Annotated in this window: 43 protein-coding genes, 2 tRNA genes and 1 pseudogene (1 of these 46 running past the window's edge); 30 read left to right on the forward strand and 16 right to left on the reverse strand. The window is 58.4% G+C overall.

What is annotated here, in order from left to right; genetic code table 11:
* Positions 1-124: 124 nt before the first annotated feature.
* The 6 genes from KB554_RS12530 (at position 125) to KB554_RS12555 (ending at position 6,048) form a co-directional block, all read left to right on the forward strand.
* The gene (locus KB554_RS12530; protein ID WP_211036417.1) at positions 125-550 is read left to right on the forward strand and encodes a hypothetical protein; all 426 of its coding nucleotides are present in this window, start codon (positions 125-127) and stop codon (positions 548-550) included.
* Between the two features lie 38 nt (positions 551-588).
* Complete coding sequence (locus tag KB554_RS12535; protein ID WP_211036365.1) at positions 589-2,349, forward strand: outer membrane protein transport protein; 1,761 nt, start codon at positions 589-591, stop codon at positions 2,347-2,349.
* A 161-nt stretch (positions 2,350-2,510) separates the two neighbouring features.
* Positions 2,511-3,995, forward strand: coding sequence for a proline--tRNA ligase (gene proS, locus KB554_RS12540; RefSeq protein WP_211036366.1), 1,485 nt, complete (start codon positions 2,511-2,513; stop codon positions 3,993-3,995).
* Between the two features lie 123 nt (positions 3,996-4,118).
* Entirely contained in the window at positions 4,119-5,018 is a 900-nt protein-coding gene (locus KB554_RS12545) for a cation diffusion facilitator family transporter (protein WP_211036415.1), read from the forward strand.
* 230 nt (positions 5,019-5,248) lie between these two features.
* Complete coding sequence (locus KB554_RS12550; protein WP_141428732.1) at positions 5,249-5,833, forward strand: sigma-70 family RNA polymerase sigma factor; 585 nt, start codon at positions 5,249-5,251, stop codon at positions 5,831-5,833.
* A gap of 65 nt (positions 5,834-5,898) precedes the next feature.
* Positions 5,899-6,048: a hypothetical protein gene (locus tag KB554_RS12555; protein ID WP_162852160.1), complete on the forward strand. Its 150-nt coding sequence runs from the start codon at positions 5,899-5,901 to the stop codon at positions 6,046-6,048.
* Positions 6,049-6,217: 169 nt separating this feature from the next.
* On the opposite strand, the gene KB554_RS12560 is transcribed toward KB554_RS12555, so the two are convergent.
* Positions 6,218-6,805 (reverse strand): DUF308 domain-containing protein, encoded by a 588-nt coding sequence (locus tag KB554_RS12560; RefSeq protein WP_141428734.1) that lies wholly within the window; start codon positions 6,803-6,805, stop codon positions 6,218-6,220.
* Between the two features lie 188 nt (positions 6,806-6,993).
* Here KB554_RS12560 and KB554_RS12565 point away from each other — a divergent pair, with 188 nt between their 5' ends.
* Positions 6,994-8,352 carry an MATE family efflux transporter gene (locus tag KB554_RS12565; protein ID WP_141428735.1) on the forward strand — a complete coding sequence of 453 codons (1,359 nt, stop codon included), beginning with the start codon at positions 6,994-6,996 and terminating at the stop codon, positions 8,350-8,352.
* Between the two features lie 497 nt (positions 8,353-8,849).
* Positions 8,850-9,155 (forward strand): hypothetical protein, encoded by a 306-nt coding sequence (locus tag KB554_RS12570; protein ID WP_211036368.1) that lies wholly within the window; start codon positions 8,850-8,852, stop codon positions 9,153-9,155.
* 358 nt (positions 9,156-9,513) lie between these two features.
* Here the strand turns inward: KB554_RS12570 and KB554_RS12575 are convergent, their stop codons facing one another.
* Positions 9,514-12,246 (reverse strand): AAA domain-containing protein, encoded by a 2,733-nt coding sequence (locus tag KB554_RS12575; protein WP_242116356.1) that lies wholly within the window; start codon positions 12,244-12,246, stop codon positions 9,514-9,516.
* A gap of 234 nt (positions 12,247-12,480) precedes the next feature.
* Between KB554_RS12575 and KB554_RS12580 the strand changes: the two are divergent.
* Positions 12,481-13,452 (forward strand): annotated as a pseudogene (locus KB554_RS12580) (virulence protein RhuM/Fic/DOC family protein).
* Positions 13,453-13,740: 288 nt separating this feature from the next.
* Here the strand turns inward: KB554_RS12580 and KB554_RS12585 are convergent.
* The 9 genes from KB554_RS12585 to KB554_RS12620 form a co-directional block, all read right to left on the reverse strand.
* Positions 13,741-14,817 carry an HNH endonuclease signature motif containing protein gene (locus KB554_RS12585; RefSeq protein ID WP_211036372.1) on the reverse strand — a complete coding sequence of 359 codons (1,077 nt, stop codon included), beginning with the start codon at positions 14,815-14,817 and terminating at the stop codon, positions 13,741-13,743.
* Positions 14,818-14,843: 26 nt separating this feature from the next.
* Positions 14,844-15,533, reverse strand: a complete 690-nt coding sequence (locus KB554_RS12590) for a HEPN domain-containing protein (protein WP_211036374.1) — start codon at positions 15,531-15,533, stop codon at positions 14,844-14,846.
* 1 nt (position 15,534) lies between these two features.
* Positions 15,535-16,563 carry a ParA family protein gene (locus tag KB554_RS12595; RefSeq protein ID WP_211036376.1) on the reverse strand — a complete coding sequence of 343 codons (1,029 nt, stop codon included), beginning with the start codon at positions 16,561-16,563 and terminating at the stop codon, positions 15,535-15,537.
* Between the two features lie 20 nt (positions 16,564-16,583).
* Positions 16,584-20,366, reverse strand: coding sequence for a type ISP restriction/modification enzyme (locus tag KB554_RS12600; protein WP_339328770.1), 3,783 nt, complete (start codon positions 20,364-20,366; stop codon positions 16,584-16,586).
* A 147-nt stretch (positions 20,367-20,513) separates the two neighbouring features.
* Positions 20,514-21,416, reverse strand: a complete 903-nt coding sequence (locus KB554_RS13430; protein ID WP_339328771.1) for a DEAD/DEAH box helicase family protein — start codon at positions 21,414-21,416, stop codon at positions 20,514-20,516.
* A gap of 162 nt (positions 21,417-21,578) precedes the next feature.
* The gene (locus KB554_RS12605) at positions 21,579-22,238 is read right to left on the reverse strand and encodes a hypothetical protein (protein ID WP_211036378.1); all 660 of its coding nucleotides are present in this window, start codon (positions 22,236-22,238) and stop codon (positions 21,579-21,581) included.
* A 12-nt stretch (positions 22,239-22,250) separates the two neighbouring features.
* Positions 22,251-22,988 (reverse strand): relaxase/mobilization nuclease domain-containing protein, encoded by a 738-nt coding sequence (locus tag KB554_RS12610; protein ID WP_242116361.1) that lies wholly within the window; start codon positions 22,986-22,988, stop codon positions 22,251-22,253.
* Positions 22,985-23,341 (reverse strand): hypothetical protein, encoded by a 357-nt coding sequence (locus KB554_RS13325; RefSeq protein WP_242116362.1) that lies wholly within the window; start codon positions 23,339-23,341, stop codon positions 22,985-22,987. The genes KB554_RS12610 and KB554_RS13325 overlap by 4 nt, the downstream gene beginning before the upstream one ends.
* Positions 23,342-23,784: 443 nt before the next feature.
* A tRNA-Leu gene (locus tag KB554_RS12620) sits at positions 23,785-23,866 on the reverse strand.
* A 134-nt stretch (positions 23,867-24,000) separates the two neighbouring features.
* On the opposite strand from KB554_RS12620, the gene KB554_RS12625 reads away from it, so the two are divergent.
* Genes KB554_RS12625 through KB554_RS12640 form a run of 4 tightly spaced genes read left to right on the forward strand, consistent with a single transcriptional unit; the run spans position 24,001 to position 29,582 of the window.
* Positions 24,001-25,554: an FAD-dependent protein gene (locus KB554_RS12625; RefSeq protein WP_211036380.1), complete on the forward strand. Its 1,554-nt coding sequence runs from the start codon at positions 24,001-24,003 to the stop codon at positions 25,552-25,554.
* Positions 25,551-26,552 (forward strand): glycosyltransferase, encoded by a 1,002-nt coding sequence (locus KB554_RS12630; protein ID WP_211036382.1) that lies wholly within the window; start codon positions 25,551-25,553, stop codon positions 26,550-26,552. The genes KB554_RS12625 and KB554_RS12630 overlap by 4 nt, the downstream gene beginning before the upstream one ends.
* The gene (locus KB554_RS12635; protein ID WP_242116364.1) at positions 26,456-27,607 is read left to right on the forward strand and encodes a CDP-glycerol glycerophosphotransferase family protein; all 1,152 of its coding nucleotides are present in this window, start codon (positions 26,456-26,458) and stop codon (positions 27,605-27,607) included. Before KB554_RS12630 ends, KB554_RS12635 begins: the two co-directional genes overlap by 97 nt.
* A gap of 19 nt (positions 27,608-27,626) precedes the next feature.
* Positions 27,627-29,582, forward strand: a complete 1,956-nt coding sequence (locus KB554_RS12640) for an MAC/perforin domain-containing protein (protein WP_211036384.1) — start codon at positions 27,627-27,629, stop codon at positions 29,580-29,582.
* Positions 29,583-29,631: 49 nt separating this feature from the next.
* On the opposite strand, the gene KB554_RS12645 is transcribed toward KB554_RS12640, so the two are convergent.
* Together KB554_RS12645 and KB554_RS12650 are read right to left on the reverse strand one after the other, a co-directional pair.
* Positions 29,632-30,456, reverse strand: a complete 825-nt coding sequence (locus tag KB554_RS12645) for a glycosyltransferase family 2 protein (RefSeq protein ID WP_211036386.1) — start codon at positions 30,454-30,456, stop codon at positions 29,632-29,634.
* Between the two features lie 1,002 nt (positions 30,457-31,458).
* Positions 31,459-32,181, reverse strand: coding sequence for an RsiV family protein (locus KB554_RS12650; RefSeq protein WP_141428756.1), 723 nt, complete (start codon positions 32,179-32,181; stop codon positions 31,459-31,461).
* A gap of 145 nt (positions 32,182-32,326) precedes the next feature.
* Between KB554_RS12650 and KB554_RS12655 the strand changes: the two genes are divergently transcribed.
* Positions 32,327-32,398 (forward strand) — tRNA-Glu (locus KB554_RS12655).
* A gap of 219 nt (positions 32,399-32,617) precedes the next feature.
* Here KB554_RS12655 and raiA read toward each other — a convergent pair.
* Positions 32,618-32,914 (reverse strand): ribosome-associated translation inhibitor RaiA, encoded by a 297-nt coding sequence (gene raiA / locus KB554_RS12660; protein WP_141428758.1) that lies wholly within the window; start codon positions 32,912-32,914, stop codon positions 32,618-32,620.
* Positions 32,915-32,937: 23 nt separating this feature from the next.
* On the reverse strand, positions 32,938-33,840 hold the full coding sequence (locus tag KB554_RS12665) for a tyrosine-type recombinase/integrase (RefSeq protein ID WP_211036388.1): 903 nt from the start codon (positions 33,838-33,840) through the stop codon (positions 32,938-32,940).
* A 183-nt stretch (positions 33,841-34,023) separates the two neighbouring features.
* Between KB554_RS12665 and KB554_RS12670 the strand changes: the two genes are divergently transcribed.
* On the forward strand, positions 34,024-34,605 hold the full coding sequence (locus KB554_RS12670; RefSeq protein WP_141428762.1) for a flavin reductase family protein: 582 nt from the start codon (positions 34,024-34,026) through the stop codon (positions 34,603-34,605).
* Between the two features lie 298 nt (positions 34,606-34,903).
* Here the strand turns inward: KB554_RS12670 and KB554_RS12675 are convergent, their stop codons facing one another.
* The gene (locus tag KB554_RS12675; protein WP_211036390.1) at positions 34,904-35,788 is read right to left on the reverse strand and encodes an AraC family transcriptional regulator; all 885 of its coding nucleotides are present in this window, start codon (positions 35,786-35,788) and stop codon (positions 34,904-34,906) included.
* A 212-nt stretch (positions 35,789-36,000) separates the two neighbouring features.
* Here KB554_RS12675 and KB554_RS12680 point away from each other — a divergent pair, with 212 nt between their 5' ends.
* The 15 genes from KB554_RS12680 to KB554_RS12750 all read left to right on the forward strand — a co-directional run.
* Complete coding sequence (locus tag KB554_RS12680) at positions 36,001-36,576, forward strand: DUF3575 domain-containing protein (RefSeq protein ID WP_211036392.1); 576 nt, start codon at positions 36,001-36,003, stop codon at positions 36,574-36,576.
* 11 nt (positions 36,577-36,587) lie between these two features.
* Positions 36,588-38,108 (forward strand): DUF3868 domain-containing protein, encoded by a 1,521-nt coding sequence (locus tag KB554_RS12685; protein WP_211036394.1) that lies wholly within the window; start codon positions 36,588-36,590, stop codon positions 38,106-38,108.
* A 63-nt stretch (positions 38,109-38,171) separates the two neighbouring features.
* Positions 38,172-39,878: an Mfa1 family fimbria major subunit gene (locus KB554_RS12690; protein WP_211036396.1), complete on the forward strand. Its 1,707-nt coding sequence runs from the start codon at positions 38,172-38,174 to the stop codon at positions 39,876-39,878.
* Positions 39,879-40,037: 159 nt separating this feature from the next.
* Positions 40,038-41,042: a FimB/Mfa2 family fimbrial subunit gene (locus tag KB554_RS12695; RefSeq protein ID WP_211036397.1), complete on the forward strand. Its 1,005-nt coding sequence runs from the start codon at positions 40,038-40,040 to the stop codon at positions 41,040-41,042.
* Between the two features lie 39 nt (positions 41,043-41,081).
* Positions 41,082-43,367 carry a hypothetical protein gene (locus tag KB554_RS12700; protein WP_211036399.1) on the forward strand — a complete coding sequence of 762 codons (2,286 nt, stop codon included), beginning with the start codon at positions 41,082-41,084 and terminating at the stop codon, positions 43,365-43,367.
* Positions 43,364-45,910 carry a hypothetical protein gene (locus tag KB554_RS12705; RefSeq protein ID WP_211036401.1) on the forward strand — a complete coding sequence of 849 codons (2,547 nt, stop codon included), beginning with the start codon at positions 43,364-43,366 and terminating at the stop codon, positions 45,908-45,910. Before KB554_RS12700 ends, KB554_RS12705 begins: the two co-directional genes overlap by 4 nt.
* Positions 45,911-45,919: 9 nt before the next feature.
* Complete coding sequence (locus KB554_RS12710; protein WP_211036403.1) at positions 45,920-50,644, forward strand: BACON domain-containing protein; 4,725 nt, start codon at positions 45,920-45,922, stop codon at positions 50,642-50,644.
* A gap of 16 nt (positions 50,645-50,660) precedes the next feature.
* Positions 50,661-51,638 (forward strand): DUF5106 domain-containing protein, encoded by a 978-nt coding sequence (locus KB554_RS12715; protein WP_211036404.1) that lies wholly within the window; start codon positions 50,661-50,663, stop codon positions 51,636-51,638.
* A complete protein-coding gene (locus tag KB554_RS12720; RefSeq protein ID WP_211036405.1) occupies positions 51,635-52,849 on the forward strand; it encodes a clostripain-related cysteine peptidase in 1,215 nt (404 codons plus the stop codon). The genes KB554_RS12715 and KB554_RS12720 overlap by 4 nt, the downstream gene beginning before the upstream one ends.
* A 127-nt stretch (positions 52,850-52,976) precedes the next feature.
* Positions 52,977-53,249 (forward strand): hypothetical protein, encoded by a 273-nt coding sequence (locus KB554_RS12725; protein ID WP_211036406.1) that lies wholly within the window; start codon positions 52,977-52,979, stop codon positions 53,247-53,249.
* Positions 53,250-53,336: 87 nt separating this feature from the next.
* On the forward strand, positions 53,337-53,651 hold the full coding sequence (locus KB554_RS12730; protein WP_141428782.1) for an HU family DNA-binding protein: 315 nt from the start codon (positions 53,337-53,339) through the stop codon (positions 53,649-53,651).
* 147 nt (positions 53,652-53,798) lie between these two features.
* The gene (locus KB554_RS12735) at positions 53,799-54,920 is read left to right on the forward strand and encodes an OmpA family protein (protein ID WP_242116365.1); all 1,122 of its coding nucleotides are present in this window, start codon (positions 53,799-53,801) and stop codon (positions 54,918-54,920) included.
* 82 nt (positions 54,921-55,002) lie between these two features.
* Positions 55,003-55,533, forward strand: coding sequence for an outer membrane beta-barrel protein (locus KB554_RS12740; RefSeq protein WP_211036408.1), 531 nt, complete (start codon positions 55,003-55,005; stop codon positions 55,531-55,533).
* A gap of 299 nt (positions 55,534-55,832) precedes the next feature.
* On the forward strand, positions 55,833-56,525 hold the full coding sequence (locus KB554_RS12745) for an aquaporin (protein WP_141428788.1): 693 nt from the start codon (positions 55,833-55,835) through the stop codon (positions 56,523-56,525).
* Between the two features lie 249 nt (positions 56,526-56,774).
* Positions 56,775-57,671, forward strand: the 5' portion of a protein-coding gene (locus KB554_RS12750) for a site-specific integrase (protein ID WP_211036409.1). 312 nt of this gene lie beyond the right edge of the window; the window shows 897 of its 1,209 coding nt (coding positions 1-897); the start codon lies at positions 56,775-56,777; its stop codon lies off the right edge, out of view.

Consider the following 57,671-nt stretch of genomic DNA (forward strand, 5'->3'; position numbering starts at 1 on the left):
TGTGGGCGGCGATAGAGACGGTGGGATTCTAATTACGAGTACGTGGCAGATGGGTATATGATATTTTGATATCAACTGGACCCCACAACTGCCCCCCCGCTGCATATCGTCGGCAGCGTCAGGTGTGTATAAGAGGCAGGGCTGGGGGCCCGGCTGGGGACCGGTCCACCATTACGATCCGAACCGTCCCAATATCGTGCATCGTCCGAGTCGTCCGCCCCGTTCGCAGACGTTCGGAGGCGGTTCGGGGTCGAATATCAACCGGGGCTCGGGCGGCGGCCGCACGTGGCAGTCGGGGGTCTATCAGGGCGGTAACCGCGGCGGCCGCGGCAATTCGTCCCGCGGGACGGTCGGCCGGAACGACCGGAGCGACAATCCCTTCGACTGGCGGAGCGGCTCCTCGAGCAGCGACCGCACGGGTAACCGGCGCGCCCCGTCGAGCGGCAGTTTCGGCGGCAGCCGCGGCGGCTCCTTCGGCGGCGGAGGCGGATTTTCGGGCGGCGGTTCGCGCAGCGGCGGCTCGACGGGTTCGAGTTCGCGCGGCCGATAGGGTGTCCGCTTTGATTGTCAAACGAAAACACGAGCATTATGAAACGTTCGATTCTGACGGCCGGCGCCGCGCTCCTGCTCTGCGGGAAGCTCGCGGCGCAGACCCCCCCCCAATACGAGTTCGGCGGACTGGCGATGAGCGCCGACGCCCTGTCCACTGCCGATCTGTTCTCGCTTTCGCAGCAGAGTTTCAATTTCGGCACGGCGCGGTCGATGGCCATGGGCGGCGCGTTCACGTCGCTGGGGGCCGACCAGGCTTCGATGGTCATCAATCCGGCCGGCCTGGGCATGTATAACCGCGGCGAAATCGCCGTAACGCCGATGATGACCTTTTCGCGGGCCGAAACGCCCGCGGGTCTGACTCCCTCGGGGGCCATGCCTTTCCGGAGCAACGGAAAGAACCGCTTCGCCTTGGGCAATATCGGCGGGGTCTTCAACGTGTACGAGGGGACCGGGCGGCTGCTGAGCGTGAATTTCGGCGTCGGCTACAACCGGCTGGCCGACTACAATTACAGCTATTCGTTCGAGTTCGCAGGCAGCAACCGGACCTCCTCCATCGCCGACGCCTTCGCCGTGCAGCTCGAGGCGGGCGGCGCCTATGTGGACGACAACGGCACGATCGCCATGAAGCGGGACGGCTGGACGGCCACCGACTGGCGGATCGACCCCTTCTTCTGGCCTGCCGTGGGAGCCTACAAGACCTATCTGGTGGATTACGACCGGACCGACAAGCTGTGGTATCCCGGCGAGATCGGCGATAACGCCACGGTGAACGGCGGCGCTTCGGTGCGGAGCATCGGATCGGCCGGCGAGTTCGATATCTCGATGGGCGCCAATCTGAACAACAAGCTCTATTTCGGCTTCACGCTCGGAATACAGAGCATCTACCAGAAGAAGAGCATCTATTACGGGGAGGGGTATAACTACGGCGGCGGCAACGGTTACAACCTCGACCAGGGCGGCGAGTATGCGGTCGATCGCAACGGCAATCCGCTTGCGAATGTCATGCAGTCGATGGGAATGACGCAGACGGCGACCGTGGAGGGCGCGGGCGTCAATTTCAAACTCGGCGTCGTTTACAGTCCGGTTCCGAATCTGCGGCTGGGCATGGCGTTCCATACGCCGACGTTCTATTCGCTCGACAGGCGCTACGGGATGTCGATGTCCACCGCCTCGATCGGCGCCACGTCCGAGACCGATCCGCGTCCGCACGACTACACGTCGGACACCGCTTCGGACATTCTGGAGGACTCGGGCGACTCGGGCTGGGAGTTCGTCTCGCCTTCGCGCCTGATGTTCGGCGCCTCCTACACGTTCGGCGACGTGGCGATCGTGTCGGTCGATTACGAGCGGGACTGGTACAACGGCATCCGCGTGAAGAACATGCCCTATCTGGCTTACGGGCCCGCGGCGTCGGACTTCAAGCAGGACATGAAGTATTATTTCAAGGGGTCGAACACCGTGCGCGCCGGCGTGGAGGTGCGGCCGCTGCCGATGCTCTCCGTGCGCGCAGGATTCGGATACAACGGTTCGATGCTGCGCGACGAGCGGACGATCCTCTCCTCTCCGGCGGTCGCCGAGACGACCTACTACACGGCCGGTCTGGGTTTCTCGCTCTCGCGGTCGGTTTACCTCGACGTGGCCTACTGCTACGTGAAGGACACGACGACGCCCTACATGCTCTTCTACGGGAACCGGTATGCGGACGATGAGGCGAAGACGGAGATTTACCAGAGCGAGGTCTATACCACCGACTTCACGCGTCACAACGTGGCGCTGACGCTCGGTTTCAGGTTCTGAGGCGGGAAACGCAGGGTTCCGCTGCCGGGGGTCCGTCCGCTGAGGGCGGACCTTCGTTTCGGAGGGCGGTCTGCGATCGGCGGCGGAGACGGCCGGCGTGGAAATCGTCCGATTTTTTTACTATATTTGCAGTCCGGAACAAACGCAGAAACGAAATAGTTATGGCAAAGGAGCTCAAAGACCTCACCAAGTCGGACGAGAACTACTCGCAGTGGTACAACGACCTGGTGGTGAAAGCCGGGCTGGCGGAAAACTCCGCCGTCCGCGGTTGCATGGTCATCAAACCCTACGGCTACGCCATCTGGGAGAAGATGCACGATGCGCTGGACAAGATGTTCAAGGAGACGGGACACCAGAACGCCTACTTCCCGCTCTTCATTCCCAAGTCCTTCTTCTCGAAGGAGGCGCACCACGTCGAGGGCTTCGCCAAGGAGTGCGCCGTGGTGACGCACTACCGTCTGAAGAACGATCCCGAGGGCAAGGGGGTCGTCGTGGACCCCGATGCGAAGCTCGAGGAGGAGCTGATCGTGCGGCCGACGTCGGAGACGATCATCTGGAATACGTACAAGAACTGGATCCAGTCCTACCGCGACCTGCCCATCCTCTGCAACCAGTGGGCCAACGTCGTGCGGTGGGAGATGCGCACGCGCCTGTTCCTGCGCACGGCCGAGTTCCTCTGGCAGGAGGGCCATACGGCGCACGCCACGCGCGAGGAGGCCGTGGAGGAGGCCACGAAGATGATCCACGTCTATCGGCGCTTCGCCGAGGAATGGATGTCGCTGCCGGTGGTCGTGGGCCACAAGTCGCCCAACGAGCGCTTCGCCGGAGCGGAGGACACGCTCACGATCGAGGCGCTGATGCAGGACGGCAAGGCGTTGCAGAGCGGTACGTCGCATTTTCTGGGGCAGAACTTCGCCAGGGCGTTCGACGTGCAGTATGTCAATAAGGAGGGCAAGCTCGAATACGTGTGGGCCACTTCGTGGGGCGTCTCGACCCGCCTGATGGGCGCGCTCATCATGGCTCATTCGGACAACAACGGACTGGTGCTGCCGCCGAAGCTGGCGCCGATTCAGGTGGTGATGATCCCGATTTACAAGGGCGCGGATCAGTTGGCGGAGATACGCGTCCGCTTCGATGCGATCGCCGCGGAGCTGAAGGCGAAGGGGATCAGCGTGAAGATCGACGACCGCGACAACGTCCGCTCGGGCTTCAAGTTCGCCGAGTACGAGCTCAAGGGCGTGCCCGTGCGGCTGGCGATGGGCCCCCGCGACATGGAGAACGGTACGATCGAGCTGGTCCGCCGCGACACGCTCGAGAAGGAGACCGTGCCGCAGGAGGGACTGGCCGGCCGGATCGAGGCGCTGATGGCCGAAATCCAGGCGAATATCTACCGGAAGGCGCTGGCCTACCGCGATTCGATGATTACGCGGGTCGATACGTGGGAGGAGTTCAAGCGCGTGCTCGACGAGAAGGGCGGCTTCGTCTCGGCCCATTGGGACGGCACGGCGGAGACCGAGGTGGCGATCAAGGAGGCCACGAAGGCCACGATCCGCTGCATTCCCGTGGACGCTCCCGACGAGGAGGGCGTGTGCGTCTTCTCCGGGAAACCCTCGCACCGCCGCGTGCTCTTCGCGCGGAGCTATTGATCCGCCGGAAGGCTTGAAACGTCCGGACGCCTTTTCCGCGTCCGGACGTTTCGTCGGATATTCCGGAGCGTCCCGCCGCGGGCTCCGGGCAATCGTTATTCCCGTTATGTTATGAAACCGGACATGCAGCCTCGTGCCGAGAGGCGGAAACGCGAAATCTACCGGGTGACCTTCGTCGGACTGGCGGTCAATCTGCTGCTGTCGGCGGCCAAGCTCGCCGCGGGCATCGTCGGGCGGAGCGCCGCCATGACCGCCGACGCCGTGCACTCGTTTTCGGACCTGGCCACCGACGTGGTGGTGATCGCCTTCGCGCGGATTTCGGCCAAACCCCGCGATGCGGGGCACGACTACGGCCACGGCAAGTACGAGACGCTCGCCACGCTGCTCATCAGTCTGGCGCTGGCGGCCGTGGGCGCGGGGATCCTGCTGTCGGCCGTGCGGTCGATCCGTGCGGTGGCGGAGGGCGTCGTGCTGCCGCGGCCGGGGGCCGTCGCGCTGGTCGCCGCCGGGGTGTCGGTCGTCGTCAAGGAGATACTCTACCGCTATACGGTCCGTGCGGGGCGGCGCATCGGCAGCCCGAGCGTCGTGGCGAACGCCTGGCATCACCGCAGCGACGCGCTCTCGTCGCTCGGTACGCTCGCCGGCATCGGCTGCGCCTATTTTCTGGGCGAGGGGTGGCGCATCGCCGATCCGATCGCCGCGCTCGTCGTCGCGGCGTTCATCTTCCGGATCGCCTTCGGACTGATCCGTTCGGGGCTGGGGGAGCTGATGGAGCGGTCGCTGCCGCCCGAGACGGAGGAGGAGATCCTGCGCATCGTGACGGCCGATCCCGCCGTGCGCGAGCCGCACAACCTGCGCACGCGCCGGATCGGAGCCTCGATCGCCGTCGAGGTCCATGTGCGGGTGGACGGCGACATGACGGTGCGGCAGTCCCATGCGCTGACCGAGGAGATCGAACGCCGCCTGCGTGAGCGGTTCGGCGAAGGGACGATGATCGCCGTGCACGTCGAACCGGTCGGATAGGAGGGTGAAACGATCCGATCCGGCATGGTATTTGCAAAGGAAAGCACGACGAATGTCCGGAAAGGTTCCGGCAGAGTAGAAAAATTTGGAATTTCGGAGAAAAGTGTTTACCTTGCGATCGTAAAATCCCCGGGAAACGCTTCGTCCGGAGAGCCGGGACGTTGAATTAAAAAGGATTGCCTATCGGAAAAGAATTCTACTCTTTGTAACTATTATTGGGAGAAAAGAGTATGAACGTGCAAGTATTAAGTGACCAGGTATTGCTTAATAACTACCTTTCGGGTGACCGGAACGCCATATCGAGGCTTATCGAGCGACACAGCCGCCGTGTGCGCGACTATATCAACATGATGGTCAAGGACCGCGATGTCGCCGAGGATATTTTTCAGGAAACTTTCATCAAAGCCGTCCGCGTGATCGACGAGGGCCGTTATACCGATAACGGCAAGTTCCTCTCGTGGATTCTGCGCATCGCCCACAACCAGGTGATCGACCACTTCCGGGCACAGCGGCAGAGCAAGGCGGTCACCGAATCGGAGGCCGGCTACGATGTGCTCGGGACGCTGCGGTTCGCCGAGCGCACGGTCGAGGACTCGATGGTTAGCGACCAGATCGAGCGCGACGTGCGCGCGCTGGTCGAGCTGCTGCCCGCCGAACAGCGCGAGGTGGTGATGCTGCGCTACTTCTCGGGGCTGAGCTTCAAGGATATCGCCGAGCAGACCGAGGTGAGCATCAATACGGCGCTGGGCCGGATGCGCTATGCGCTCATCAACCTGCGGCGGATGATAAAGGAAAAAAATCTGGTTTTGAGCTGACGCAGGCACAATATTCCTTCGCGGGGGGCGTTATATATGCGTAAAAAACGTAAAACGACTGGCCTATGGAGGATATTGACAAGAACGAAGTCTCTGACAACGGCATCTCCGAGGACGAGGATCTGATCAAGCGGGAGGTGATACAGGGTGATGCGGATCTGTTTTACCTGCATCATTACCTCTCGGAGGTCTTCCGAAAAGGGGATAATTTTTAAGGGTTAATTTTTGATGGGGGAGGGAGCCGGGAGGCTCCCTCTGTTTTTTTGTCTTCGGACCGTTCGCGCCGCCGGGCGGCGTCTGCGGATTCCCGGGGGACGGGCGGCGTTGCGGGCGGATCCGGAGAATCCTTCCGTGACTGCGGACTCGTCCCGCAAAGGGGCCGTTTCAGCATTTTCCCTCCATGCACCGGTGCGCGGTGCGCAACTGGAGCGCCATGGAGCAGGCGGCGGCCCCGGCGAAGAGCAGCGAGATGCTGACCCAGACCAGCACGGCGGTCGTGCCGAAGACGAGCGGTTGCAGCAGGATCCACAACGAGCACAGCAGGAGCAGAATGCCCGTGAAGACGGTCCAGCCCGCGCCCGGAACACCTACGGCGGTCATGTCGCCGCCGAGTCCGATCGTCCCGAAACCGCGCAGCAGCAGCCAGAATCCGAGAATGATCGGCAGGGCGACGGCCGATAGGGAAACATTGAATATCAGTATGATACCCAGGATGATCTCGATGATGCCGCCGACGAGCATCCACCCGCGGCCCGTGACGAAATGCCGGTTGGAGGAGGCCAGCACGGCTTCGAGTACGCCGGAGACGAGCATCAGCCAGCCGAAGAGCACCGACAGTCCCAGGTAGCTCTGCACGGGATAGAGGAAGACGGATATGCCGGCGACGATCAGAATGACGCCGACGAGCAGCAGCAGCCACCAGTAGCGGATGGCGCGTTTCGAATTTTCGAGCAGTAAAGATAGTCTGTCCATAATGAAATAAGTATTTTCCCGTTACCGGACAATTTGCGTGCCAGCGGTCCGGACGGTCCGCTGCCGGCGTCGCGTGTACGGCACGGGAGCGCGGCCGGAAAGCGGGCGTCCGCCTGAAATTTGCATGCCGCGTGCACCGGGAACCGCGAATTGCGTTATCTTTGCCGCGTTATCGTGTGCATGGACTTATGGCGACATTGACGAAGGAACTGACGTCGGGACGGCCGCTGCCGCTGATTCTCAACTTTACGCTGCCCCTGCTTATGGGCAACCTCCTGCAGCAGACCTATTCGCTGGTCGATGCCGTGATCGTGGGGCGGTTTCTGGGGATCGACGCCCTGGCGTCGGTCGGAGCCAGCACCTCGGTCGTGTTTCTCATCCTCGGGTTCTGCAACGGCTGTTGCGGCGGATTCGGAATCCCCGTGGCTCAGAAGTTCGGGGCGCGGGACTACGGCGAGATGCGCCGCTACGTCTTCGTCAGCCTGCGCCTGGCGGCCGTCATGTCGGTGGCTGTCGCAGCGGTGACGAGCTTCTGGTGCGGGGATATTCTGCGGATCATGCAGACGCCCGGGAATATCTTTCCGGGGGCCTATGCCTACCTGCTCGTCACCTTCCTCGGCATTCCCTGCACGTTCTACTACAACCTGCTGGCCTGCGTGATCCGTGCGCTGGGCGACAGCCGGACGCCGTTCTGGTTCCTGCTCTTTTCGACCGTGCTCAATATCGTGCTCGACCTCTTCTGCATTCTGGTGCTCGGGTGGGGCGTCGCGGGAGCCGCCATAGCGACGGTCTTCTCGCAGGGGGTGTCGGCCGCACTCTGCTACCGTTATATGATGCGGCGTTTCGAGGTGCTCCGGGGCGATGCTTCGGAACGGAGGTTCAGCGGCAAGCTGGCCCGCAGGCTGCTTTCGATCGGCGTGCCGATGGGGTTGCAGTTCTCGATCACGGCCGTCGGAAGCATCATGCTCCAGAGCGCCAACAATGCGCTGGGCACGGCCTGCGTGGCGGCGTTCACGGCGGCCGTGCGGATCAAGATGTTCTTCATGTGTCCGTTCGAAAGCCTCGGGATCGCCATGGCGACCTACGGCGGACAGAATTACGGCGCAGGGAAACCCGAGCGGGTCTGGCAGGGCGTGAAGGCCAGTTCGCTGATGATGACGATTTACTGGGTGTTCACCTTCTGCGTGCTGATGACGTGCGCGCAGCCGCTGGCCCGGCTGTTCGTCGATGGCTCCGAGACCGAGATTCTGGAGGATACGGCGCTGTTTCTGCACGTTTCCGTTTCGTTTTTCCCTGTGCTGGGACTGCTCTGCATCCTGCGTTACACCATTCAGGGCGTCGGCTTCACGAATCTGGCGATGCTTTCGGGCGTGTCGGAGATGATCGCGCGGATTCTCGTCAGCCTCTTCGCCGTGCCGGCCTTCGGGTATATCGCCGTCTGCTTCGGCGACTCGACGGCCTGGGTCTTCGCCGATCTGTTTCTCATCCCGGCGTTCGCCTTCGTCTATCGCCGCCTGCTCAGGATGAAGCGGCAGCCTCTCGGGTAGGGGCGCATCCTGCCCTCCGTTCTTTCCCGGACCGTATCCCGTTTCCTGCGCGGGTTCCGGGTCGCGGCCTGCCCGTTGCGGTAAGGCGCCGTTTCCGGTCGGTTCCGGGTCCGCCTTCTGTCCGGTGGCTCCACGTGGCGGGGAGGATGCAGGATGCGGCCGGAATGAGGCGGTGCGCACCCGTGCGCGTCCGCCCTGCGGGAAATACGTATGCCCGAAGACGCGGTGCGGCGGAGCCCCTCACGGGACGGGGTGCTCCGTGATATGGCTGCGGAGTTACACCGCCCGGAAATCGACGATGGTTTTCAGCAGGCTGTCTTCCGCAGCATCGGGAAAAAGACGGCGGAGGTGTTCGCAGATGCGCTCGAACGATTCGGCGGGCGTGCGCTCTGTGCGGAGCGGACCGTACAGCGTTTCGGGTGTCGTGTATCGTGTATCGTGCGATGCCCCAGCCGTAGCGGTTGCCGTGCCGGTCGATGCTGTACTCGAAATCGGCGATGACCAGCCGCATTTCCATCTGCAACCGCGTCAGAATCGGGTCGAGCGGGATTTTCCCCTCTTCCGCGACTTCCGACGCCGGGTCGGCCGCCGCGCGTTTTCCGCGTCCTCGGGCGAATCCCAGCATCCGGCGCAGCTCCCTGACGGTGGCCGTTCCTTCGGCCAGGATGGTCTGCAACACCACGTCGTCGAGGGCTGCCGCATCCTCGTTCGGAGCCAGCGGCCGGGAACGGCGGCAGTTCGCAAGATCGGGCAGCCACTCGCGGCTGACGAACCCCGCCTTGCGTGCGAAGAATTTGCCGTAGGCGCAGTGTCCTTCGCGTTCGGGAAGGTTAAAACGATCCACCGAACAGGTCGTAAATTACTCACTTGATTGCAAAGACTCCTAAAGTGCGGATAAAGGTGCATTCGCACAGAGGAAAGCCCGATGTATATCAATGAATTGCGACGGTTTTTCGACTCCTGTCCCCGCATCGCCTACCGCTGTTTTGCACGGTCTTGCGCCCGCTTGCCCGTTTCGCCTGCATTGCCGCCGTATCTCCTTGCATGACAATACAAAGATAGGAATTTCGGGTGAGAAATCCAAATGCGGGAAGATTTTGGGATGAGGATGGATTAGAAGGGAAGGCAATTTGTAAGAATACCCCCCCCCTCCGATTTTCCCTATGCTTGTATCTCATGTAACCGCGCTCGAATTTTCGTCTCCTCGTCGGTGCCGATGGTCGGGAGCCGCAGCATCGGAAGTCCGTATTTAGCCAGGATGCGGTTCTTCTTTTCGTCGCGTTCGGATTGTCGGGTACCTTGCTTGTGAAATCCGTATCCGTCGGTTTCGATTGCCAGTACGGGTTGTTTGCTCACCCGGTTGTAAATCAGAAAGTCGAGGTGTGTGGCTCTGTTGGAGGCATAGCGCCGTTCGTCTTCATCGAGCAGCGACCAGTCGCGGATGAGCTGCCGCAAGGGTTGGTGACAGACAATTCCCAGGTGACAGAATTCGGAATCCCCGGCCAGAATCTTTTCCAGCAGGGCGAAGGTCAGATTTTCGGAGTCGAATTCCGAAATTCTGCGATGCTTTTTAAGAAATGTCTGTCGGGCTTTGGCATACTGCCCGTAGAGCAGATCGAAAACCGAACAGATCTTGCTCTCCGTTATCGTGCAGTTGTTGTATGCGATATAGGCGATCAAATCGGGGATATGGCGGCTTTCGGTTTGTTCGTTTCCGGAAACGACCAGACAAAACTTGCGCTTGGCACGCGAAACGGCTACATTCAGCAGGTTGGGATCGTCCACGAATGCCCGGATCGTATCGTCTACGGTGGACATTACGATGGCCTCTTTCTCGCGTCCCTGGAATTTGTGTACCGTCGCTACGTCGATTGTTCGGTCCAATTGCCCGGAGAGTGCGGCAACCTGCTCGTTGTAGGGCGTGATGATGCCGATTTCAGCGTTGTCGTAAGGGAGTTTCGGCATCACCTCGCGGGTTATGACCTCGATTTCCCGCTGATTGAACCGACTGCGTGCGTGGTCGCCCGGGACTGTCCGCCAGGCGGAGATCACATCGGCTTCGCCCCGATCCTCGGTCATGATGACGAGTTGCCCGCCATAGAACTTCCGGTTGCAGAAATCGATGATTTTCGGATGACACCGATAGTGTTCGCGCAGCAATGTCTGCGGAGCGTCGGGAAGAACCCGGCAGACCGATTCCAGGAAATTCACACCGGCACAATCGTAGCGGGCATCGATTGCATGCTTCGCTCCGATGGCCTGTAATCGGAGCTGGTCCGCATCGGTGATGACGTTGGGCAATTGCTTCGAATCGCCGACGATCACCGCATTTCGGGCGCACATAAGCGCCAATGCTCCCGTATCAGACGAAACTTGCGACGCTTCGTCCATAATCACGTAATCGAATAGCGCGTTCGCTCGTAGATTCGAGCGCGAGGAGAAGGCCGTACTCAGGATGACGGGATATTCCTTGACGAAACCGGCGGTGAATCGTTGGAAGACCGGACGCTCGTGCCCCCTGCCGAATCTGTGGCGGAGCAGATTCCGAAGGTAACGCATCGAATCGTCGCTCAACCGTGCCATCGCCTGTCGGGCATCGGTAGCGGCAAGTACTTTCTGCAGCTGTTCGATTTCATTGGACAGCTCCTCGTGCTTTATATGGTAGAAATCGCGCTGGATGGCAGGAATCAGTTCATACAAATCCTGTCGTTGCGGATCGGGACGGATACCGTTGAACAATCGTGCGACTTTCCGTTTGAGAAGAAACCACCGGATGGCCTCCAGCCATTTTGCGAAAAGCCCGCGCGTTTCCGGCTTCTCGACTGCCGTCTGCAATTCGTTCCATAGCGTCAGTAGCCTTGCCGACGAGAGTTTTCGGCGGAGCGTTACCGTCGGATCGGAGGTCGTTTCCTGTTCGAAATGTGTCTGCTCTGTTTTGAGGGCTGTCAGTTCCTGCCGGGCCAGTGCCAATCGTTCCTGCCAGGCGAATATTTCCTGCATGGAAGCGGCTTGCGCCTGAATCGTCTTCAGAAATTCGGGAGAGTCTGCCTCGGCCGAATACCATGAATCGATCTGGGCGGGAATAGCCTTTTCAATGGCCTGCGTTTCAATGAATGCTGATTTGTTATCACTGCTTCCCAGCAAAGCGGCGATGAATCCCATGTCGTGTTTGTCCAACTTTTCGACTATGTTTTCGATGGCCGAATTGTTGTTCGAGACGATCAATACCGTCTGCCCTTGAGCGATGATGTTGGCCACGATGTTGAGAATCGTTTGCGTCTTGCCTGTTCCCGGGGGGCCCTGGATAATGCTGACCTGATGCTCGAAGGCGGCCTGGACAGCCTTTTGCTGGCTGGCATTGCAGCCGAAAGGGTAGAAAAGCGGTGGGGCGGAGGCGTGTTGGAGCGGGAATTTTCTGGGATTCAGGTAACAAGCTGCCGCCGAATCGTCCGGAATAAACTCGATTTTCTGATATTGAGCCAGAAGCAATCGTGTGCCGTCGTTGGCTTTCAGCGGATTGATGGCTGCCACATCCCGCAGATATTCGAAGATATTTTGGATGGAGGAGTCCTCCAGACAGGACCGAATAAGTTCGATTTCTGAGCCTTTGTAGCCGGCGCTTTTTCCGTCGGTGTATTCGATGTACCAGAATTTCCGCGATCCCTGCTGAAAGGCGGCTATGTAGGCTATCGGACCGAGCTGTTTGCCTTTGTGCAGCAGCCGACAGTGTTGTGGGTCGAATAGCACGGGATTTTCCAGCAACAAGACTTTGTTCGGAGAGTAGGAATAGGTTTTGGAAGAGTTGTTGAATTTAATGTTGCACCGATGAGGATTGGAGGTATTCCAACAACGCTCGACGGAAGAGGTTTTAATCTCTCCGTCAATGACAATCATATTTTTCCGAGGGTCTAACATCCTGGTTGCAGTAAAATTCCTTATAAAAATACGAAGTTTTTACGATATGACATAACCTGGGCTGAAATTTGCTTTTCTCGGATTGTTTAGGCTATTGCAGGGATCTTTCAGGAGTGGAGATTTCAATATCCCGCTCCTTTTTGATAAGGACGGGCGAATCGGTTGAGGGCGAAAGGTTATCGACTTTTCGGGTTTATTCGTATCTTTGCTTTCATGGACAGGGGCGAGATTATCATTTATCAGACAGCTGACGGCGAGACCCGTCTGGACGTCCGCATGGAGGATGACAGTGTGTGGCTGACGCAGGCGCAGATTGCGCAATTGTTCGGAGTTGACAGAACGGTTATTGTCAGACATGTCAACAACATTTATAAGTCGTCCGAATTGGAGCGGGACGTAACATGTGCAAAAATTGCACAAGTTCAGCATGAGGGGCGACGGCAAGTGCGGCGTATGATTCCATATTATAACCTCGATATGATTCTGTCGGTAGGTTATCGTGTCAACTCCAAAAACGCCACGCAGTTCCGCATTTGGGCGAACAAGGTGCTGAAAGAGTACCTTATAAAGGGGTATGCCGTCAATAACCAGGCGAAAGCCGAGCAATTGGAGGAGCTGAAAAAGACCGTCCGTCTGCTCTCCAATGTTTTGGCTGCAAAGGATGTTACGAAATCCGAGGCGGTCGGGCTGCTGCGCGTGATTACGGACTACACCTACGGCCTCGATACGCTCGACCGCTACGATTATCAGCAGTTGGAGGTTACGGCAACCACGGCGGAGGAACCGTTTCATGCGACCTATGAGAATGCGATGGAGGCGTTGCAGGTGTTGCGCGACAAGTTCGGCGGCAGCGAACTGTTCGCCCACGAGAAAGACGAGTCGTTCAAAAGCACGATGGGTGCGATTTACCAGACCTTCGGCTGTCCAAGCGTCGAGGATAAAGCGGCCAATCTGCTCTACCTGACAGTCTAGAACCACTTGTTCAGCGACGGTAACAAACGCATCGCGGCGTTCCTGTTCCTGTGGTTTCTGGAGAACAACCGCATCCTCTACCGTTCCGACGGCTCGCGCCTTTTGGACAACAACACATTGGTCGCCCTGACGCTGATGATCGCCGAGAGCCGCACGGAGGAGAAGGATGTGATGACGAAGGTGGTGGTGAATCTGATAAATAAGAACAACTAATCTTGCCCTTATTCTCACTTCCCAATGACCAATATTGAACCGCAAAAACTATGTCTATCAGGTACGCATAGCAATTTGTGCTGCTTCACGGATATGGGTTATGACTATTCTTTAAAGGAGATTTGAGGTACTTTACTACGATTAATTATAGGGGTTACGAGTTCTTCAGACTCTTGTACTTATCAATTTCTAAAATGATTAAGTTTCTTTTATACATTGATTAAATATCTCTTCCAAATATTCTTTGGAGTGGAATCCAGTCTCGATTCTCTTATGAACAAACAGCTTTTATTCGTATGTTATTTCGGTAAGCGAACATGGCAAATCGTTTTTGTTATACTCGTCAGGCCTGAGTTGCGTTACTGAAACGGGTTTAGAATCACCGACTGTTTGTTTTTTCCATACATAGGCGGCTTGAGACATTACAATCAAAGAATCTCCATCGCTTGAATAGCCGTATTTTGCTACTGAGTATGCACGATCCCCATTTTGATTGCGCCAAAAAATGGTATCGTCAGTCAGATTGGCTGCATACGCCGCCAAGGGATTTTCGTCGAAATGTTGTGGAGTACATGGATATTCGCAAGGCTTGTCGTCAAAAAACACTCTGACCTGAGCAGCTCCGGGAGTCAGAGACAATACGAGATTAGGGGTTCTGTCTTCTTCGTCTTGAAGCGTGTTGGATTGGTCATGTTCTTGGAATCCTGGTTGCCTGTATCCCCAAACGCCTAATTGACCTTCTCCTGTAAGTAAATCTGCTTGAGGATTGAGTGTTGAAACTTGGGGTTGCTGGGAATATGCGGTGGATTTCTCGGATGGATTGAAAACCCATGCACCCAAGGAGCCTCCAGAGGGCTCTTTATCGCTTTCGGCCCACTCCAGCAATCGGTTTTTACTTACTTGCGCCTCTGCATTGGTTACGGTTCTCATCCATTTGAGATCGGGCGGCAATTCATTTTCCTGTAGTATAGCAGGATTCGCCAGAAATGCTTCGATGCTGCCGCAGCGCAATATGATTCTTTTCCGCGTAATGGGGTTGTCGAGTATATTTTCCAGCCGCGTAATCCAACGGAGATTCTCCACCCGGTTATTCCGACGATTCGTGTCGATATGATCAACAACGTGTTCTTTGGTGGGCTTGGGGCCGAGGAATGCAGTTGCGACAATGACATGGATTCGGACAGATGCGATTTCCATATAGCCATGTACGATATTGGGTTTCCCGAATGTCCAGAAGTTGTCGTATTTGCGCGGACGCTTTCCATCACGCGGATAGCGGAAGACAGCACCATTATCGCGGACTGCGTATCGTTCATCCTTGTAGATACACTCTACCTCGCGGGTGAAATCGTCGATGATGGCCATAGTAGAGGATAATAACTTACTAATTATTACAATTTTTCATATGAGCTATCACCGGAAATATTCTCATATATTGAATAAACAAACTCTTTTACAAATAAGATGGTGTCATCTAACCAATTGATATTTATTGTTTGTTTGGAACTGATAGATATATCATAGTCCGCTTCATGGACAATTTGATTTCTCCGTGAGACTATAAGATCTATTTTCTTTTCGAGAAATTTTTGATTTGCATTGGAAGTTGATTCCGGGAACGGATAATGCATTTTGCTCATTATCACAGGAATCTTATGATCCAGATCCCAGATATAACTTAATGCATCTTTGATGCTGTCTATTTTTTGAAAAGACATGAATTTTAATATAGTCTTGATTTCATTATTTATCCAATATTCTGCAGTTTCTTCATTGCATGTAGGAGGCGTTTTTCTTGACTGGCATTCAATTACTTTATTCAAAGTCGAGAACTTTATTGGAATTGATTTGCATTTATTCGTTTGAAGTGTTTTATTCGTGTATGAATTTATAATGCCAATACGAACAAATTCATGAATAAAACGATCCATAGCACTCACCAGATTGACTAATTCAGAGCGTAATAGATCGGATAAGTCCTCTGGCGTTATTTTATAATGGTCGCTTAAAAAGACATAAAATCCTCGCATCTTCTGTATGTCACGGATACATGCATTAAATGTTGTAATCGTATTTATCATACTAATTTAGAAGAGCCGTAATGTTATTTGCTATTGTGGTGAATTGCTCATTAAAAGCACCTCGACTTTGAATTAATTGATCTTTAACAATTCCTGTCGCTTCTAACTTATCGTCTGGAATTGCGAAAACAGGTATTCCTATTTTTTGATATTGTTGCCCTAGAGTTGCAAAATCTTTAATTTCTGCTAAACAGAAGTCTTCAGAGATGCGAGCGTCACTATATCTTTCTAAGGGAAATGTCATAGAAACTTGGGACAAAGCTGGGATGAGAAAATCTTTGACTGTTGATTTAATGGTGTCAATTAATGGCCTATAAATGGCAGCTGCAACTCCTCTTCTAATATTAAACCGTTGAATTATTTCGCCGATGAATCGAGGTGTTCCGTTGGGCATTGGATAGGTAGCGTGGGCAAAATTATGGATATTGACATTCTTCCAGTTTATCCATTGTGGTAAGATGCGGGACAAACTCTTGATGGCCATTACGCAAAATATATCAGGATTAGCAGGGATGATAAAAGCATCACTGGAAACAAATAAAATTTGATTTAATGTGCTTAATCCCGGGTTCAAATCAATAAGGGCGTATTCGATATCGTATTTTTCCGTTATGTTTACAATTAACTGATTGAAAGACCCCGGCAGATTCTGCATGGCTGTCAAGGTTACCGGAGCATTAATTGCAAATGTTAATTGAGGATCATATTCTGATAAGTTCATATGCCCTGGGAGCAGATATAAATCTCTATTAAAGCTATGATTGGGGCAATTTATCATCCTAATAGGATCCGGAGTTCCTGCAAAAGCGGGGCGCACTCCATCCATGATGTTGTTGGAGCATGTTTCCGCATCATCATAGTATGCATCAAATTTTTCTCCTAAGAATACAGATGTGAGATTGCATTGAGGGTCTGCATCGACGAGTAAAACTCGGTGTCCCATTTCGGCAAGTTTCCATCCAATATTGAAAGTCGAGGTTGTTTTGCTTACACCGCCTTTGTGATTGAAAAATACGATTTTCTTAACCATGTTATTTTGATTTTAAATTTTTATTCTTCCAGTTTGAGTTTCGGGAGCGAGCGGACGATCTTCATCGTTTCGAGCGAGACGGTGATGATGCGCAGCAGCAGGTTGTAGATGTATTTCGGGTCGTCGTGCTCTCGGCACCAGTCATTCGGGTCGTTCGTAATCTGGCTCGTTGGGTCTGTTTTTACCGCATAGCGCTCCATTACCCACTCGATCGCCGACTTGCCGTTCACCACATAGTCGTAGGCCTCCAGCGGAATGTTCTCAATCGTGATGCCCGCATTGTAATGTATTATGCTCTTGTCGGCCGTCTTGCTGTCGAGCTTGCCGAAGCGCATCTTCTCTACACGGTAGTTGATGGCGTCATCTTCCGAAGTGGTCGAGTTTACCGTGTGGCATCCGGCGTAGGGCTCCACATGCTCGTATCCGAGGTGGAGTTCGGCCAGGCTACGGCCGGCACGGCTGAAGGCCCAGAAGTCGTCGGGCGACTCGACCAGCGGCAGTCGGGGCAGCGACTTCTTGAGGTCGGCGGCGAAGGTCGTGCGGTAGTCCGGGGCGTGGAGGATGCCATAGACATAATAGAAGATGTCCTCCTTGGTTACGCGGCTTCCGTACTGCTTGCGGGCCGTGGAGAGGATCCAGTCGGTCACGCCGTCGCGGCGGACGTAACGGTCTGCATCGCTCTGCTGAGCCGAGAAGAGGTCGGCGATATCCGCCGTGCTGTCATCATACCAATAAAGCGGAAAACATTGCCCGTTGAATTGTAATTGGTAGTCAGAAATACAATCTGTTATAATAGAAGAAAAATCTTTATTAGAACCTATTCCAGAGACGCATATTACTATATTGTTATGATTTTTTGTTGGAAAAATTTTTGGTATTTGATATCTTTCTTGATTTAAATCATCATCAAAGTAATTGTTGGTTCGAGTAAATGGGCGATATGCTGATATTCGGTATTGTTGCGGATTCTCAACAATAACTTTATTCTTTTTAATTTGATTTAACCAGTCTCTGGACCAAGATCCTAACAAAGGGTTACGTTCGGGTTCTGATATTTTTTTGTTTAGTAATAAAATTCGCTGTTCCTCATAGTGAGAGATCGTTTTGCAAATATTTACTTTTAGTTTTTCTAAAGAGAAATTATAAACCCAACTATCGCGAGCAGATACTGGTCCTAATGAATATCCTTCAAAGAACGATTTATTTCCTTTCTTGAACTTCTTTTCGGGCTCCAGCGGGGTAAAGAGTTTGAACTGCTCGCTGCGCTTGTTGAGCCAGTCGCCATGTTCGTTGGGGGTAATGGTGATCCATTGCATCAGCGGGTTGCTGATGTCGCCCATATTGTGAATGATACGCAGTTTCTCCTCGCGCGAGAGGTAGTCGCCGATGTCGTGGTAGCAGATGCGGGCCGCCTCGTCGGATACCTTCGGTTTCTTGACCAGAATCGTAATAGCAATCGGAGTGCGGGAGCCCAGACCGAAGACATTACCGGCCTCTTTGCGGCGGATTTCACCGCTTGTGCGGCAGTTGCCGCGCAGGTTGAAGACATAGATGGCCGAAAATTCGCGTTCGAGGCATTTGCGCATGCCGTCGAGCCCGTTGGCATCGAGCCATGCGCCGTTGGTAACGAAGCCGATGACACCGCCTTCCTTTTCGTTAAGTCGGTCCGAAGCCCAGCGGAAAGCCTTGATATAACTGTCGTAAGCCGATTTGTTGAGGGCGGCCTCCGATTGGGCAACGTAGGTGTTTTCGATACGGCTTTCGAGCGTGGGATAGGATTCGTTCTGTGCATTGTCGTTGGCCGACTTCTGCCCGATGGAATAGGGCGGGTTGCCGACGATGACGGTGATGCGCCGTTTCTTCTGCTCAATGACGCGCCGCGAGTTGGTCGGGAACTGCTCGGAATAGAGGTTCTCGTCCGCAGCCTCCTCGCCCAACTGGAAGGTGTCGGTCAGGCAGATGCCGCCGAAGGGCCGGTACTCCGTATCAGGGCCCATCAGGTCGTGGAAGACATTTTCGATGTTGACCGAGGCGATGTAGTAGGCCATCAGTACGATCTCGTTGGCGTGGATCTCCCGGCCGTATTTGCGCTCCAGGGCCTCGCGCGAGATGAGCCCGCTCTGGAGCAGGCGTGTGATGAAGGTGCCCGTTCCGGTGAAGGGGTCGAGGATGTGGACGTTCTCGTCGGAGAGCGACCGTCCGAACTCCCGCTGGAGGATGTAACCGACCGAGCGGATGATGAAGTCGACCACCTCGACCGGTGTATAGACGATGCCCAGTTTCTCGACCGTGCGGGGCGAGGCCACCTTGAAGAACTTGTCGTACAGCTCGACGATGATGCGCTGCCGGGCATCGGCTTCGTGGATGTCGCCGACCGTGTCGCGGACATAGTCGTAGAATTTTTGGAGTTTCTGGTGCTCCTCCTCGGTTTTGGTCTCGTCGTCGAGCAGGTCGAGCATCTTCTGCATCGACCGCGAGATGGGGTTGCTGGCGGCAAACTGGTAGTTTTCGAAGAGGGCCTCGAACACGGGGCGCGAGATGATGTGCTGCGAGAGCATTTCGATGGCATCCTGTTCCGAAAGTCCGGGATTGATGTTGCGGTGCAGACCCCGCATGAGCTGGTCGAAGGCCCGGCGGTGTTTGCCGTTGTCGGCGATGAGAGCCTTGATGCGCGCGATGTGCTGTTCGGCAATCTGGGCGATGTCCTTGGCCCAGAGTTCCCAGTAGCGTTTGGTGCCGACCTTGGTCACCAGTTTGGCGTAGAAGACGTTCTGCAGGTCGTTGAAACTCATCGAGAGCTGGGTGGCGAGCTGCTCGGCGGCACTCTCGGCGCGAGGCTTGCTGTCGCCGTCGCTGTGCTGGTCTTCGTCCTTGCGCGAGGCGCCGACTCCGCCGAAGAGGATGTTTTTGGGCTTCTTTTTCGACAGTTCGATCTTGTTGACTTCGGCATTGAAGCGGTCGTCGTGAGCCCGCAAGGCGTTCAGCACAGTCCAGACCACCTTGAAATTGGGGTGGTTTTCGAGAACCTTGTCGCCCTCGGCATCGGCCGGAACCACGACCGGAATGATGATGTATCCGTATTTCTTGCCCTCGCTGCGGCGCATGACGCGACCGACCGACTGCACGACATCGACCTGCGAGTTCTTCGGTGAAATGAAGACCACGGCGTCGAGCGACGGAACATCGACACCCTCCGAAAGGCAGCGGGCGTTGGTCAGCATTCGGCATTCGCGTTCGTTTTCGGGCTGCTCCTTGAGCCACATCAGCTCCTCGTCGCGTTTGGTAGCCGACATCGAACCGTCAACGTGGTGGGCGACGACATCGACCATCGTGGCGCGGTCCTCCTCGCGGATGTCCTCCATGTAGAGGTCCTTGTAGTCGGTAAAAGCATTGGCGATTGCTTTCGAGGCCTTGATGCTCGAACAGAAGGCCACGGCACGGCGCATCGGCAGCGGGTCGGAGCCCTTGACGAACTCTTCATCGGCGCCGAGCACCTTTTTCGAGAGGGCATTGATGCAGCCGATGAGTTTCGAGGGATCATCCGCGTCGATGGTTCCGTCCTCGCGGGTCAGTGCGTTTTGCAGCGTGGGGGTAATGTCCTTTTCGCCCACGGCGAGGATGAGGACCTTGTAGTCGGAGAGCAGTTCCTGCTTGACGGCCTTGCCGAAGCCGATGCGGTAGATCTCGTCGCCGTACATCGAGCGGTCGTCCATCGAGCAGAGGACGGCGGAGTTCTCTTCGGCGCGTTTCTTCGTCTCGTCGGTATAGAGGCGCGGCGTGGCGGTCATGTAGATACGGCGCACGGCCCGCAGGAAGTCGTTGTTGTGAACCCGGACAAAGGCGCTCTCGGTCTCGTCCTTGAGCGTAACGCCCGTGGTGCGGTGCGCCTCGTCGCAGATGATGAGATCGAACGTGCCGAAGGCGTCGCCGGTCTCTGCGAGCAGTTGTTGCTAGGCCCGCGAAATGACGTCGATGGACTGGTAGGTCGAGAAGACGACGGTCAGACCCTCGGCATTGTGCCGGCGGGCGTGTTGCAGTTGCTTGACGATGGAGGGGACGTCGGTCGAGGCCGGAAGTGCCAGGTCGATGACACTCGTCGTGTCGTTGTCCTTCTTTTCGGTCTGTTTCGAGACCTGCGGGTCGGAGCAGATGCAGACAGCCGTCATCGGCTCCTGGGCCTGTTGCAGCCACGACCGGAGGGTTTGTCCCAAAAGCGCAATCGAGGGCACGAGGAACAGCACCAGACCGCGGCCTCCGGTTTCGTTCTCGGCGATTCGCAGCGAGGTGAAGGTTTTGCCTGTGCCGCAGGCCATGATGAGCTTGCCGCGCGTATGGGCGGGTTGGCCGGTGGCTTCGTCGATCTTGAAATAGGCGTGGGCCTGGTCGATGGCCTCCTGCTGGTGCTCCCGTATGGCAAAGGGTTTGGACCGGGAGGCCACGCCGAAGAGGCCTTGTTCGAGGCTGCTCCAATCGACGTCGTCGTTTTCGAGGTCGATAAGGTTCAGTCGCGTTACCGGAGGATTCTGATTGCGGATCGTCTGCTCGGCCGTGGAGTTCCATTTGTTCGTCGTTGAGATCCACAGCCGCTGTGCGAATCCCGTCATGCCGAATTCGGTTTCGAAGCGCTTGCCCGAGGTGGCGAGGAATGTATCTACGTCGGGTTTGTTGATGAAGGTATCCGCCGCATAACATTTGCATTGAATGGCCCAATATTCGCCCTCGACGGTGCGGGCCACAAGGTCGATGCCGGTGTCCTTGCCGCCGAACTGGTCGTGGAAGGGGAATTCCATCCAAAGCCATACTTCCTCGAGACGGTTGGCATATAATGAAGTGGTTTTCAAATAGCCCTGCATAAGTCGCTCAAAACGAAATCCTTTGTCTCTTTGAGATAATGATTCTTTACGGAATTTTCGTAGAATGTCGGCGAAAGTCATCATAATGGAGTTTGTTTATGCTACTACTTGTTTACAAATATACGAAGAAACCATGGGGCCACACGAAAAAAGAGGAAAGATTTACTTTCCTCTTAATTTTTTTGCTTTTTCATCCAATTGTTCGGTCTCCTGTCCCTTTAATCTTATTTGTTCGTCGAGAGCTATTCTCTGCTGAATAGTTCGTTCGTATTGTTCGACATTCTTTTTCATCTGGCGGATTTTGTCGTCGTCCCTGTTCCATTCGAAAATATCCTCCAATTCTGCGATCCGCTCGGAGGAGGCTTCTCCTTTCATCCTGATGTATCGGTATTTCAGTTCGGCGTCGCACATGTTGCCGATGCGGTCGTGCAGCCGATGGATATGTACGCCGCAGCAAACGACGGCGAGCGAGAGCCCGAACATGCAGAGCGTCGATTTCGAGGATTTGAAGTCGATGGTGTGGATATGCCGCTGCGGCGAAGGCAGAGCGGCACGGGCCGCCTCGGCACCGCATCTTTCGCGCTCCTGCCCGAGTTTCTTTTCCAGTGCCGAAATCCGATCCGTCAGTTCCATGCGGGCCCGTTCGACGTTCATGTGTGTGTGCCGCGCCATTTCCAGCAGCCGGTCGAGCCGATTATCCGGTTCAGTCGGTATCGAAGACACCGGCGGGGCCGGCGGGTTGCGGTCGTCCAGCCTGCGGGCGAGCGCGGCGATCTGCTTTTTCAGCTCTTCGAAGAGCTCGATGACGGTGGTTGTCTCCATAGGTAATGAAATTTAAAGTCGTTGGCGTCTTTTCTTTTTGCGCAGTCGCTCCTGACGGCGCCGTTCTTCGTCCGTATCGTAGGCCGGTTGCAGAAGATCCTCGAGCAGGTGACTGAACGATGCAGCCGGATTGCTTGCGGGGCCGCGTTCATTTGCGGAGAGAGCCTGTCGGCGGTTCAGACTCAGCGCATGGTCGATTTTGGAGAAACTGAACTGCCGGTCGATTTTCGAACCGTTGAACGGGTAGCCGTTCCTGGCGAAGACGACGCCTTGCGGGTCGGAAGTTCCGCCGCGCATCCGGAACTCGGTGGCGATCCCTTCGCGCCGCAGCGCTGCCGTCAACTCCGGCCAGTCGTGGCAGCGGGGTACGGCGTCACGCAGCGTGTGGAAAATCTCGTATTTCGTCTTGTCCGGTTCGCGCAGGCGGTGCTCCTTGACATTCTCTTTGCCCGATGCGAAGTGGAGCCCGTGCCGGACGGTCAGCTCCTTGCAGAGGCACTCCGAACGGTAACGGTCGTTACGGTCGGAGACGGTACGGCCGTCGTTGTCCACGCGGTTGAAGAGGATATGCAGGTGGGGATGCTCGCGGTCGCGGTGGCGGGCGATGATGAACTGCGTGTTTCGGATGCCCATGCCGGAGAGATACTCCGCGGCGATTCCGACCATCCGCCGGTTGTCGAGCCGTGCGGCGTCCCGTGCTGAAAAGGCGAGGACGATGTGGCCGACGGGCCTCGAAAGGCGCGGATTCATCGCCGCGCGCCGCGCGCGCCGTCCGTGCGTATTCGGCCCAGGTGAGACCTGTTGTCCGTGTCTTGTCGCGCTGGGCGAGAACTGTTTGAGGTAGCGCACAGCCGTTCGTACTTGTCGGCTGTGCGCTGCGTGATGCGCACGCCCACCTCGCCCTGCCACCGCTTCGCGTAGTCGGTAAGGCTCGCGATGAGCATCATCGTGTTGCAGATCGGGTTCAGGTAGCGCTGCTTGATCTGCGTCGCATTGGCCGCATAGTCCTCGGCCAGCAGTTTGGTGCGGATGTCGAGTATCTGCATGCGGAACTCGTCGAACATCTCATTGATTTTCAGCGCGAGGCGGCTCGTGCCCATCATGCGCTCCTTTTTCTGGTTCCTCCGTTCGGGCTTGCCCTCGCAATGGGAATAGAACTCCTGCCGCAGACCGCCCGTGGTGACGCGGGCGCCAGCCCGTTCTTTTTCGGTCTTCCTTTTCGCATCAGGAAAAGAATGGCAAATGTCTCTTGTCTCATGACGTTGAAATTTTGGGGGTTAACAAAACGTCCGCAAGAGAGATTTATTACGACTAAAACGCAGCGAAACAACGCATTGCAAACGCATTCGGGAGCAGGTCCCGTCGCGCGGCCCGATTTTTGGCTCCGCTCCCTTTCGTGCTCCCGCGAGTTTGCTGCGAAGTGCTTTCCGCTTCCGGTTCGGGGAATCAGCCGAAGTATTTGCAAAATTTTGATATACAGTAGATTTTCCTCTTTTTTGCGCCGGACGGACAACAAAAAAGGAGCCCTTCGAAAAGGCTCCTAAAGTGCGGATAAAGGGACTCGAACCCCCACGCCGTAAGGCATCAGATCCTAAGTCTGACGTGGCTACCAATTACACCATATCCGCATCATTTCCGCATGGGGTGCGTCGGGCGCATCCCCGCGGATGAGGCAAAGATAGGTAAAAATTCACAAAACACAATCCGGGCGGGGGATTATCCGGCTTTTTTTGTTTACATTTGTAGGTAATTTCGCCGACTTATGCCCCGACAGATAACCCTCGTCCTCACGCCGAAACAGGCTGCCGATCCGAAGTACTGCACGTCGCTCGCAGCGCGGCGCATGGGCATCCGGGAGACGGATGTGGCGCTGGTGCGCGTCGTGAAGCGGTCGATCGACGCCCGGCAGCGGCAGGTGAAGATGAACCTGACGCTCGAAGTCTATGTCGATCGGGAGCCGCAGCCCGGCCCCGTGCATTTCGACTATCCTTCGGTCGAGGGGCGGACGGAGGTCGTCGTCGTCGGATCGGGCCCCGCGGGGCTGTTCGCGGCCCTGCGGCTCATCGAACTGGGACTGCGGCCCGTGATTCTCGAACGGGGGCGCGATGTCTCGGCCCGCAAGCGCGACATCGCACGGATCAACCGCAACGGCCCCGTCGATCCCGACTCGAACTACGCTTTCGGCGAGGGCGGCGCGGGAACCTTTTCCGACGGCAAGCTCTTCACGCGCAGCAAGAAGCGCGGCGATTACAACAAGGCGTTGCAGACGCTCGTCTTTCACGGCGCCACGCCCGAAATCCTCTGCGAAGCCCATCCCCATATCGGCACCGACAAGCTGCCCTATATCATCCGCAATATCCGGCGGACGATCGCCGATGCGGGCGGGGTGTTCCGCTTCGACAGCCGCGTGACGGACCTCCTGCTGCACGACGGGCGGATCCGCGGCGTCCGCTGCGGCGACGAGCGGATCGAGGGAGCCGCCGTGGTGCTCGCTACGGGGCATTCGGCGCACGACGTGTACGAACTGCTGCACGCGCGCGGCGTGCGCATCGAGGCCAAGCCCTTTGCGATGGGCGTGCGCATCGAGCATCCGCAGGCGCTCATCGACTCGATCCAGTACCATTGCCGGACTCGTGGCGAGTACCTCCCGGCGGCTTCCTATTCGCTCGTGAGCCAGGAGAACGGGCGCGGCGTCTATTCGTTCTGCATGTGTCCGGGCGGGTTCATCGTGCCGGCGATGACCGATGCCGCGCAGTCGGTCGTGAACGGCATGTCGCCCAGCGGCCGCACGTCGCCCTTCGCCAATTCGGGGCTGGTGACCGAGGTGCGGCTCGCGGATTTCGAGTACCTGCGTCCCGAGTGGGGCGAACTGGCGGGGCTGAAGTTCCAGCAGCGGTTCGAGCAGGCGGCCCGGCGCGAGGGCGGGGAGCATCAGATCGCCCCTGCGCAGCGTGTGTCGGATTTCGTGGCGGGCCGGGCCAGCGGGTCGCTGCCCGCGACGTCGTACATTCCCGGCATCGTTCCCTCGCGGCTTGATCGGTGGATGCCGGAATTCATCGCGCGGGCATTGCGGCAGGGCATTTCGACCTTCGGACGGAGAATGCGTGGCTACCTCACGGACGAGGCGGTGGTCGTGGGCGTGGAGTCGCGCACCTCGACGCCCGTGCGCATCCCGCGCGATCCCGCGACGCTGATGCACCCCGCGGTCGGAGGGCTGTTTCCGGCCGGCGAAGGAGCCGGCTATGCCGGAGGAATCATCTCCGCGGCGCTCGACGGCGAACGGATCGCCGAGGCCGTGAAAAACTATATCGGATGAAGGAGAACGAACGGCGGCCGGAGGTCTCGGTGATTATTCCGGTCCACAATCTCGAACGGTATATCGACGCCTGCCTGGCTTCGGTCGAGGCGCAGACGTTCGGCGATTTCGAGGCGGTCGTGGTGGACGACGGCTCGACGGACGGTTCGTTGCGTCTCGTGCGCTCCCGTGCGGAGCGGGATGCGCGGATCGTCGTTGTCGCTACGCCCAACCGGGGAGTGGCGCGTGCCCGTGAAACCGGACTTGCGAAGGCCCGGGGACGCTATGTCTGCTTTCTCGACGGGGACGACCGCTGGGAGCCGGATATGCTGCGGGAACTGGTCGCGGCGATCGGCGGGTATGACATCGTCTGTTGCGATTTCAAGCGGGTGAGGGCCTCGTACGAGGCGCCCGTGCGGGAACGTCGCACGGAGGATCTCGAGGGATTCGGGTTCCTCGAGGCGACGTTGAGCCATGCGATTTCCGTCTGCCTTTGGGCGAAACTCTACCGCCGGGAACTGTTCGATGCCGAATTGCGGCATTATCCGTTGCCGCTCGGCGAGGATGAGCTCGTCAATGTGCAGATCGGCTTCCGGCAGCCGCAGGTCCGTTTCGTGGATTATGTGGGATACGACTATATCCAGCGGGCCGGTTCGGCGAACCGGCGCAGTGTCGATGTGGACTATTGCGTGCGTTTTGCCGAAGCGGTCGATTCCGAACTGGCCCGATGTCCGGGGCTTTCGGCTGAGCGGATCGGGTTTCTCCGGCTCGTGAGCCGTGTGCGGTGGTATCTGGTCTGCATCCGCAAGAGCCGCAATCCGTGGACCGGGAATTCGGATCATGCGCGGTGGATCCACCGGGCGGCGAAGGGGCGCGGAGCGGCGTTGCGCCGGTATTATTCCCGGGGCGATCTGCTCTTGTTGTGGCTGGACCGCCGCCGCCGGTTGCGTCCGGTGGCCGTATTGTGTGCTACGTTGCAGCGCTGGTGGGAGAGTTTGCAAAGGCGTTTGGTCCGTTGAATTTATTGATGCGGGAAATGAGTAGATATTTGCTGTTTGTCAATTTACCCTATGCTTATCCGATCCTTCGGCCTCTGCAGGCCGAGATACTCCGGAGAGGCGGGGAAGTTGCTTGGTTCGTTGAAAAAGAGTGCCCGGATGAGCTTCGTTCGGACGAGATTCGGCTTGGAACGGTGCATGAAGTGATTGATTTTAATCCGGTGGCCGTGTTTACTCCAGGTAATTATATCCCCCATTTCTTTCCCGGAGTAAAAGTCGCGTTGTTTCATGGTTATCCAATTAACAAGCGCAACGATCATCGGGACGATCATTTTACAATTCGGGGATGGTTCGATCTCTATTGTACGCAGGGACCGAGTAGTACGCTTGTGTTCGAGCAACTTGAACGCAAGTGCGGTTTTTTTCGGGTCTATGAAACCGGATGGCCTAAAGCAGACATTTATTTTTCTTCGGAAATGCAGGTAAATGCCCGGAATGTTCGGCCTACGGTTCTCTACTCTTCGACTTTCACGCGGTCGCTGACTTCGGCGCCATTGTTGGCCGAGGAGATCGAACGCCTGCTCGTTGCCCGGGATTGGAATTGGATTTTCATGTTTCATCCGAAACTGACAGACCCTGATATTTTGGACCGTTATAAACGAATTGCTACCGAATATCCGAATGCGACTTATGTGGGAAATACGTTCGATGTTACGGCTATGCACAAGGCTGACGTCATGCTATGCGACAGTTCGTCCATCATTCTGGAATTCATGTTCCTCGACAAGCCTGTCGTGACGTTCCGGAATTCGCACCCCGGACCGTATCTGATAGATGTTCGGAGGCCGGAAGAGGTCGGTCCGGCACTCGAACGGGCGCTGACCCGTCCCGACGAGTTGATGCGTGAAGTCCGGACCTATACGATGTTCCATGAGCCGCATCGGGATTGCCGCTGTTCCGCACGTGTCCTCGATGCCGTAGATGATTTTCTGGAACGGGGGCATGTCGGGCTGAAACGCAAGCCGCTCAATCTGATCCGCAAATGGAAAATGCGGCGGAAATATTATTTTAAATAAATTATTTAATTCTAAAAATATGAAAAAGATTTTACTTTTGCTAGGTTTATTGTTTACATGCTGTGTAAATAATGAGATGGATTTGATTTTGGATGATAGTAGTGATGTAATAACTCGATCTAGTGGGGATGGTAAATATGATTTGTTAGGATATGGATACGATATAACAGGGCAGTTCGGTGCATTGGCGCATAAAGCACGAGTAATAGATGTAGAAAACCTCATTCAAGATGATGCTTCTATTTTTGAGAAGAATATATATAGGGTTACGTCTTATGATTACACATCGGAATCGGATCTTTATGAATTAACCCGTGTGTTAGGAATTAAATCTTCATATTCGGAACCCGTAACAGCTAAAAATGATGAAATGAAATTCATGTTAGGTGGTAGTCAATTGGGCGAGAATGTTTCATATAGTTATACATCACTTTATTCTCAAACGTTTGCTACTTATTCGCATCTATTTGCAAAAGTAAGTTTAAATGCGGATTTGGCGCGACTAACCGAATATGTATCCTCTCAATTTTTGGAGGATGTAAATTCGATGAAACCAATGGATTTTATTTTGAAATATGGAACCCATGTATTAGCTAATGTTCATTTGGGAGGTGCGTTAAAAATGTTATATCAATCAAAAGCAACAGAAGCTAAATCGAAACAAATACATGAGGCCGGATTTAAATTTTCTGTTGCAAATATTTTCTCTTTTAATTTTGGATCTGATTATACAATTGAGAATGCCCGGAAAAATACGCAACAAAAAATGGTAGTGCGATCTGTAGGAGGAGAAGGTAGTATGGACTTTACTATTAGAATAGACCAGAATGGAGATGTGGATAAAACTATTTCAGCATCAGAATGGTTGAGATCTATTAATGAAAGTACGTCTGTTATGATTGGAGCCGATCGTGATAAGGTATATCCAATTTATGAGTTTGTTCCTATTGGTAAGCGAGACGTGATTAAACGTGCATACGAAGAGTATATCCAAAGCAAGGTTTTTGATATTGTCAATACTGCTATTCCGATTCCTGTTCGACAAGTGAATGGATTAGGAAATGATAATCAAGGAGGAGGAGTGGTGATAAAGGATATTGATAAAAATGGACAACCGGATCTCATTCTTATGGGTAATGATGATAATACTCCAAATAGATTTTGGTATTGGGTTATTTTTAACACCGATGCTGATGGAATGAATGGTCGGCAATCGCAAAGATTTTGGGTTCCTAAGACTGTTTCTGACGTGGACCGAGGCGCTGCAATTGCAATTGGAGATATTGATAAAAACGGGATGGATGATTTGGTCTTTATGGCTTTGGATGATAATAAGGGAACTTTGAGCTTTCGATATGTCATTGGGTGGGATCTAAATGTAGATGGTAGTTGCCGATATTTTTCTGATAAAGTTATTATTCCTACAAACATGGGGCGAAAAGCTGATGGTGCGGGCATTGCGCTTTATGATATTAACGATAATGGAATCTTAGATATGATATTAATGCAATATGATGCACCTTCTGGTGGACCAAATCAATTTAGGTATAAGATATATTATGATTTAAGTTCTGATGGAAAATCCTGGACTGGAACATCGGTAAATTATTATGTTCCTACTACTTTTGGTCGTACAGCTGATGGCGCAGGAGTTACGGTGGGGAATATTGATACGGATCCTCGACCTGATATTATATTAACTGCATATGATGATCCTGATGGAGCCAATAATTTTAGATATATGGTATTACATAATGTAGATAAATCCGGTAATCCTGTTTCCGTCACTCCTTATTTTACTTACAAAGGATGTGGAAATCATGGTGCTGGAGCGGATGGTCAATTATGCGATATAGATGGAAATGGTATTCCTGATTTGTTTTTTATGTGTATTGATGATGCGACTCCAAATAGCTTTCGATATATAATAGGGCATGATTTGAATTCGGACGGGGCGTTATCCTATATAAGGTAGTATATATTATTGTTCATTGAAATGAATCTAATTTATTCTCTTATTCTGGTTATGAATGTAAGATGGTAAGAATTGCAGCCTGCCCGGCGGGCGAGAGGTGGCGGTCGATTCCCGCGGGGCTCCAGGTGCGGTGTTTGCGGATGCTCTTCATGTAGCGTTGTTCGTTGGCCGGGCAGCCTTCCCGCGACGCCTTGTCGTGGTGGAGGTGGAAGACGATGCCGCTGAACTTCATGAGACGCTGGCGGATGCCGCTGTTTTCGAGGCGAAGTCCCAGCTCGGTGTCCTCGTATCCCCATCCTTCGAAGGTCTCGTCGTATCCGTTCACGCGCAGGGCGTCTTTGCGCCAGAGCGCCATGTTGCAACTGCGGGGCGTTCGGCTGGGAGCCAGCATCCGGTAGAGTACTGCGGCGATCGGGATGCGCAGGGCGTTGTTGCTGTTGCGGACGCCCCGGCTCAGAGCGGACAGCGACGTTATTTCGCCGCTGAGGACTTTCCGGGTCAGTGCTTCGGTGATGATTCCGCGCGACCCGGCGACATAGTGCCCCTCTTTGGCGAAGGCGATATGGTCCTGAATGAAGTTGCGTTGCAGGATCAGGTCGCCGTCGATCTGGATGAGGTAGTCGCACCGGCTGGCCGCGATGGCCTTGTTGCGGATGGCGGCGACGCGGAACCCGCGGTCCTCGTGCCAGATATGGCGGACGGGGACGGGTGAGATCCGTTCGAAATGTCGTACGACGTCGCGTGTCTCCATGCCCGACCCGTCGTCGGCGATCAGAATCTCGTCGGGCAGTACGCTCTGCTGCATCACGCTGTCGAGACACAGATAGAGGGCGCGGGGCCAGTTGTAGGTGGATATGATCAGCGATACTGTCATCGTGTGTGAATGGATTGGATCGGACGGCCGAAACGGTCTTTCCGTCCTGCAAAATCTTTGCCGGGACGCGGACTGTTCTGAGCGGCTTTCTCCGAAATCATTGCACAAAAATAACTATTAATTCTGGTTTTCTTAATTATAAATGCGATTTTCGGGGAATACTGCACCGAAGTACCGAAAGAATGTTTCAAAACGATGAATCCGGTTTGTATCTTGCTTATATACAATATGTTGAATGAAAACGCGAAGATGCTATATTAAAAAATATGAAAAAAATCCGAAAAAATTTTAATAAAAAACTTGCACGGTATCTTTTTCCGCCTTATCTTTGCAGCGAAGTTTTAAGGTTCATTTAGGTTAGTAGTTTTAGGTTGGTGAGGAAACTGTGGATGACGGACGTTCTGTCCCGATTCCGGGTTTCCTTTTTTTGTGTCTGTGCCGGAACCTTTTCGGACGGCTTCGGATTCCGGTTGCATTTCGTCGGACGGTTCCGGTCCGTATCCGGTTTTTCCGGCGATACGCCCGACGGTTGTATTATTTGATGCAATGCGCTGATTTGTATTGTATTATATCTTGCTGCCTTTCTCGTTTCCTGCCTTTTGCAGAGCTTTGTATGTTACCAAATTGTTAAATATATTTAATATATTCATAAATTATTTGCGTAATTCGAAAAAGGCCCTTATCTTTGCAGTGAAGTTTTAAGGTTCATTTAGGTTAGTAGTTTTAGGTTGGTTGAGGAAATCGGCAGGTTGTGATGCGTTCCGCATCACTAAGACTCGAGGGGCGGTACTCGTTCCGAAGGTCGAATACCTCCGATTAAACCTCGTTTTTGGAAGGGGGTGGTTCCCCTCCGAAAAAAGGTCTGAGTCGTGAGACTCGGGCCTTTTTCTTTTTTGCGGCGGTTTGTAGCGGGGCAGGGCGGGTCCGGCGGAACCGACCCGTCGTCCGGGACCTTTTCCGGATCCGTTTTCCGGGGAGTCGGGGTGTCCGTATCCTTTCCGCTCAGCGTTCATCCAGTTCTTCGCGGCTTACCGTGACCTCGACGGCGCCCAGCGCGTAGCAGCCGATGTCGTAGGGATTGTAGCAGAAAACGATGCCTTCGGGTGCGATACGGAAATTCTCCGTGGCGCCGATCTGTTCGGGGAAGAAGCCCTGTGCGGCCAGCTCCTCCTCGTTCCTCGCACCGTATTGCCGGCAGAGTTTGCGCAGGATCAGTTCGTCGAGACGCTCCGCCTGCTCCTCGGTGAAGAGATCGGCCGTCGTGATTTCATACCCCTTTGCGAGCGAGTAGGTGTGGTATTCGGTCTCGTAGATGCCGTGTGCGCCGCCCGTGTAGCTCGACCGCGTGATGACGTAGGTGAGCAGCGAATCCTGCACGCTGCCCTCCGCTTCGACCGATATTTCGTAGGACTGCGTCGGCCGGATGTCCGCCGTGTAGATCGTGTCGATCTCCCGGACGGCGGCGGCGATCGCCTCCCGTACCGACCCGGTCTGCTCCCCGGTCTGGAAGAAGTAGCGGATGTTGGCCTGCTCGACGGCTTGCAGCGCCGGGGATTCCGCGGCGTTCAGGATCGTGGCGAACCGGTATTCGATCCGGCATCCGGCGCCGCTGTCTCCGAGCAGCGTATCGACGCTCACGGTCCCGAATGCGGGGCGTACCGGGCGTCGGTTGCAGGAGACGGCCAGCAGGAGTGCGGCGGCAGACAGCAGGAGTGCTTTTTTCATGGCGGAAGGGTTAAAGGGGTTATGTCCGGATAAAGATAGTCAAAAAGCGTGTTTTGCGGCCCTTTCCGAAAAAAAATCACATATTTTGTCCGAAAATTTTGGAGATTCGAAAGAAGACCTTATCTTTGCACCACGAAACTCAAACGGTGGATTCATCTAAGGGTTAGGATACATGCCTCTCACGCATGACATAGGGGTTCGAATCCCCTATCCACTACGAAGTAAAACGGCCATACGGAAGTGTGGCCGTTTTACTTCGTGCCGTTTCGTCCCGGGGGACGGCTTTTTGCTTCGGAGGGGGCATCGGCTCCGGTGTCGCCGCACGTTCCGGTACGCTTCCGTCGGCATCCCGGAAATGCCTGCCGGACGGAGAAAACGGCAGCGGCCGCCTTCGCAGGAAGGCGGCCGCCGTGCTTTTGCCGGCAGGGGCGGGCTGCTATTTCTCGGTTTTCGCCTTGAATTTCTCCAACTGGCGTTTCAGGGCGTCGATCGCCTCGTCCACCGACTCCTCGAAGGCCTTGGACTGGTGGCAGGCCACCAGGTCCTCGCCCGGCATGTGCAGCGTGATGGTTGCGATCTTGTTTCCCTTTTCGTGGTCCTTATCGAGTTTCAGAATGACTTCGGCGCCCGTCGAGCGTTCCGCGAAGCGGTCCAGTTTCGTCATCTTGGCGTTCACGAATTCGACCAGCCGTTTGTCGGCGTCGAATTTCACGGATTGAATCTGTACGTTCATAGCCTTACAGTTTATTAAGTTAATCACTTCCCATCCTTTTCGCGGGGATGGGCCTTCGCATAGACCTCCCGGAGCCTGGCTATGCTGTTGTGCGTGTAGACCTGCGTGGCCTGCAGCGAGGCGTGTCCGAGGAGCTCCTGTATCTCCCGCATATCCGCGCCGCCGTTCATCAGGTGCGTGGCGAACGTGTGCCGCAGGACGTGGGGGCTTTTCTTGCCCTGCACTCCGTTGCGCTCCAGTTCGCGGCGCACCGTGCGGTAAACCGCCGTGCGGGATATGCGCTCTCCTTTCCGTGTTAAAAATAGCGCTTTTTCTCCGGAATCGCAAATATTCTGCCGCTTAATCAGGTCGAGGTAGCGCAGAATCTTTTCGCGGACGGGCTCCGGTACGGGGACCATCCGCTCTTTGTCGCCCTTGCCGCGCACGCGCAGCGACATGGCGTCGTCCGACAGGTCGTCCCGGTCGATGCCCACCAGCTCGGCCAGCCGCAGTCCGCAGGCGTAGAGCATCAGTACGATCAGCGCGTCGCGTTCGGCGGCGAAATCGCCGCTGTCGCGTTCGCACTCCCCGACGATGCCCTTCATGCGGCTCTCGGGCACGAAGGCCGGCAACCGGTGCGGAGTCCGGAGCGAGGCGATCGGACGCATGACGTCGTGCGTGACGGCGCCCGTGCGGAGCAGCCAGCGGAAGAGGGTCCTGAGCGACGAGACCTCGCGGTTCATCGACGCGGCGCCGATACCTCCCTGTTCGGTACGGTCGATGATCCATTCGCGCACCTGGTCCGTGGTGACGCTCCGTGGGTCGAACGAAGCGTCGTCGCAGTCGAGCCACGCCATGAACCGTTCGATGTCGCGGCGGTAGTTGCGGACGGTGAGCGGCGAGTAGCGCCGTTCGGCCTCGAGGTAGCGTATGAATTCCGGTAACATGCTGCAAATATAACGCAAGACGGGGCGTTTTTGGTGTGCGCGCCGCCGGATTGTTTTCCGCCGCCGGGATGCGGACGGGCTCCGGTCTTCGCCCCGTTTGGACGGGTTTCGCCCCGGTGTGGCCGGCGCGTCGTTTGGTTCTGCTTCCGGATTGTGCTATCTTTGTTCCCGAATTCCGATCGTATGAAACAGAACTGGAAACCCGGTACGGTGCTGTATCCGCTGCCGGCGGTGCTGGTGAGCTGCGGCGCCACTCCCGAAGAGTACAACATGCTGACAGTGGCCTGGACCGGGACGGTCTGCACGACGCCGCCCATGTGCTATATCTCCGTGCGGCCCGAGCGGCATTCCTATGCGGTTATCCGCCGCACGGGCGAGTTCGTCATCAACCTCACGACGCGTTCGATGGCGCGCGCTACGGACTGGTGCGGCGTCCGTTCGGGGCGCGATTTCGACAAGTTCCGCGAGACGGGGCTCACGCCCGTTCCGGCCGAACGGGTCGCGGCGCCCCTGATCGCCGAGGCGCCCGTCAGCATCGAGTGCCGCGTGCGGCAGGTGCTGCCGCTGGGCACGCACGACATGTTCCTGGCCGAAGTGGTGAACGTGCAGGCGGACGAAGCCTATATCGACCCCGCCACGGGGCGGTTCTGCCTCGAACGGGCCGAACCGATCGTCTATTCCCACGGCGAGTACTTCGCGCTGGGCGATGCACTGGGCCGTTTCGGGTGGTCGGTCCGCCGGAAACGGCGGAAGCAGGGGCGGTGACGCTCCGGAACCGCGGAAACGGGGCGATTTTTATTTGGATTTTCCGCAATATTCCCTATATTTGTGAAGTCATGGTCTATTCTCAATAGAGCATGACTTTTTTCTTTTCGGAAAGAATTCTTTTTTACTCGGTGCAAATTTAGCGACTTCCCGCCCGTCGCGGTTCTCCGTACGTTCCATCCTGTTGCCGCTTTCGGTCAAAGTCCGGAAGTCGGATGCCGGGCCGGCGTTTCCGACGGGCGGGCGATCCGGCTGACGCATGACGTATCGGTGTGAATGCCAGTGAGATATTGCGTTACTATCTGCATGACACGTCCTTGCGGTATCTGCGTATCAGCTCCGACGGCGTACAGTGGAAATTCGTTTTGCAGAAGCGGTTGAAGCTGCTGTGCGAGTCGAAGCCGAACTTGGCCATGAGGTCCTTGATCGTCGTCTCCGGACAGGCGATCTCTCCGACGATGCGCTGGCATGTCTGTTTCAGCATCCAGTCGTGGGCCGTGTCGTTGAACTCGCTCTTGAACCGGCGCAGGAAGGTGCTGCGGCTCATGGGCGAGAGGTCGATCAGCTCCTTGAGCGAATGCACCTTCCGGTAGTTTTCGAAGACGAAATTGCGGAAGTCGAACGACCGACTGACGATCGGGTAGAAGAGCCCGGCGATCTCCTCCTTGCTGTAAAACCCGCGCAGATAGAAAAAGAGCTCCCGGTGTTTCATCTCGTGCAGGTGCGCGCAGCTCATGCCGTTCTTCAGGCAGAAGACGAGCAGGTCGAAGAAGGCGGTGAGCGGATACCGGATCTCGGTGGGGCGGAAATCGTAGCGCAGTTGCCGGCACAGCGTGTGATAGCTTTGCAGCACGAGCCGGTCGCAGCCGCTCTCGGGTTTCTCGAAGGCCATGTCCAGCAGCCGGACCCGTGTGAGCGTCCGTCCGCTGAACGCCGCCGAACGCGGTACGAGGATCATCTCGCCGGCCGAGAAGTCGCGGCCCGAGAACTGGTTGCAGTCGAGCGAGCAGCGCCCTTCCAGCAGGATCAGCAGGTGGTTCCTCCGCACGGTGTCGAGCCGTTCCGTTTCGCCGGCTTCGAGCTCTTCGTAGATGAAGCCGCTCCCGACGTCGGCCCGGTAGTGGTTGCAGGTCTGGTGTTCGCCTATATATAATAGGTCGTGCAGCAAAAGGGTGTTTTTCATGGGTCCAATCTGTTATTCGTTACGTTATGTTTCAGCAGTGTTTCAGCAAACGGTTTTGTTGTCGCTTGGTTGCCAGCAGGTTCCCTCTCCGGAGCCCGTCCGTTTCGGAATACGCCGCGCGCTGAAACGTATTTCCGTTTTATGTCGTTGAAAATCAGTTGTCGGCAGCCGGTCCGCTCTATTGAGAATAGAGCAGGGCGGAAGACAACGATATGAACAGAGTTTTACTGCCGTTTCTATTGATGCTGTTTTGCGGAATCGCGGAGGCGCATGCGCAGCGGCTGGCCGTCAAGAGCAACCTGCTCTACGATGCGACGACGACGGTCAATCTGGCGCTGGAGGCGGGATTCTCCGCGCGCTGGTCCGTGGATCTCTCGGGGAATCTCAATCCGTGGACTTTCTCCGGCAACCGGAAGGTGAAGCACTGGCTGGTGCAGCCCGAAATCCGGCGGTGGAACTGCGAGGCGTTCAACCGTGGCTTCTGGGGCGTGCACCTGTTGGGCGGACAGTACAACGCCGGCGGATTCCGGGTCCCGCTGCTGCCGACGCTCCGCCATACGCGCTACCAGGGATGGATGGTCGGCGGCGGCATAAGCTACGGCTACCATTGGTATCTTGGAGCGCACTGGAATCTCGAGGCGACCGTCGGTCTGGGGTATATCTATACGCGCTACGACCGGTTCGAGTGCTACCGTTGCGGGCGGGTCACCGGCCGCGACGAGCACCACGGCTACTGGGGCCCGACGCGTGTCGGCATTTCGGTCGTCTATCTTTTCAATCACAAATAACTTTTGTCGGCATGAGGAAATTCTATCTTTTGCTCGTTTCGCTGTTCGTCTCCCTCGCCGGAAGTTCCGGAACGCTCCGGGCCCAGTTCCGCGGGGACATTCGGATGACATGCAAGCGTCTCGACGTGGACCGCGACGATTCGTTGCGGCTGGAGTTCGAGTTCCTGATCCGGAACCGGGCCGTCAATACCTGCCAGAGCTGGACGTTCGTGCCCGAGCTGAGTACGGCGGACGGGAAGCACTTCCGCTATTTTCCGCGCGTGGTGATCAACGGGAGGAACCGGCGGCGGATGACGGATCGCCGGAACCGTCTGACACGCAGGTTCTGGAGCGAGGAGCAGCCTTATCAGACCGTGAACGTGGCGGACGAGGAGCAGACGCTCGTGGACTATGCGGCGGCGGTTCCCTACGAGGAGTGGATGGGAGGCGCCTCGCTCAAATTGCAGGAGGTGCTCGCCTCCTGCGGCGGCAAGCGGCAGTTGCTCACCGTCGCGCTCGGCGACCGGATCGCCTTCCCGGCGCTGGAGCCTTACGTTCCGCAGGTCTCGGTCGTTTACTGCGAGCCGGGGCCCGAATCCAAGCAGCGGCTGGTGAAGGGCGAGGCGTTTCTCGATTTCCAGGTCGGCCGCTCGGCTATCCTTCCCGATTTCCGTCACAACGGCGAGGAGTTGGGCAAGATCCGCGCTGTCATCGACCGGATTCGCCGGGACGGCGACGGCGAGATCACCGATATTTTCATCGAGGGCTACGCCTCTCCGGACGGAAATGCCGAGCGGAACGCCGGTCTTTCGCTGGCCCGCGCCAAGGCGCTGAAGGATTACCTGCAACGGGCCTATGCGCTTCCCGAGGGGATTTTTCGCGTGAGCTCCGTGGGCGAGGACTGGAGCGGTCTGCGCCAGTTGGTCGAGGAGAGCGATCTGCCCGACCGCGAGCGGGTGCTCCGGATCATCGACGGGCCGCTGACGCCCGACGGAAAGGAACAGGCGCTCCGGGCGACGGGCCGGACGTGGCAGCGGTTGCTGACCGATATCTTCCCGCAGCTCCGCCACGTGGACTATCAGGTGCGTTACGATCTGCGTGATTATACTTTCGAGGAGTCGCTCTCCGTGGCCGAACATGCGCCCGAGAAACTTTCGCAAATGGAACTGTACCGCATCGCGGCGTCGTATGCTTCCGATTCCGCGCGCTACCACGGCTTTTTCGACCGGATTCTCGAACTCTATCCGGACGATCCCGCGGCCAATATCAATGCGGCGGCCTCGCTTCTGCAACGGGGCGATGCGGCGGCTGCCGAGCGCTGCCTGGACCATGCGGCCGGGGCGATCGCCGCGCCGGATGCCGCGATGGCCTCGGCGTTCGCCAACAACCGCGGCGCGGCGCTGCTCCTGGAGAACCGGCTCGACGAAGCGGAACCGCTGCTGCGCCGTGCGGCCGACGCCGGACGCGCGGAGGCCCGCCGGAATCTGGAGGAGCTGGAGCGCAAGCGCGGGGACAACGCGCGTCTGGAACGTTATCGGAACATCTCGCAGTAGAATTCCTGCTACTGCCGGTTTTTATTCCCAATTCACTTTTTTGTTTAACTAAAATTTCTCTTTATGAAAATGAAATCTGTTTTGGTTTCGATGCTTGCTCTGGCTGCGGTCTTCAGCAGTTGCAGCAAGGACGGCGAAACTCCCGGACAGGGCGGTCCCGGCGCTATTACGGGCGACACCTATCTGTCCGTTGCGCTGGGCGGCTCCCGTTCCGCCCGGACCTATGCCGCCAATACGGCGGCGGGCACGGTCGCAGAATCGACCGTCAAATCGGGATATATTCTGACGTTCAACGCCCAGCGGCAGAAACTCGCCGCCACGCCGCTCGATCTGACGAAGGATATCGTGCTGGATCCCGCCAATCAGACGCTGCCCGGACAGCCCTCGGGAAATACGGGCAATATTTCGGCCGGCGAAGCCATCAAGGTGTCCGATGCGACCAAGTACGTGATGATCGTGCTGAATCCCACGCCGGCACTCGAGAAGACGCTGAAGACCGCGACCTCCTTCGCCGAGCTGAAGGACAAGGCGCTTTCGGACATCGCCGACGTCGTGGCGGCCAAGGACGGATTCCCGATGATCAACCAGGGTGTGTTCGACGGGACCAATGCGGACGAAGGGCTCATTGAGTGCTCGGGCAATCTTTTCACCAAGGACAACATGGGTTCCAGCTCCACTCCGCAGGAGGCCGCCAAGGCCAAGCCGGTCTCCGTCGTCGTCGTGCGTCTGGTCGCCAAGGTGGGACTATCTACGCCGATGCAGGAGGTGTCCACCATCTCGAGTCCCAATGCGATCGTGTTGGAAGACGAGGCCGAGAATGCGGCCATCTTCCTGGACGGCTGGCTGACGAACACGACCAACAAATCCTATCTGCCCTATTCGCCGCTGGTGTACGATGCCCAGAACAATCCCGGAAAGGACCTCTCCATCGCATACCGTCAGGACAACAACTATCCGCTCTCTCCCGCCACCGATTTCGACTGGCTGAAGAATGCCACGCCTCCCTCGGCCTGGAATACGAAGTCCGATCCGGTCTATGTCATCGAAAATACGATGTCCGTGGCCGGACAGAAGGTCATCAATACGACCAAACTCGTGCTGAAAGCCCGGTTCTTCCCCGAGGACTTCAAGGATACGTCCGATGCCTCGAAGTCCGAAACGTGGTTCGTATTCTCTTCGGACAGCGTAGGGACGCATACCGAGTTGATTTCGTACAAGGACATGGCGAATCTGCTGAAAGGCACGGCTTCCGGTTCCATTTCGGCGGATGATGTCAAGATGATTCAGAATTTGATGGGAGAGATCGCGAAAAAGGCCTCTTATGTGAAGACCGGTACACAGGAGGGCGACTACGATGCGCTGTATTCGGACCTGAGCGCTTCCGCTACGCCCAAGAATCCGCTGGACAAGATCGGTTATGTGGCCGCTACGGTCCGCGACATGAGCGATCTTGCCGACTATCCCGGCGCCTACATGCAGATCTATTACAAGGGCATTTGCTACTACGATATTCTCATCAAGCACAATTCGAATATCAAGGATAAACTGGTGGAAGGCAAATGGGGCGTGGTCCGCAACAACTGGTACACGCTGAAGATCGACAAGATCAGCAAGCGCGGCACGCCGTTCATCCCCGATCCCACGGATCCCGATATCGTCGATCCCAGCAATCCGGACGAGAATACGCCCAACGAGGGAACCGACGCTTACCTGAGCGTGACCGTGACGGTCGCCGACTGGACGACCTGGGAGCAGGGCGTGGAGCTCTGACCCTCTTCGGATCAATACGTCTTTTCGATATGTTTATATGAGAAAGGGGCGGCACGGGCCGCGCGGTTTGTGCCGCCCCTTGTTTTTACGGTTTTTTCAGAACGAAGATTACGGATCACCGGCGGCCTCCGGCCTTCGGCGATCGTCTAAAACAGAATTATGTCGTTTCGCTGCATCCAATACCTTCGGCCCCTTTTCGCGGCGCTGATTCCGCTCGCGCTCTTCGGCGCGTGCAGTTTCGGCGATTCGTACGGAGACTGCGGACTCTACCTGCATTTCACCTATGAATACAACATGGCCGCTGCCGATGCTTCCCGTGAGATTGACCGCATTGATCTGCTCGTGTTCGATGCCGACGGAACGTACCTTTTCACCGAGACGGCCGGCCGGGAGGAGCTCGGCCGCACCGATTATACGCTGCCGCTTCACGAGAGACTCTCCCCCGGGACTTACATGTTTCTCGTCTGGGGCGGCCTGTCCGACGACTTCCGTCTGTCGGACGTTCGCAGCGCGACTGCGGACCTGCAACCCGGAAAGACCCGGTTGGAGGATGTCCGTCTGACCCTGACGCGCGTCGCGCAGGGAGTCTGCGATGCGGAACTGCATCCCGTCTGGTACGCCGCACCCCGGACGATCGCCTACGATCCCGGAGCGGGCCGCCGGACGCATACCATAGACCTGATGAAAGACACGAACCGCTTCCGGATTTCGCTGACCGAGGAGGGGACCTCGCGTGCCGACGCCTCGTCGGGCGGCCGGTCTCCCTATACGTTCGAGATCGTTTCGGCCGGGCACGAGGCCTACGACGCGGACAACCGGCCCGTCGGCGCGGACTCCGTGTCGTTCCTGCCGTACCGGATTTCGGGCGACCTGACCGGCGCGGCAGGCGAACTCAACACGATGCGCCTGCTGGAGGACGTCCCCTGCCGTCTGGTGGTCCGAAGCGTGTACGATCCTGATAACATATTGTGGTCCAGAGACCTGATCGGACTGTTGGAACAAACCCGCCCCTCCGGGATCGCCTCGTTGCAGGAGTACCTCGACAGGCAGGACGAGTGGACGCTGTTCTTCAACTACAAGGGAGATGCGTTTTCGGGAACGTTCGTCGCCCTTTCGGTGACGATCAACGGCTGGACGATCTGGTTTCAGGGTTCCGATCTGTAATGCGAGACTGTTTTGCCTGGATTCCGAATATATAGACCGATGCTGTTGCTCCTGTTGATTCTCCTGTGCGGTTGTTCGCGGCGCTTCGCGCGTTTGCGGCGGAGCGGCGATGCGCGCGTGCAGGTTTCCATGCCTTCCCGGCGCCGGACACCCGAACCGGCCGCCGCGCCGCAGGGGGATACGACGGCCGCCTCCGGACCGATCACCTTCACCACCGAGGACGGCCGCGAACTCCGGCTCGTGCCGGCGGCTTACGACGATCGGTTGCAGGAGTCGGTGATGAACCTTCGGATCGAACAGGTGACCATTTCGGTCAATAATATCCGCAATGTGGCCGAACGCAACGGCAAGATCGACCTGGAGTTTTCGGTGACGTTGCCCCGGGAGCTGCTCGACGACCAGTGGCGTGTAGAACTGGAGCCGGTGCTCTGCACTCGACAGGACACCTTTTCGCTGCACCGGCTGCTGTTCACGGGCGAACGCTTCCGCCGCTTGCAGCGGCAGGACATGGCGCGTTACGACCGCTACCTGCATTCGATCGTGGACAGCGCGGACTACTTCCGCTGTTTCGCCGACGTCGCCGGATTCGAGTCCTACCTGCATAAGGCGGCGGTCCGGCGTCAGGCCCTGCTGGAGGAGAAGGCGCGGCTCGATGCCGCTGCCGGGAACACCGTCTCCGGGCGGAGCCGGCTCAGCGACCGGTGCGTGTACCGGCGGGGACTCCGCGACCTGCGGCGCCAGGCCGCACGCGAACGGCGCAGCCGGCTCGATTCGGTCGGGGCGCTCGGGCGTGCGGCGCAGGGGCATCCGTCCGATCCGCTCGCGGCCTACCTCGCGCCGCACTACAAGCCCCGGCCGGTGGAGACGCCCGGGTACGTGCGGGCGATCCGTCGCGAGCTTTCGGACAGTTCCGAGGTGCAGCGCAGCCGGATCCGCCGGCGGACGGTGGAGGCCAATATCCGCCTGCTGAGCGACCTGGACACGGCGGCCCTGATGCTCGAATACTACGATCTGCGCAAGATCGAGCGCAACGAGGAGCGTGCCCGGAACAAGGAGGCGGTTTTCCGCCGGGTCGTGCGTTTCCCCGAACTTCCCGGCACGCGGCTTGACACGATCGTGCACGCCGACCGGAGCGTGACCTACCGCTATGCCGAACAGCTCGACGCGGGAGAACATACGGACCGGATCCGCCTCTTCCTGCGCGGAGCGGTCACGTCGGTCGGCGGCCGCCGCTACGAACTTCCGGCGAGCGATACGCTGACCTATTCCGTGACTTCGATGATTTCGTTTATCGACGATGCGCCGCGTTACGTGCACCGCATCGTCAAACGCGACGCCAAGGCCGACGCCCGCTTTTTCTTCGTCTTTCCCAGGAATGGGACCGAAGTGCGGGAGGATTTGGCCGACAACCGCGCGCAGTTGGCGGCGGTGAAGCGCCTGACGCAGGCGTTGATGACCGATCCGGTCTTCATCATCGACAGCATCGCGCTGACGGCCACCTCGTCGCCCGAAGGTTCGTGGAAGGTCAATGACCGGCTGGCCCGGGAGCGATCCGCAGCGCTGAAGGAGGTGCTGGTGCACGAGTTTCGGAAGATGAAGGATTCGCTCGGGATCGCCGGCTCCTATGTGCTGGATGCCGGCGGTGGCGTCCGCCGGATCGAGACGGATAACGGCCTGCCCGATCTGCCGGATCGCGTGCGTGCGGGATGGCTGGCCGAGGACTGGGGCCGGCTCGAGGAACTCGTGCGGGCGGACTCCGCGCTGGCCGCCGACCGGGAGGGGATTCTCGCACTCGTGCGGAAGGAGGTGGATCCCGACCGGAGGGAGTGGCTGATTCGCAAACGGTTCCCCGCTTCCTACGCATACATGCGCGAAAAGCTCTATCCGCAGATGCGCGCCGTGGATTTCCGCTTCTCTCTGCACCGCCGCGGCATGAAGCGGGACACGGTGTGGACGACGGTGCTGGACAGCGCCTACCTGCGCGGCGTGGAATTGCTGAAGAAACGGCGGTACGAGGAGGCGCTGGCCCTGCTGCGGCCTTATGAGGACCGGAATACGGCGTTGGCCTACATGTCCGTGGGGCTGGACCGCGCCGCCGCCCGCATTTTGGGGCGCGAGGAGACGCGCCGTCCGGACGACGCCGAAGTGAAATACATGCTCGCCGTGGTTTCGGCCCGGCTGGGCGACAACGAACGGGCGGTCAGGAGTCTGCTGCGGGCCGCGGAGTTGCAGCCGCGGCTGCGGTTCCGGGGAAATCTCGATCCGGAGCTTTCCGCCCTGATCCGGCGCTACGACCTGTTTAACGATAATACGGTGAATCTATGATACGGATGGCAATGGGAAGGATCGGTCTGCGCGCGTTTGTCGCGGCCGGACTTCTGGGACTTTACGCTTCGGCCTGCTCGCGGGAGAAGCTGCCGGCGGGAGCAGGCGGCGGCCCCCGCCCGGAAGCGGTTTATCTGGACGTGCGGCTGACAGCCGGCGACGCTCCGGCGTCGCGCGCCATGACGGCGGATGCGGAGTCCGCGATCGACATCGGCTCCCTGCGCGTGCTGGTTTTCGACGAACGGGACCGTCTGTCCGACGTGGCCCCCTGCACCATTCACAATGCTTCGTTCGTGACGTTCCGCCTGCGGGGCAGCGTCAATGGGGAGAAATACCGCGTGGTCATGCTGGTCAATGCGGAGAACGCCCCTTCGGTGGCCGAACTGCGGACGAAATGGATCGGAAGACCCTATTCCGAGCTGGCCGAAGCCTGTTTCTTTTTCGACGTGAACGGGGCGTGGGACACCTCCCTCCGCACCTCTATTCCCATGTGGGCCGGGTTCGAACCGATGGTCGTCGAACCGGATATGCCCTTTCCGAAGAACGTGCGGATGATCCGTGCCGTCGCCCGGGCCGATGTCGGCGTGGGGGTGGACGAGAACGGTATGCCGGACCCTGCGGCGCGGATCGCCGAATTCCGGCTGGACAGCGTCCGGCTGTTCGGCAGCAAGCGCCGCGGCTGGGCGATGCCCCGGCCGGATGCCTTCGTCGCGGATCAGGACGCCGCGCTGACCGAGGCGTCGGCCCCCTCGCTCTGGGTGCCGGAGTACGCTTCGAACGGGCTGCTGCCGGGCGGCGGTTACGATGCGAAGGGCGATGTGGGCGGACTGCTCTATGCGGTTCCGCAGCTCGGCGGCGGCTCGGCGGCGCTTTTCCGCGGGATTTACCTGGCCGAGTCGGCCGAGTTCCCGGCGGATTCGGCCTGTCTGGTCCTCAGCGGCCGTTACAAGTCCGATCCCAATGCTTCGTGGAACGACGTCGAAACGACCTATTACCGTGTCGATTTCTGCCGCGACGTTCGGGACGGCGGCGGGCTCGCGCCCGTGCTGCGCAACCACCGCTATCTGTTCAGTGTCAAACGGGTGTCGGGTCCGGGAATGCCTACCGTCGAGGAGGCGCTGAAGTCGGCGTCGGTCAATCTGGAGGTGGACGTCGAGTCGTGGAACGACTTTCCGGAGACGGAGACCGCCGACAGGATCGTGCCGTTGCATCTGGAGCTGAAGGGACTGGATTTCGCCGGGGACGGCTCGGCCGCCTATGCGGGCGATTACGAATCGTTCCGGCGGCAGGACGGGAACGGCGGCGAGAGCCCCTATCTGGACCGGCCGGATGCCGGCGGCGGGTACGACCGCGAGCGTCTGCTGCACAATGTGGCCGTCGCCGCCTACCGGGCCGACGACGGGACGTTCGACGAATTGCTGGCCTTCGATCGTTTCGACCTGACGAACGGGCGGAACGACCTTTACATCGGGATAAGCCGCAGACCCTATGCCCGGCGGCTGGTCGTGCTGGCCAATTTCGCTCTGGGCACGGCCGCCGGATTGGAAAAGGCGCTCTCGGTCACCACGCTGTCGGATTTCTCCTCCTGGTCGGGATTCCGGCAGGTGTGCGTGCCTTCGGGCGGGCAGCTTTTATGGAACGATCTGCCGTTCAGCGGGATCAGCCGGACGATCGCACCGGAGGAGCTTCGGGAAGGAGCCGTCGCCTCGGTCGATGTGGGGCTGCTCGCCGCCGTCGCGCGGCTGGACGTGGGGATCAATTATGCCGATATCTCCGTCGGGAAGGACGGCGCGGGACAGCCTGCGGGTGCTCCCGGGGTGACCTATCCGTTCTATCTGCGGGGCGTCTATGTCGTGAATTACCGTTCGCACTTCTCCCTGACGCCCGATTTCGGGGCGGCGGACGAGCTTGCGGCAGGGACGGTGAAGGACCCTTCGCCTGCGGGTGCGCCGGTCGAAGCCGCCGTTCCGGCCGACATGTTGCGGTATCCGCTCGCCTATCCCGCCGCATCGGCCGACGCCGGACTGAAACACGTGCTGCTGCGGCAGATTTACCTGCCCGAGACGGCCGCGGGATCGCAGACCGTGCTCATCGTGAAGGGCGGGCCCGATGCGTCGGACGACCGGAACGACACCTATTACAAGGTGGTGCTGGACAAGGAGTTGCTGCGGAATCACCGCTACGTGTTGAATCTCAATAATATAACGGCTCCGGGGGCTGCCACGCCCGAGGCTGCGCTGAACGGTTCGCCCGCCGAGGCGGTGTTCACGCTGCTCACGTGGGAAAACCGGGTGGTCGATCTGCCCAACGTCGGGCAATACGTGCTGAGCGTGCGGGAGCAGTATCGGAACGACGTCGTGCACACCTGCGCGGCGGGGGAGGTGATCCGCGTGATTACGACCTATCCGACCTGGCAGCTGCTCGACGCGACGGACCGGGTGGTTTCGTCCGGCAGCCGGGGAACATCGTATTTGACGGCTCCCGCGAAGGGAAGCTACCGGATCAAGGCCGGAAGTCTCTATTGGAGCCTTACCGTAAAATAGAATCACTCCATGAAACGATTGAATCAGCTGTTGCGAATCCTTTTGCCGTCGGGCGTGCTTGCGCTCTGCGCGGCAGGGTGTACGACCGACGGGGTCGATGACTCCCGCTCCGGACGTCCCGGGGCCGTGGAACTGGTGCTCGGAGTCTCCGTTTCGGGCGACAAGGCGCTTTCGCGGGCCATGACCGCGGGGCAGGAGAGCGAGGTGGCGGAACTGACCGCGCTGGTTTTCGATGCCGATGACGACGGGTATCGCTACACGGCGAAAACCCAGGTGAAAGGCCCCGGCGAATACCGCATCCTGCTGGAACGTCCGGTCGGATCGGGCAAGGAGCGGTTGTATCTGGTGCTGCTGGCCAATTTGGACGAGGAGACGCGGAAGCTGTTGCCCTCTTCGTCCGATGTAGGCGTGTCGGGCGGGACGCTGCTCGAGCGGATCGTATCCGTCTGCGAGGACCGGTGGCCCGCGCAGAACGCGCAGGGCGAGGAGCTGCGCCCGATTCCCATGTGGGCGCAGTCCGGGGCCTTCGAGATCGACCGGGATACGGAGGAGGCCGACGTGAAGCTCGCTCCCGTCTCCCTGCTGCGTGCGCTGGCGCGTCTCGACCTGAAGATCGACGATACGGCGCTCGACGGGAGCGGCATGACGTTCACGCCGACCGCCTTCTTCGTCTGCAATGCCCGGACCTCGGGCCGCGTGTCGCCCGACCCGGCGGTGTTCGACGCATCGGGCAGGCGGGTCACGGCGCCTACGGTTCCGTCCGGCAGCGCGTCCGGCCGGTTCGCCTATGCCTTTCCGGAAGGTTCGGGGGAGCTCGTGCGGACGATTTACCTCTTCGAAGCCCCTGCCGACGATCCGGTGTACGGGATTCTCGAAGGCGTGTTCTCCGCGCCGACCCTTCCGGATCCGGTTCCGTGCTACTATTATGTCGGGTTTCGCGGCAAGGACGACGCGGATACGTCTCCCGTGCTGCGCAACCACCGCTATACGCTCGTCGTACCCGTGAAGGGACCCGGTGCGGTGTCGGAGGAGGATGCGCTGAAGGGAACGCCCGTGGAGGACGTCGCGCTTTCGGCCGTTCCCTGGACCGAAGACTACACCGATGACGATTCGTCGATGGATCTCAAGGACCGGAAGGTTCCTGTCGTGCTCCGTCTGAAGGTGCAGTCCCCTTCGGTCGTCCCGGTGAAGACCCGGGCGGCCGACGCCGCCTCCGCGGGGATGCACGTCTCGGTACTGCAATATTTTTCGGACGGGCAGGACTGGGTGCTGCGGGCCGTGACGTCTTCCCTGCTGGCCGTGTACGATCCGGCGAAGGACGAGTATGTGTGCAGGACCGAACTGATTCGCTCCGATTCCGAACGCGAACAGCGGATCGCGGTCTTTGCGGCGGATGCGAACTCGGACCCGCAGTCCGAGTCCGTCGATGGGGCGAATCCCCAGACGCATCCGTCGATCGGCCGGCTGTTCGAAGCGTACAGCGTCGGCAGCACGGTTTCCGAGGGAACCTATACCTCGTCGGGAATTTCGGCGGCCCGTTCCCATCTGACCGAGGGCGATACGATCGGCGTGAACATGGTGCGGGCTCTGGCGCGTATCGACTTCGGGGTGGGCATGGAGACCGACCCGGCTAAGAATCCGGATTATACGACCGCGACGGGAAAGATCGCCTCGGGTTCGTTCGAGGTGACGAACGTGTCGCTTTACAATGCCTATACCCGTTCGGCGCTCTTCCCCGAACTGGGGTATGCCGCGGCGATCGAGGAGTTCCGCAAGGGCCGTGTGTCGCGGCCTGCGCAGCCGGGGTGGAGAAAGAGCAAGCCCGGCTATTTCCTCCGGCAGCCCGTTCCCTTCTCCTATGCCGACAACCTGTCGCTCGGGAACCATGTCGGGGAGTCGCCTCTCGTGGCCTACGGCGATCCGGCTCCGATCGGGGCGGATTCGGTCTGCGAATCGTATCTGATCGTCGAGGGCCGGTACACGGAGGCCAATCTGGACGGGACCTCCACGAATTACCGCAAATCCTATTACCGGATCGACTTCGTGTGCGACGGGAAGCCTGTGCCGCTGTTGCGCAACCATCGCTATATCGTCAATGTCGTCGCCGTGAGCGGTCCGGGAGCCGCCCGGCCGGAGGACGCCACCTCCGAGAACCTGACGGCCGAGATCACGGTCGATGACCAGAATTCGGCCATGGACATCGTCACCGACGGACACTATTATCTGGGTCTGAATCCGCGTATGCTCTTTTTCAACGGGTTGGGCTATCCGACCGAGACCCAGTACGAGGGCGACCTTTCGACCGATGCTCCGGCATGGACCGCAGCGCTTTCGGAGGACTATCCGAAGAACTGGAGCTCGAAGTACGTACTTGTCGATCCTTCGGGTGGGGCCGGAAAGAATCGGCGGTTCGTCCGGGTGAACGACGGTACGCAGGACGGCCGGCTGCCCGAGCTCGTGTCGGATGCGCGTCATGCGACGGTCCGGGTGACGGCCGGCAACCTCGCGGATTCGCTGACGATCATCCAGTCGCCGGTGACGGCCGAGGATTTCCGTTTGTACGTCGAACCGGCGTCGTGCGCTTGCTACGAAACGGAAGTACCCGTGCGGGCCTATATCGACTCCCGGTTCGCTTCGATGGCATGGAGTGCCGGGAGCTTCTGGCCTTCGGGAAGCGCCGTGCCGGGGCATTCGTATTATCTCGGCGAGACGTCGGGCGTGTTCGACGGCGGCATTCAGGGCAGCGGTCCGCAGCAGGGGAAGGCGTTCCGCGAAGTGAAGGGGCGGTTCAACACGTATAATAATACGGCGAACGACATCGTGGTCGGTGCGAAATTTTCCCTGACCGGATACACCCATGCCGCCGTATCGGGTTCCGCACTGGTTACGCAGCATGCGGCGGAGAAGACGCCGCTGCGTGTGAAGGTCACCTACCGGGTGCGTTATACTGCGGTGAATCCATCGACGGGTACGTCTTATTACGGTTCCGAGACGAACGGTTCTTCGGCGATCTATTCGGTCGCATCCGGTTCGGCGACGCAGACGATCGAATTTCCGAACGAGCCCGATCTGGTTTATTATTCGGATGTTAACAGATGGGGCAATAGTTTCACACGGGGTGTGGTGATTCAGCTCGCACCCGACTGCGAAATTCCGGAGGCGGATATTTCGATGACGTCGGGTGCCGGTGCGGTTTCGGCTTACGCATTCAGTGCCTATACGGATTTAGGTCAGTTTCTGTCCAGCGATAAGTTCATGTTCGTCCCTTCCGGGGTCACCGAGAACAAGACGATCACCAAGAGCCAAAGCAACAGGTATTACTTGCTGGTTCCGGAGATGACCTACCTGAAGGCCGATGCGAGCGCTACGGTCACCGTTTCCACGAAGTGCGGCCAGTCGCTCAAACTGGTGTTTTCCCGCAAGAAGGCCGTCCCGGCGCTGGAGGTCGTGCCTGCGGAGTTCACCGTTCCCAATACGAAGGGGTCGGACCGGATCGCGGTCCGGGTCTCGCCCAAACACATGGGCTGGACGGTGTCGAGCGATGCGTCGTGGCTTACCGCAACGCCCGCCAAAGGGTATTACAGCCCAGACCCGTGGAGCGTGCAGATCAATTATGAGGCCAATACCGGAGGCGACCGGACCGGGCATCTCACGTTCAGACACCAGGACGGAACGGTCTCCAAAATCGTCACCGTACATCAGACTACGGGTGTCCAGTCGCTGTCGGTTTCCCCCGCATCGCTGTCGTTCGTCCCGAAGGGCGGTTCGCAGCAGATCCAGGTGACGACCGAGAACGGCGGCGGCTGGAAGGTGCAGTCGAAGCCCGATTGGATCACCCTGACGCCGGCGGGCGGCTCCGGCGGCAAGGTGACGGTCGCGTGTGCGAAAAATTCGCTCAAAAACGACGATCCGTCGGCTGTCCGGAAGGGAGAGATCGTGCTCGTGCATACGAAGAATGCGAAAATCGTCCGCAAGATCGCCGTTTCGCAGCCTCATTATTATTTCAAGGTCGAAGGTCAGATTCCGACTTGGGTCTCGGCCGACGGCGGTTCCTATGCGTTTACGATCACGACCCGCGGAACGACATGGAGTCAGACGGCGACTTCCGGCGGCTGGCTTTCCGATCTTTCGCCCTCGAAAGGCGGCGACGAGACGAGCAGTCTGGTGCGTACGTCCGTTACGTACAAGGTGCAGCCGAACCGCGGCTCGGCCGACGAGTTTTCGGCCCCGCATCGGCAGGGATACTACAATATCACGTGGCCCGGCCTTTATGTGATTTCCTATTACGTGGACCAGTATGCCTGGACGGGCGATCCCGGCATCATGATCATGTCGCCGGTCTATCCGACGCAGGCCAACACCTGCCCGCCGGGTTACCGTATGCCCCGTTACGGAGGCCCCCGGACCTACGATTACACCGAGCGGCTGAAGAACGGCCTGATCGTCGCCGGACTGGATACCTATCCCGGATACTGCCGGTTCTACACCTATCCGGAGACCGACGAACATTCGAAATGGTACAATAACATGAAGCCCGTATGGTTTCAGCCCATGGGCGTGTACAGCAGCTATCCCTATTTCCTGGTGGGCGTGAAGGCCCGTTACGGGGATTCGTGGACGATACCCGATACCTTTGGAGGTATCAATGCTCCCAGCGAGAGCGGCTTATTCTATCCGTGGCACACGCTGATGGCTTTCCGGGTCTGTCTGAAAAAATCGGTATGGGGAAACTGAAATGCAGCGTATGAATATGAAACGGTTTGTCAAATACATGCTCGGAGCCGCGGCGGCGGTCATCGCCGCCGCCGTGCTCGCCGTAGCCGTCGTTACGGTCGGTTTCTACGGGGGATCTTCCGGCGGATCCGAAGGGCGGGCGTCGCGGCCGGATTCCGCGGCGCCGTATGCGGGGCCCCGCATTCCGGACGTGATGGCCGACCCCGCCGAGCGGGCGTCGTGGTTCGTCGAACGGTTCTGGGACGGATTCGATTTCCGCGATACGACGCAGTTGCGGCCGGAACGGCTCGATCCGGCCTTCGGGGAGTTCGCTTCGGCGGCCCTTTACGCCGATCCGGCGGTGCGCGACGCGAGCCTCCGGCGGATGCTGGACAGCGCGGCCCGGGGCGGGGAGGCGGCGTTGGAGCGGTTCGCCGCGCTCGCCGAGGAGTATTTCGGTTCGCGGGACCGGTCCACGCGTTCAGAGGATGCGCTGATCTGCGCGATGGAAAAGCTGCTGGCGATGCCCGGCACGGATTCGCCGCTGCGGGACCGTTACAGGTTTCTGCTGGAGATGGCGCTGCGCAACCGTCCCGGGACTCTGGCCGCCGATATTCTCTTTACGGACAGGCGGGGTGTCGAGCGGCGGCTTTCGTCCGTGCGGGCGGAGTACACGGTGCTGCTCTTCTACGATCCGGCCTGCGAGAGCTGCCGGGCCGTGGAACGGTGGATCGCCGGGTCGCCCGTGTACGGTGACTGCATCGACCGGGGGCGGCTGAAGGTCGTGGCGATCTACGCCGGAGACGACCGCCGGACGTGGCTCGACGGGCTCGGGGAGCTGCCCCGGTCGTGGATCGCGGGATACGACCCGCAACTGCGGATCGTGCGGTCGTTGTCCTACGACACGGGCGGCGTGCCGCTGCTCTACCTGCTCGACCGCGACAAACGGGTGGTGCTCAAGGAGCCGCGGGTGGACGAACTGGAGATGTGGTTGCAACGGAATGCGGTGAAATGATACGGACGATTCTGCTTTTTCTGGCGGCTTTGCCGCTGGTCTCCTGCATCGGGGAGGATGCCGGCGGTTCCGCGCCGGAGGGTCCGGCCCGGACGGTGCTGGTGTGGCTCGGGGGCGACAACGACCTGACGGGGGAGGTCGCGCAGAAGATCGAGGCGCTGCGTCGCGGATGGCGCCCGACGGGCGGCGCATGCCTGATCTATGCGGATTCGAGACGCGACGGCGCACGTCTGCTGCGCCTGCGGGGCGGCTGTGCGGCGGCGCCCGAGCCCTATGTCGAGACGGTCGCGGAATACGGTCCGGAAAACTCGGCTTCGGCGGAGGTTTTCGGGCGGGTTTTACGGGATGTGACGGCGGCGTATCCGGCCGATGGTTATGGATTGGTCTTTTTTTCTCATGGGAGCGGCTGGCTCCCGGCCGGAACGCTCCGCAATGCCGCAGGGGAGGCGGGATCTGCCTCTGCCTCCCCGGCATCCCGTTCTCTGGGACGCGACGACAGCGTGCCCGAAGGTGGCTCCGCGGAGATGGAACTCGCGGATTTCGCCGGGGCGATTCCGGACGGCGCACTGGATTTCATCCTCTTCGAGTCGTGCTTTTCGGCGGGCGTGGAGGTCGCCTATGCGCTGCGGCACAAGGCCCGCTACCTGCTGGTCTCGTCGGCCGAGATGCTCTCGCCGGGATTCGCTCCGGTCTATCCGACGGCCCTGCCGCTGCTTTTCGATGCGTCGCGTCCGACGGCCGATGCCCTCGCGGCTTTCGGCCGCGCCTACATGGATTACATAAACACGCTCGACGGCGCTTTCCGCTCTGCGACGCTGAGCCTTGTCGATACGTCATACATGGATGTCCTCGCTGCCCGGATACGGGAATTGCTCGGCAACTCTTCTCATAGGGCTGACATTTCAATCGGGTTGCAGCATTTCGACCGCCCGGGCAGCTACGGGGACATTCCCGCCGTACCGCGTTTCTTCGACTTCGGCCAGTGGGCCGGACGGATCGCGGGAGATGAAGTGAACGCCGTTTTCGGGGAGCAGATGAAACGCACGGTGATATGGGAGGAGAGTACGGAGCGTTTCCTGCCCTCGCAAAACGGTTTTGAAATCCGCTGCCATTCGGGCCTCACGGTCTATGTAGAGCAGCCGGAACTTGTGAAACTCAACGAATATTACCGCCGGACGGCCTGGTACGGGGCCGTGTGGGGCGGCAACTGATATGGAACGTTACGCTTTGTTTTGGAGTGCGCCGGGATATTGGCCGGCGATGTGTCTGGCGGCGGCGTGCGTCGCGGTCTGCTGGTTCGGAATCAGGTCGTTTGTCATCCGGCGGAAACGCCGCAGGATGGAGGATTACCGGCAATTCGTGACCGACACCTATTGCCGGCGCGGAGAGCGGGTCCCGGCCCTTATCCTGCGCTATTACCGCCGGGAGATCGAAGCGTATAACGAGGCGCGGCGGGGGCTGCCGTTCCGCCTTCTCTGGCGGGAGGAGCCCGACGGGGAGGAGTTCCCGTCCCCTGCGCCGGAACGGTCCGCCGCGGTTCCGCCGGAGAGCGGGGAGCGCGGGCCGGGAGCGGCGCGGGGAACGCCGGGAAAGGGTCGTAAAATCCGATAGCTCTTAGCTCTTCCGTTCGGATCCGGCCCGGGCAGGGCGGCGGATGCGGCGCGGAGGGGCGACAGTTTAACCTTAATAAAATTTCAGATGAACAAGAGAGAATTAGTGAAGGCCGTGGCCGCCGAGAGCGGATTCACCGGCGTCGAAGCCGCCAGGGCGGCGAATGCAATGCTTCGGGTCATCGCGCAGAGCCTGCAACGGGGCGAACGAGTCTCCGTACCCGGTTTCGGAGCCTTTTCGGTCCGCGACCGGAAGGGACGCACGGGACATAACCCCGCGACGGGCAAGGCGATCCGGATCGAGGCCAAACGGGTCGTGAAGTTCAAGCCCGGCAAGGCATTGCAGTTCGATGCGGCGCCTTCGGGCGCATCGAAATCCGTCCGGAAAGGCGTCCGCCGCTGATCGGAATCCATTTTACTAACCGGGCGCCCGTCTCCGGCTCCGGCCGGGATCAGCGGCGGGACGCCGAAAATCTTACGGAAAAATATGAAAAACGCATTTGTCCGCGGCGCATTGGCCGCAACCCTGACGCTCGTCTCGGCGGGTGTCATGGCGCAGGAGAACGGTAACCGCGACGAGCGGGGAGGGATCGTGCGCGGTCCCTACGAGACCAACCGTTTTTTCGACAACATCTTCATCGGGATCGCCGGCGGCGTGAACGTCTATCACGGCGAGAACGATTCGCACGGCGGATTCGGGAAACGGCTCGCTCCGGCGCTGGACCTCAACGTCGGCAAGTGGATCACGCCGGCCGTAGGCGTGCGCATCGGCTATTCGGGGCTGAATGCCAAGGGATGGACCTTCGGACAGACGGCCTACGCGAAGTCCCCCGTCGGGGAAGGATTCTATCGGGAGAAGTTCGGCGTGTCGTATCTGCACGGGGATTTCATGTGGAACCTTTCGGACGCCGTGAGCGGATACAAGCAGACGAGGACGTGGAATTTCGTGCCCTTCCTCGGGGCCGGGTGGGCCCGGTCGTACGGCAACGGGACGTATAAGAACGAGTTCGCCCTGAGTGCGGGCCTGCTCAACGACATCCGGCTGTGCGACCTGTTGGACCTGACGCTCGAAATGCGCCACCTGTTCGTGAACCAGCGGTTCGACGGGGTGGCCCGCGGCAGCCGCGGCGAGGGAATGACCTCGGTGACGGTCGGACTGTCGTTCAAACTGAACCGGCGCGGGTTCCGCCGGGTGAAGCCCGTCGCGGCGCCCGACTATACGCCCTATCTGACCCGTATCGACGCGTTGGAGAATGCCAGGAACATTCTCGAAGCCGAGAAAAAGACGCTCGCCGACGAGAATGCCCGGCTGCGTGAGCGCGAACCCGAGACGGTGCAGGTCGCTTCGGTGTCGGCGACGCCCGTGGCGCTCTTCTTCCGGATCGGGCAGGCCACGCTCGACAAGAAGGAGCTGGCGAATCTGGACTTCTACGTGAAGAACGCCCTCGAAGCCGACAGGGAGAAGGTCTTCACGCTCTGCGGCTCCGCCGACAAGGCTACGGGCACGGCGGCCGGGAATCAGCGTCTGAGCGAAAAACGCATGGAATACGTCTATAAACTGCTCGTCGAGAAGTACGGCGTGGCGAAGGAGCGGCTGCGCAAGGTCGCCGAAGGGGACCGGAACAACCTCTTCGCGGATCCGGAACTGAACCGTGCGGTAATCATCCGGTAGCCGCCGGAGAGAAAAGAAGTGGAAAACCCGGTTCCGGAGGGTGCGGGACTGCCTCTCCGGAACCCTTAAAAACAATGTTTATATGAATAGGAAGAAGATTTTGATGCTTCTGTTCGCCTTCGCGGCGTGCAGTGTGGCCGTTCCGACGGTTTCGGCCCAGGAGAGCGGCTGGTGGATCGGCGGCCGGGTCGGCTATTGGCACGACAAGGTGGAGGGCGTGACCTCTTCGGGGTTTGCGCTGGCCCCCGAGTTCGGTCACGATTTCAATGCGAAGTGGAGCCTGGGCGGCGTGCTCGGATTCGACTACCGGAAAACAGGGAATACGAGTGCCGAGGTCTTCGTGATCGAACCGTATGCGCGCTACAAGTATTTCTCCAGGGACCGTTTCACGCTCTTCGTGGACGGCGGGTTCGGTGTCGCTATGGGCGACGGGAGCGGCTGGAAGGTCGGGCTGACGCCCGGGCTGGCGTTTAGAATTTCGGACCGTTTCAGCCTGCTGACCAGCTTCGGATTCCTCGGCTACAAGAACGACTATTACAACGGAGGGGGCGACGGATTCGGATTCGACTTCAGGAGTTCCGATCTGCGGTTCGGATTCTTCTACTCCTTCTGACGACCGGGGCCGATGGCGGACCGGTCGGGAGCTGTATCGAATTGTTGTTTCCGGTCCGTCGTCGCCCCGCCTTTTTCCGGCCGCCGGTTTGTCGGCCGGATTTTCCCGGGCTGCGCTGCGCCGCCCGGGAGGCTTCGGAATCGTGCGGGCCGGCCGTAGTGTCTTTGTCGTCACAAGGATAGTGAAAACCGGCCGCACGGTTCTTTTAAGTGAAACTTTCTAAATTGCTATGGTTCCGGATGGCCCGGCCCCGTCCCCGCGGAGGACGGTCCCGGCGTCCGGATCGGACGAAATCTGTTATGAAGAGACAATATGTAGCGGAAGCATTGGGCACGATGGTGCTCGTGCTCGCGGGCTGCGGTGCAGCCGTGTTCAACGGCGGGGCGGCGACGACGGCCGCCGTGCTGACGATCGCCTCGGCGTTCGGCCTTTCGGTCGTGGCGATGGCCTATACGATCGGCCCGGTTTCGGGCTGTCACATCAATCCGGCGATCACGCTGGGCGTCTGGCTGAGCGGACGGATGAAGAGCGTCGATGCCCTGTGGTACATGGCCGCGCAGATCGCGGGCGCAGCAGCGGGTTCCGCGATTCTCTGGGTCGCGGTGCACGGCGGACACGTGGCCCCGGGCGCGACGACGACGGGGGCGAACGCCTTTGCGGCCGGAAATCTTCTTCCGGCACTGGTCGCCGAGACGTTCTTTACGTTCGTGTTCGTGCTGGTGGCGCTCGGTGCGACCGATGCGAAGCGGGGGGCCGGCGATTTCGCCGGACTGGTCATCGGTCTGACGCTCGTGCTGGTCCACATCGTCTGCATCCCGGTTACCGGGACGTCGGTGAATCCGGCGCGTTCGATCGCCCCGGCTCTGTTCGAGGGCGGCGAGGCGCTGTCGCAGTTGTGGGTGTTCATCGCGGCGCCTTTCGCCGGCGCTGCCCTCGCGGCGGCGGCCTGGAAGGCGTTGTCGGCCGGCCGGCACGCCGGCGCGGACGCCTGATCCTCCGCGCGGAGCCTTCGGCTCATGATACCGAACGGGGACCGCGCCACCGCCGCGGCCCCGTTCCTTCATGCGAATCCGTTTCTCTCTCCGGATGCGGTTCGCCGTTTTTTCTTCCGTTTTCCCCTTTTGCGGAGCGTTTCGCCGGATCGCGCGGGACCGCCCGGAGTGTCCGAAAAATTCCGAATGTGTTTCCGAATCGTTTCTTACAGGTGTGAAATTGCCATATTTTTGTGAAAATCCAAGAGTATGGCGAGTGTGAAGTTGTTGTTGAACAGGAACCGGGCATTGCGGGACGGTTCCTATCCTTTGGTTTTTCAATTGATTCAGAATCGACGGAAACGGTTGATCTATACTTCGTTCAGACTGTTTCCGGAGGAGTTCGACGCGGTGCGGGGCAAGGTCCTGGGCGGACCGGGTTCGCGGCGCGGCGAGCGGGAAGTGCAGCGGATGAACCGGCAACTGTCGCAGCAGCGCCGAAGCATCGAATCCCACATCGCGGCCCTTGAGGCGCGCGGGTCGGGGTACAGCGTCGAGGAGATCGTTTTCCGGTATCGGGCCGACCACGGAGGGCTGGGGCTGCTGCACTATATGGACGTGCAGATCGAACGGCGGCGGCAGGCGGAGCGTTACGGCATGGAGGCGGCCCTGCGGCACACCCGGGCTTCGCTGGCGGCGTTCATCGGGCTTCGTGCGGTGCGTCTGGCGGACGTGAACGCCCGTTTTGTCCGGGAATACGAAGATTTTCTGCTGCGCCGGGGCGTGAGCCTCAACACGATCTGCTATTACATGCGCAACCTGAAATCCGTCTGGCGGCAGGCCGTGGACGACGGTTGCGTGCCGGCCGGCGTACATCCGTTCGAACATGTCCGCTCGAAACCCCGGAAAACGGTCAAACGGGCCCTGGACCGGCTTTCGCTGCGACGGATTCACGATGCGGAATTTCCTGCGAATTCCCGCCTGGAGTTCGCCCGCGATCTGTTCCTGTTCAGCTTTTTCAGCCGCGGAATGCCCTTCGTGGACATCATCTACCTGAAAAAGAGCTCGGTCGGCAACGGTGTAATCAGTTACCGGCGGCGCAAGACGGGGCAGTGGCTCCATGTCTCGCTGACGCCGCAATTGAAGGCGTTGATCCGCAAGTACGCC

Origin of the sequence: Alistipes sp. Marseille-P2263, from assembly GCF_018101075.1 — a bacterium.
Classification (GTDB): Bacteria; Bacteroidota; Bacteroidia; order Bacteroidales; family Rikenellaceae; genus Alistipes; species Alistipes dispar.

Bases quoted from the DNA above. Each gene is read 5' to 3' on its own strand.
- KB554_RS12535 (WP_211036365.1), top strand. From the start codon at position 589: ATGAAACGTTCGATTCTGACGGCCGGCGCCGCGCTCCTGCTCTGCGGG.
- proS (WP_211036366.1), top strand. From the start codon at position 2,511: ATGGCAAAGGAGCTCAAAGACCTCACCAAGTCGGACGAGAACTACTCG.
- KB554_RS12545 (WP_211036415.1), top strand. From the start codon at position 4,119: ATGCAGCCTCGTGCCGAGAGGCGGAAACGCGAAATCTACCGGGTGACC.
- KB554_RS12550 (WP_141428732.1), top strand. From the start codon at position 5,249: ATGAACGTGCAAGTATTAAGTGACCAGGTATTGCTTAATAACTACCTT.
- KB554_RS12555 (WP_162852160.1), top strand. From the start codon at position 5,899: ATGGAGGATATTGACAAGAACGAAGTCTCTGACAACGGCATCTCCGAG.
- KB554_RS12560 (WP_141428734.1), bottom strand. From the start codon at position 6,805: ATGGACAGACTATCTTTACTGCTCGAAAATTCGAAACGCGCCATCCGC.
- KB554_RS12565 (WP_141428735.1), top strand. From the start codon at position 6,994: ATGGCGACATTGACGAAGGAACTGACGTCGGGACGGCCGCTGCCGCTG.
- KB554_RS12570 (WP_211036368.1), top strand. From the start codon at position 8,850: ATGACCAGCCGCATTTCCATCTGCAACCGCGTCAGAATCGGGTCGAGC.
- KB554_RS12575 (WP_242116356.1), bottom strand. From the start codon at position 12,246: ATGATTGTCATTGACGGAGAGATTAAAACCTCTTCCGTCGAGCGTTGT.
- KB554_RS12585 (WP_211036372.1), bottom strand. From the start codon at position 14,817: ATGGCCATCATCGACGATTTCACCCGCGAGGTAGAGTGTATCTACAAG.
- KB554_RS12590 (WP_211036374.1), bottom strand. From the start codon at position 15,533: ATGATAAATACGATTACAACATTTAATGCATGTATCCGTGACATACAG.
- KB554_RS12595 (WP_211036376.1), bottom strand. From the start codon at position 16,563: ATGGTTAAGAAAATCGTATTTTTCAATCACAAAGGCGGTGTAAGCAAA.
- KB554_RS13430 (WP_339328771.1), bottom strand. From the start codon at position 21,416: ATGCAGGGCTATTTGAAAACCACTTCATTATATGCCAACCGTCTCGAG.
- KB554_RS12605 (WP_211036378.1), bottom strand. From the start codon at position 22,238: ATGGAGACAACCACCGTCATCGAGCTCTTCGAAGAGCTGAAAAAGCAG.
- KB554_RS12610 (WP_242116361.1), bottom strand. From the start codon at position 22,988: ATGAATCCGCGCCTTTCGAGGCCCGTCGGCCACATCGTCCTCGCCTTT.
- KB554_RS13325 (WP_242116362.1), bottom strand. From the start codon at position 23,341: ATGATGGGCACGAGCCGCCTCGCGCTGAAAATCAATGAGATGTTCGAC.
- KB554_RS12625 (WP_211036380.1), top strand. From the start codon at position 24,001: ATGCCCCGACAGATAACCCTCGTCCTCACGCCGAAACAGGCTGCCGAT.
- KB554_RS12630 (WP_211036382.1), top strand. From the start codon at position 25,551: ATGAAGGAGAACGAACGGCGGCCGGAGGTCTCGGTGATTATTCCGGTC.
- KB554_RS12640 (WP_211036384.1), top strand. From the start codon at position 27,627: ATGAAAAAGATTTTACTTTTGCTAGGTTTATTGTTTACATGCTGTGTA.
- KB554_RS12645 (WP_211036386.1), bottom strand. From the start codon at position 30,456: ATGACAGTATCGCTGATCATATCCACCTACAACTGGCCCCGCGCCCTC.
- KB554_RS12650 (WP_141428756.1), bottom strand. From the start codon at position 32,181: ATGAAAAAAGCACTCCTGCTGTCTGCCGCCGCACTCCTGCTGGCCGTC.
- raiA (WP_141428758.1), bottom strand. From the start codon at position 32,914: ATGAACGTACAGATTCAATCCGTGAAATTCGACGCCGACAAACGGCTG.
- KB554_RS12665 (WP_211036388.1), bottom strand. From the start codon at position 33,840: ATGTTACCGGAATTCATACGCTACCTCGAGGCCGAACGGCGCTACTCG.
- KB554_RS12670 (WP_141428762.1), top strand. From the start codon at position 34,024: ATGAAACAGAACTGGAAACCCGGTACGGTGCTGTATCCGCTGCCGGCG.
- KB554_RS12675 (WP_211036390.1), bottom strand. From the start codon at position 35,788: ATGAAAAACACCCTTTTGCTGCACGACCTATTATATATAGGCGAACAC.
- KB554_RS12680 (WP_211036392.1), top strand. From the start codon at position 36,001: ATGAACAGAGTTTTACTGCCGTTTCTATTGATGCTGTTTTGCGGAATC.
- KB554_RS12685 (WP_211036394.1), top strand. From the start codon at position 36,588: ATGAGGAAATTCTATCTTTTGCTCGTTTCGCTGTTCGTCTCCCTCGCC.
- KB554_RS12690 (WP_211036396.1), top strand. From the start codon at position 38,172: ATGAAAATGAAATCTGTTTTGGTTTCGATGCTTGCTCTGGCTGCGGTC.
- KB554_RS12695 (WP_211036397.1), top strand. From the start codon at position 40,038: ATGTCGTTTCGCTGCATCCAATACCTTCGGCCCCTTTTCGCGGCGCTG.
- KB554_RS12700 (WP_211036399.1), top strand. From the start codon at position 41,082: ATGCTGTTGCTCCTGTTGATTCTCCTGTGCGGTTGTTCGCGGCGCTTC.
- KB554_RS12705 (WP_211036401.1), top strand. From the start codon at position 43,364: ATGATACGGATGGCAATGGGAAGGATCGGTCTGCGCGCGTTTGTCGCG.
- KB554_RS12710 (WP_211036403.1), top strand. From the start codon at position 45,920: ATGAAACGATTGAATCAGCTGTTGCGAATCCTTTTGCCGTCGGGCGTG.
- KB554_RS12715 (WP_211036404.1), top strand. From the start codon at position 50,661: ATGAAACGGTTTGTCAAATACATGCTCGGAGCCGCGGCGGCGGTCATC.
- KB554_RS12720 (WP_211036405.1), top strand. From the start codon at position 51,635: ATGATACGGACGATTCTGCTTTTTCTGGCGGCTTTGCCGCTGGTCTCC.
- KB554_RS12725 (WP_211036406.1), top strand. From the start codon at position 52,977: ATGGAGGATTACCGGCAATTCGTGACCGACACCTATTGCCGGCGCGGA.
- KB554_RS12730 (WP_141428782.1), top strand. From the start codon at position 53,337: ATGAACAAGAGAGAATTAGTGAAGGCCGTGGCCGCCGAGAGCGGATTC.
- KB554_RS12735 (WP_242116365.1), top strand. From the start codon at position 53,799: ATGGCGCAGGAGAACGGTAACCGCGACGAGCGGGGAGGGATCGTGCGC.
- KB554_RS12740 (WP_211036408.1), top strand. From the start codon at position 55,003: ATGAATAGGAAGAAGATTTTGATGCTTCTGTTCGCCTTCGCGGCGTGC.
- KB554_RS12745 (WP_141428788.1), top strand. From the start codon at position 55,833: ATGAAGAGACAATATGTAGCGGAAGCATTGGGCACGATGGTGCTCGTG.